Source organism: Phyllobacterium ifriqiyense, assembly GCF_030817885.1.
Lineage (GTDB): Bacteria > Pseudomonadota > Alphaproteobacteria > Rhizobiales > Rhizobiaceae > Phyllobacterium > Phyllobacterium ifriqiyense.
This window is the reverse complement of sequence record NZ_JAUSZT010000001.1, coordinates 288,357-346,027: the sequence shown is the minus strand read 5'-3', so window position 1 is coordinate 346,027 and position 57,671 is coordinate 288,357. Positions and strand designations below refer to the sequence as shown.

Genomic DNA, 57,671 nt, shown 5'->3' with positions numbered 1-57,671 from the left:
AGTGAAGCCTATGGATGGAACCCCACGGAGGGTTCGCGGCGCCCCCTTCCCCCAAGGCAGTATATTCCGTCCAAGCATCTCTAAGGCTTTGGCGAAGGGCTTTAGCAATCTCGGGACTATCCGGCGCTTTTTCCAGCCACGAAGCAATGCTTGGTGCATCAAATGGCATTAACAACGGAATAATTTCCGGTGCGGCCCCTTCCAGTCGAGCGACAAGAGGACCGAGATGCTTGCTGAACCATATCTCAAAAATTGCTGCGGGCGCGGAATGTGCAGCCAGATCGCCATCCCAGTTCTGCAGAAGCCGCCACGCCTGTTCATTATTGTCATTGCCAAATACTCGTTTGACTCGCTTCAACACGCGGACGGCAATCGGTGACCGCGTTGAACTCTGAAGCGCTACGCAATCTTCGAGGGAAATCGGCTCGCTGCGGGAAAGCTCATTGTGGAGCGTGTCGTGCCTGCTGCTGTCGAGCCACTCATAGCCGATAGCTGGATTGGATGCGGTCCAAGCGACCGGTACATTCATAGCGTTGGCGGTCGCTATAAAACCGCGTGAAGGGTTAATCTCCAAGGGCCCCGATTGCGGTGACAGATAGCCATTCCATTCAAATCGCCCATCGCCAGGAACCGGAAGCAAGCCATCCCAATTGTTGCGAACTGGCGTGGCACCAGACGGCTTCCATGCAATTGTGTTGGCCGTATCAGCATAAATATGATTGACGGAAGGGCAGCCCCAGCCTTCCAGCGCGCTGGAATATTCCGTGTAGTTCGTCGCTTTCATCACGGAGAGGCTAGCCATATAGGGCGCCATGCCCGCGTCCATCCAAACAGTTCGCAAGCCGAAAGCGCGATGGTTTTTTTCATCCTGGTAGATGATCGGACCATGGCGGGTGAACTTTAATTCGACTTTTTGATCGGGGTATCCTTTGACGGGAATTGTCTCGGTGATGGTTTCGACCTGTTCCCAATCGTCTGCGTAGGCATATTGATCAGGATCATCTTTCTTCGTCTGATAGACATAGACATCCTCTTGGTCTGCACCGAAAATGGTAAGACCGAAGGCGATCTTGCCATTATGCCCCATCGATATTCCGGGAACCATTGGCTCGCCTGCACCGATCACGTCTAGACCCGGCATGGTCAGGTGAACGACATATCGTATGGATGGCAAACTATGTGTGCGATGCGGATCGAGAGCGAGTATAGGGCGACCGGTTGTGGTTTTCTCCGCCGATATGGCCCAGTTGTTGGAGCCCTCTTCAAAAGAAGCGCGAACAATATCGCCAGTCGGAGCCACTGTCGTCCAAAGGGCTGCCTCATCCAATGTGGCAGCCAGCCGCTCTTTTGAAAATGTCGCGGGGCTGATGGCAAGGTTGAAATCACGTAGCACCCTGTCCGTCATAATTGCCGGGTCAAAGCCTTCGACCGGCTTGGGCACAATGCCGTGGGACAAATCCTTGCGAAGCATGTCGAGCTTTGCGCCAAGCTCAATGCCCGCAGCAGCCATGACTTTGGAGCGTAAAAGTTCGGAGGATGCATTGCGCGTCAGCGAATGGGTGCGCACCCGCACAACATCTTCCGCCTTCCAGTGTTCTGGCCGATGACCAAGCAATAGGAACTCTGGCGGAAGTGCTATCGAGCCCGCATTGCAGGCATCGACATAAGCATTGATACCGCTCGCAAATGCAGTGCAGATTTCTTCAGAATCCTGCCCGTAAGCTCGCCATTCGGCCGCCATGTCGCCGCGGTAAAGTAACAACCGGGCTGCCCTGTCCTGCTCCAGATAGCCTGGGCCAAAATCACGCGCCAGCAGACCCAGCCCGCGTTTGCGGGCTGTGTCGATCTGCCAGAGACGATCTCGCGCAGCATTCCAGCCTTGCGCAACAAAGAGATCGTGAAGGTTGCTGGCTCTGATATGAGCCACCCCCCACTGATCCACATTAATCGTAGCGTCATCCTTCAGGCCCGGAATCTGGGCTTTGGTCAGTCGGCTTGCATCAGACATGGTAGGACCCGTTGCGCCTTATTCCAGCCGCAGGAACAAGCCTGCGTGAAGACGCGCGCGCTCGATCAGACTGTTTTCGAAGATATGCTCGCCCAAGGTGTGCAGACCATCACCACGCACGCCGATGGAATCAAGTGTCGGCACACCGAGCGCGCCGGTAAAGTTTCCATCGGAACCGCCACCCGAGCTTTGGGCCGTCATGGTAAATCCGACCTCTTTCGCAATATCATTAGCGAAGTTGAAAAGCTGCATATCTTGCGGCTGCCCGGGCTCCCAAACTGGCCGCGTCACCCCGCGCGTGACGATCAGTTCCACATCATCTTTCGCGCCCGCAAGAGCCATGATACGTGAAACACCCTCTTCGAGATCCTTTTGGGTTTTCGCCATGCTGAGCGCCTCGGCTTTGCAGCTTGATGAAACGCAATTGACCCATTGCCCGGCCTGAATAACACCGACAGAGAATGTACAATCTTCCGTCGTGAGTGCTTCGATCTCGATGATCTTTTCGGCCATGCGGCGGATGGCTGAGCGTCCTTCCTTGAGCAGCCAGCCAGCATGACTTGGCCTGCCAATAGTTTCGAGATTGTAGCGCGCAATGGCATAGCGCCCCACGACGGCGCCACCATCACGCCGTGCGGGTTCCGGTACCAGAACATATTTGTTCTTGAGCGCTTCCTGCTCAATCAGATCACGCGTGGAAGGCGTTCCCACCTCTTCGTCGGGCGTCAACAGAAAGGTGACAGGAAGCTTGGTTGCGAGCCCGTTTTTTGCAATCTGACGCATGGCCTCAAGCGCAACGAAATTGCCACCCTTCATATCCTGGATGCCAGGGCCGTAAATCTTGCCATCATCCCGGCGAAACGGATTTACATCAATGACGCCAAGCGGATGGACGGTATCGAGATGCCCTGACACCAGAATGCCGGGCTTGCCATGATGTTCGTGCGGAAACCTTGCGCGCAAAGACCCGCCAAATCCCATTCGCCCCGGAATGAATTCAACGCTGGCACCTGCAGCGGCAAAGTCATAGGCGGCAATATCCACCATTCGATTGACCGCCGCTGCATCGAAAGTCGGGCTTTCGGTTTCGATCCAGGGGCGCAGACGCGCAATCATGTCATCAAGGTCAAATGGAAGTTCAAACGCGCTCATGCAGCCAATTCCTTGTTAACAGACAAGCGGGTTTCCGCGATCCGAGCATAGATAGACGCGCCAATCGGAAGCACTTCCGGTTCGAGTGTAAATGCCGGATTGTGCAAGGCGGCCTTGCCGGCGTGCTGCACGTTAATGTAAGCACCTGGCACCCGGGCGAGCATATCGGCGAAGTCCTCGCTGCCCATAAAGGCTGGGCAGTCATCGCTGACATTTTCCTCGCCGAGCACATCGCGTGCAGCGGCGATATAGGCGTCGGAAAGCTCGTTATCATTACGCAAAACATCGAAGACGTTGCGAATATCGACATCAACGGTCACGCCGTAACCAGCTGCCACGCCTGCGCAAATTTCTCTCAGGCGGCTTTCCGCCACATCGTAGACGTGACGCTCGAAATAGCGGATCGTACCGGTGATCGTGGCGACTTCCGGCACGATATTATAGGCGCTGCCTGTGTGAAATTGGGTGCACGAAACAACGCAGGCTTCAGTCGCGGGGATATTGCGGGAAACGATGGTCTGAATCTGACCAACAAGATCGGCGCCGATTACCAGCACGTCACGTGAATTATGCGGCTGGGCCGCATGACTGCCTTTTCCCGTTAGTTTGATGTCGAAAAAGCTGGCCCCGGCCATGGCGGGACCCTTGCGTATCTGCGCTTTGCCGAGCGTACCTAATGGCTGATTGTGCATTCCGTAGATTTCGTCGCAGGGAAAGCGCTCGAACAGACCTTCGGCGATCATGGTACGCGCACCACCAAGACCTTCCTCAGCGGGTTGAAATACAAAAACCGCCGTGCCTTCGAAATTGCGCGTAGCAGCCAGATATTGGGCTGCGCTCAGCAACATCGTCGTGTGACCATCATGGCCGCAGGCATGCATACGGCCTGGGTTTTGCGATGTATAGGCAACGCCCGAAATCTCGTCGATCGGCAGTGCATCCATATCCGCTCGAAGGCCGATCCGGCGATTGCCAGGATTATGACCTTTCAGAATGCCGACGACGCCAGTCTTGGCAATATCGGTGTGAACTTCATCGAAACCCCACTTCTTTAGAAGATCAGCGACAACGCTGGAGGCGTGGTTCTCCTCAAAGCCAATTTCGGGATGACGATGAAGGTCTTCGAAAACCGCGCGCATCTCGCCGGCCTTCTCCTCAATAAACGGTATGATGGGCATAATTTCGTTCCTGTTTGAAGCATTGAAGATAATCGGGGCCGCAAGCAACGGCCCTTCGATCAGGCGGTGGGACGTCCAGCCGCGAAATCCCAGAAGCGGCCGGGAGCCGCCTCAATCAATGAGCGCGTATATTCATGCGACGGATTGCCAAGCACGTCGGCAGCATTGCCATGTTCGACAACCTCTCCGCGTTTCATCACCAGCACGTCATCACATATCTGTGCTGCGACGCGCAGATCGTGAGTTATGAAAATAATGGCGATGCCGGTATCCTTCTGAAGCTGTGCGAGAAGATCAAGAACCTGTGCCTGTATCGAAACATCCAGCGCGGAGACCGCCTCGTCCGCCACGAGAATGTCGGGCCTGAGGGCAACAGCCCTGGCAATGGCAATACGCTGGCGCTGCCCGCCCGAAAATTGATGCGGATATCGCTTTAAAGCATCCAGTGGCAGCGAGACAATCTTCAATAGACGTTTCGCCTCGGCCACGGCTTCTTCGTAAGGCACATCGTAGTTGAGCGGCCCTTCCGTCAGACTTTGCTCAATAGTCCAGCGCGGATTGAGCGACCGGAACGGATCCTGAAATACAACCTGCAGTTTTTTGCGAAACGGCTTCATTTCGCGTTTGCCAAGATGTGCAATGTCGCGTCCACCGACAAATATCTCGCCTTCTGTCGGCTCAATCAACCGCATGATCGAACGAGCGACAGTGGTTTTGCCGGAGCCGGACTCGCCGACAATCCCGAGCGTGCGTCCGCGTGGAAGCTCGAAAGTTACGTTGCGTGACGCTTGAACACCCGGCTTGGTGATGAAAATACCGCGGCTTCGATAAGTCATGCCGAGATCGCGTACCCGGATCACAGCTTCGCCGCCTTGCGATGCGCGCGCCAGTCGGGGAATGAGACTTGGCACCGAACCAAGCAGATCTTTTGTATATTGCTTTTGCGGTGAAGCCAGAACTTGCCGAATCGCGCCGTGTTCTACGATTTCGCCATTGTGCATAACGCAGACACGGTCGGCAATTTCGGCAACCACTCCCATGTCATGCGTGATGAACAGAACTGCCGTGCCATGTTTTGCCTGCATTTCGGCAATCAATGACAGAATTTGCTTTTGCGTTGTCACGTCGAGCGCGGTGGTCGGCTCATCTGCGATCAAAACCACGGGCTCAAGTATGAGCGCCATCGCAATCATGATGCGCTGACGCTGACCACCCGAGAGTTGGTGCGGAAAGCTTTGATAGATGCGCTCAACGTCAGGCAGGTGCACCTGCTCCATAATATTGATGACTTTGATGCGTTTCGCGTCGGCCGACAAATTGGTGTGAATATCCAGAACTTCCATGATCTGCTCACCAACCCGCATAACCGGATTGAGCGCCGTCATTGGCTCTTGAAAAATCATCGAAATGCGTGTGGCGCGCATCTTCTTCATATCGGCGGGAGACAATTTCAGCAGGTCAATGCCGTCAAGTCGAATTGCTCCCGTTTTTACCAACAAAGCATTCTTGGGAAGAAGGCCCATGGCTGTCAGTGAGGTCACCGATTTGCCTGAGCCCGATTCGCCAACGAGACAAACTGTTTCGCCTTTACGGATATCAAGGCTGACGCTGCGAAGAACCTGTGTGCCGCTGGGTAGCGCCACGACGAGATTCTCAATTTCGAGCACGACCGGTTCTGTCGTGAAATCACGATTGCGCAATTCCATTTCAGCCCTCCCGCTTTTTCAGGCGCGGATCAAGCGTATCGCGCGCCGCATCGCCCAGAAGATTGATTGAAAGGACGCAGAGGGTCAGCAGAAGCCCTGGCCAGAGCACAATAGACGGTTTGATGCGGAAAAACTGGCGGCCTTCGGCCATGATGTTCCCCCATGTCGGGATCTCGGTGCTGATGCCTGCCCCGAGAAACGATAGGATTGCTTCGGTCAGAATTGCCGATGCGACGATGTAGGTGCCCTGCACGATAAGCGGAGCCATTGTATTGGGCAGAAGATGCTGGAAAAGAATTTTTGGCGTGCTCGAACCAAGGGCCAGGGCGGCTTCGACGTAGGACTCTTCGCGAGCACTCAGGATTACCGACCGCACCAGACGCACGACGCGAGGAATTTCCGGAATGGTAATTGCTACGATCACCGAGCCAATGGATGGCCCGTTCAGTGCGACCAATGCGATGGCGATCAAAATGGAAGGCATTGCCATCAGCGCATCCATCATGCGCATGATGATCGCATCGGCAGTGCGGAAAAAACCAGCGACCAAGCCGATGAGAATGCCCACGCCAATTGAAGCTCCGGCAGCGAGAAGGCCTATCAACAGGGAAATACGCCCACCGAGAATCATGCGTGAGAAGAGATCACGACCGTAATTATCAGTGCCAAGCAAATAGTCATCCGAAGGCGGCTTGAGCCGCATCAACGGGTTCATGGCCAGCGGATCATGCGGAGCGATCCACGGTGAGGCAAGGGTGAGAATGAGAATTGCGGCAAGGAGAACGCCCGCAATCATCGGTCCGATACCAACGCGGGTAACGCGCGGCAGCGAGAACAGGCGCAGCAACCAATGCATGCCAGTCGATGTCGGTTCAGAGGCCATCAATAGCGTATCCTTGGATCAAACAATGTGTAGGAAAGATCGATCAACAGATTGACGAAGACGTAGAGCGCGCTCGTCAAAAGGATCATGGCCTGAATGACCGGATAGTCGCGCGCCAGAACCGCATCAACCGTCAGACGTCCGATACCGGGTATATTGAAAATGCTTTCCGTGACCACGACGCCCGAAATGAGTAGCGCGAACCCGGTGCCAATAATGGTGACGACCGGCACAGCTGCATTCTTCAAAGCATGTACGAACAGGAGACGACGATCACTAACGCCTTTTGCCCGTGCGGTGCGAATGTAATCCTCGCCCAAAACATCCAACATAGCTGCGCGGGTCATGCGGGCGATGAGCGCGATATAGATCGAAGCCAGTGTCAGTGCGGGCAATATGGCTCGCTCCATGAAACTGCCAAAGCCCGACGAAATTGGTTTGAAACCCTGAACCGGAAGCCAACCCAGATTGACCGAAAAAATGAGCAGCAACACATAACCAACCAGAAAAACTGGAACGGAAAAGCCCAGAACAGAAAAACTCATGACGAGATAATCAATCCACGAACGATGCCGCCAGGCTGCGATCACACCCATCGGAATTGCCGCGAGAACAGCAATAATAATGGTGAGAACCGCTATGGAAATCGTCGGGCCGATACGTTGCGAAACCAGATCGAGCACCGGAACGCCTGATATCAGCGAAACGCCAAGATCTCCCTGCATTATATTGCCCATCCAGACGAAATATTGCGTCAAGATGGGTTTGTTGAGCCCCATGGCCTCCCGAATGCGTTCGAGTTGTTCGCTTGTGGCGGCATCGCCTGCCAGAATTGCCGCCGGATCACCCGGCGTAAGTCGCAGGAGGAGGAAGACAAAAATCGATACCAGCAGCAACACCGGTACAAGAGCAAAAATACGTTTTAAAAGGTAGATAGCCATATGCGCGTCCCGCGAGAGACGGAACCGATACCGAACCGGTTCCGTATTGAATTGGGAGCCATCACGTCAAACGCGATAGCGGCGGGCAGATTATTCTTCTGTCTTTTTTACGTTCCAGAACACCGGGACGGGAGAGCCGAGCATATCGACGACATTGGAACGGCGGCCCTGTGGCGGATTATATTCGCCAAGCGGAATATAGAGGACGTTCTCAAGCGTATGGGCCTGGATTTTCTCAATAACGGCTTTCTGCTCTTCCGGCGTTTTCCCGGCAATATATTCCTTCTTAAGCGCTTCGATCTTGTCGTCCTTCGGCCAACCGAACCAGCCCTGATCGCCGCGACCATTGAGCATGACGGAGTTTAGCGGTGTGGCAATTTCCGGAATCTGCCAGTTTGTGAAGAAGATGTTCCAGCCACCCTTTGAGGGCTCATCCTTTGAGGCCCGACGACCGACAAGCGTCTGCCAGTCCATTGGCTGCATGTCCACAGTAAATCCAGCTGCACGCAACTGCTGTGCTGCCACAACCGGTTGAGGAGAGAGACTGGAAACGTCTGTTGGCTGCATCAGTACGACCGGCTTTCCATCATAACCGGCTTTTTTGAGCAGTGCTTTTGCTTCTTCAATATTGCCTTTCCCGACAATGCTGTCAGCGCCGACATTCGTGGCATTAGGCGTGCCGCAGCCGAAAATAGCACCGCAAACCCTGTAATATTTGGGATCGGCCATAAGCGCGGCAAGCACTGGTTCCTGCGACATGGCAAGAAAAGCTGCACGGCGAATGTCCGGATTGTCAAAAGGTGGATGCTTGAAGTTGAGGCGCCCCGACGGGCACCTGCTCCATGTAGTCTACTTCACCGCTTGCAAGAGCGTTAACCGCCGTCTGCGCATCGGTCATCGTGACCCAGCGAACCTTGTCTACATTTACGACTTTACCGCCTGCCATCCAATTGGCTGGTTCCTTGCGCGGTATATACTCTTCATTTTTAACATAGCTTACGCCAACGCCGGGCTGGAACTCTGCCGGCACAAACTTGAATGGGCCGGAACCAATATGCTCTGTAATGGCGGTATCGGCTGGCGTTGCGGCGATGCGCGCGGGCATGATGAATGGAGGCAGGGCGGCCTGCTTGGAAAGCGTGTCAAGGAAGGGGGCAAATGGCTCCTTGAGTGTCCAGACCAGCGTTTTATCATCGGTCGCCTTCAGGGATTCCGTAATATCCATGATAAGCTGACCGCCAGCATCGCGCTTGGCCCAACGCTCGAGCGAGGCCACTGCGTCAGCGGCTGTTACCGGCGCACCATCGTGGAATTTAAGACCATCGCGCAGTGTGAATGTATAGATCTTACGATCGTCCGAAACGGTCCATTCTGCCATCTGAGGCTGTGGCTTGAAGTTTTCATCGACCGCGATCAGCACGTCGTAAATCATGTAAGCATGATCGCGGGTGATATGTGCTGTGGTGATGATCGGATCAAGGATGCGCAGGTCTGAATGCATGACTGCGGTAAGCGTTGTTTCCGCCCATGCAGCGCTTGTACCAAGCGCGATCAGTGAGGCTGCAATTCCATATTTTAGTTTACGAAGGGTCGGGCTAGGTTGGTGAAAACTGATAAACTTCATCTACTTAGTTCCTCTGGAGGTTGTTCTTATTGTTCTAGTTGAATTCCTGTCCGAGCGGCTCAAGCCTTATGCCCGCCCGCAAGCGCTTCCACGGCAATTGCGCCGGGCTGAGCGGCATCGCACCGGGGGCAATGCAGACAAGAAGCTTTTCCGCGATTGGTGCGAAGTCGGCTCGAAAATGGACGGAGCTTTTATTAACGAGGATGGCTTCCTGTTCTGGTTGAATCCCAACCATGCGATAAAGTTCACGATCTGCCATTTGGGCAAGATTGGTCGTAACAACGATACGCGTCCCGCCAAGTCGAAGGCAGGCAGATGGACCCATATCCAACCATGTGCCACCATAATAGGGACCTGTTGCATGGACCTTGCCGTCAGAGAGTTTCTCGACGGTGAACCGGGCTTTGAACGGCTCGTCGTTCTCGATCCCTGATTTGCCGCCAAGCGAAATCTCGATCTCAGCCTCCTCGCCTGCTTGATGCGCAAGCCTTGCGGCTTCCGGATCGTGGATACATCCAATGGCTGCACGTTCGGCGCCACTGGCAACAAGTGCGCGAAGCATCCCCGTCGTATCCGAACTGCCACCCGCTCCGGGATTGTCTTGAGTATCCGCAATGACGACCGGGCGAACGGCGCTCCGAGCCAGCTCAATCGCCTTTTCAATCCCCTCCTTTGGCTGATAGGCTGTGCCGACAAAAGAGGATTCAGCCGCCGAAAGAGCCGTCATGATATTATCGGCGCACGCATCTACCGCCTGCTTGTCCCAACCATAGGCGAAGACCGAAGGCCCGCATTCGGCAAAGTCAGCAGCGGGGAAGCCCATGAAGAGCGAGGCCGTCAGCACATTCTCTGGCAGATCGACCGTCATGCCATATAGGCCTTTTGCGGGTTCTTCCTGCGTGCACTGCCATGCAATCGGGATCAGATAATCGCCCTGTCGCATCGCCTTCTGCCAGCCATCAGGCCTGTCCATCAATGCCTGCAAAGCCTGTGCCGACCGATAACCGGTTTCGGCCATATCGACGTGCGGGTAAGTACGAAAACCGACCATGACATCCGAAAGGTCGAACATACGCCGCGTAATATTTCCATGCAGGTCTAATGCGACGGCAATCGGTTCCGATGGGCGGATGGAACGAACCCGTTCAAGAAGCTCGCCTTCGCCGTCATCCACGTGCTCAGCAACCATTGCGCCATGCAGATCGATAAAAATGCCATCCAGAGGCCCGCAATTGCGCAGCCCTTCGACAATCTCGGAAACGATTGTTTCATAGGCGTCTTTGGTCACCGGCGCGGAGGGGATTGCCCCTGCCCACAGGATGGGCACGATTTCCCAGCCGGCCTGTTGCGCAAAGTTCAATGCCCCGACAATACCGAGGTTAACATTCTGCGCATTCTCGAAAATCGCGTTTCCACGGGAGATGGGGATGTATCCGCCACCCTGAACAAATGCTGCCATGGTTGCCGGCGCCGCAGCAAACGTATTTGTTTCATGCAAAAAGCCAGCGACAGCCACGCGTTTTGACACGAGCATACTCCCATTTTTGATTTGCCCCCTCGGGCTGATGTGTGTATCTCTCAGCGATACATCTATATTGTTTTTTATGATAGGAACCAATTTTGATGCTTGTCAATCCTCCAATGTCGATTAGAGATTTTTCATGACCACATTTCGAGATCTTCGCGGCATATCCAGTTTCGACCCTGATGAAGGAGAAGCTTACAAGGACGATCCGTTGTTTATGCGTTCGGTCGCAAGAACGGTCGCTGTCATGTCAGCATTTCAGAGCGCGCGTCATCCGTTATCGCTCAGTCAGGTTGCGACAGCTGCTGGTGTGGATCGCAGCGCTGCGCAACGGATCGTTCACTCACTCTTGAAGCTGGGTATGCTCACCCGCGACCCTGAGGATCGCGGCTACCTGCCCGGTCTGCGTGTGCTCGACATGACGCACGATTTGTTGCGACTTAACCCAATGCTCCAGCGCGCAAATCCCGTCATGTTGGAGCTACGCCGCCGTGTCCGTGAGCGTGTCGATCTTTCGCTCTTTGACGATGTGCGCGTCGTCTATGCTTTGCGCATGCCCTCAAAGCATGAAATCTTCAGCGCGACCATTGTTGGACATGCGGTTCCGACTTACTGCACGGCGGGCGGCATTGCCATCCTATCGCTCCTCCCTGACGAGAAGGTCGCCGACATTGTGAAACGCTCGGATTTGACACCTTTTACCCGTCACACCATCCGCACTCTTGATGAAGTTATGGTGCATGTCCACGCCACGCGTGAGCGGGGGCATTCCGTATTATGCAGGCAGTTGTTAAATCATGAAGTGGCAATCGGCGCTCCGATACGAGATTCGAGCGGTGCTCCTATTGGCGCAATCCACGTCGCGGGAAGTCTGCAAGAGTGGACGGCCGAAAGCTTCAGTGACAGCTTCGGTCCGCTGGTGCAAAACGCGGCGCAAACAGTTTCGGAAAAAGCTCCCATCGGGATCCGAAAAGGGATTCAAGAATAGGTCAATGCCCAATAGTCGGCGGCTCTGCTGCCTCTGCTGGCTAAAGCAACCACTTCCAAAACCGTCCATCAAACAGGATCATCATGAGGAAAACAGCCGGCTTGGTACTTTTCAACGGGTTCCTCAGCAAACGCAATAGTCGGGGCCTGACCACGTTTGCCCGGAGCGATGAGCGAAGGGCATAAGTTCTAAACGGAGTGGCCGCAGGCATATCTTTTACGGATTTGCCGAAATGAGTTCTTTCATGACTTCGCCGAACTTATGTTCGATCTGATCGCGAAGCCGGTGGCGGCCGTGATCAACCTGCTTGATGCCCGTTACCCAAGTCGAATCTACTTTGGCACCATTGGCAAAAATCCATGAATCCAACGCAACGTCACCGGAAAACAGATCCGGCGTCTGGAGCTGGATGCTGATGAAATCCGCGGGTTTGCCAACGGCAAGGCCTGTCTCGACCCCGAGGGCAGTGCCACCGCCGCTGACAGCGTGGTCGAACAGCGCCCTGCCTGTCGATCCGCCCGCTGGTGCGAGCACGTTGCGCGAGCGATGCGCCAGACGCTGCGAATACTCTAGCTGACGCAGCTCGTCGCCAATTCCTATCAGAACATTTGAGTCCGAACCGATGCCGAAGCCACCGCCCGCTTGCGTGAATAATTGTGCTGAAAATGTTCCGTCACCCAGATTGGCTTCCGTGATCGGGCAGAGACCGGCAATCGCGCCGCTGCGAGCCATGGACTGCGTCTCGTCATCTGTCATATGTGTCGCGTGTATAAGACACCAGCTTTTGTCCAGATCAGCATTTTGGAGCAGCCATTCGACGGGACGCGCACCCGACCAGGCGATGCAATCGTCAACTTCCTTTATTTGCTCGGCGACATGGATATGTTTCGGATTTTTTCCGGCGATGGCCGTCACGGCTTCCAGTTCATCCGGCGTCACTGCTCGCAGACTATGGGGCGCTACGCCGACTTTCGCATCGGGCAAGTCCTTGACTGCCTGCTGGCATCCGGCATGAAGCTTTTCATAAGCGTCCAGCGTGTTGATGAACCGGCGCTGTCCCTCTGAGGGGGCAGCGCCGCCGAACGTGGAATGCGCGTAGAAAACAGGCAGTAGGGTAAGTCCTATCCCCGTCACGTTTGCAGCGGCTGCAATCCGCTCACCCATCTCGGCAATATTTGCATATTGCCGCCCGTCAATATCGTGGTGGAGGTAATGGAACTCGCCGACACGTGTAAAACCCGCCTCCAGCATTTCCATATATAGCTGCGCTGCGACTGCTTCCATCTGCTCGGGCGTCATTGTCAGAGCAAAGCGATACATGACATTGCGCCAGCTCCAAAAACTATCGGCACCAGGACCGCGGCTTTCTGCAAGTCCTGCCATGCCGCGCTGAAATGCGTGGCTGTGAAGATTTGGCATGCCGGGGAGAATGATCGAATGGCGCTCATCGTCGGGAAGCGGAGCGCTGTCCGGCTGCATAGCGGTAATGCCAGTGCTGTCAAAACTTATGCGGACGTTCTGTTGCCAGCCGGAAGTCGTCAATGCTGCCTGTGCAAATATATGCGTCAATGGTGAAGCCTCCCGAAGCGACAGAAAAACCGTTTGCGTTGATCTCAATTATGTCTATACATATTAGCAGGAGATGAAAAGGCGTAAAGCTCATGGGCGGAAATATAATTTCAGACGAAAGTGAAGCTCGGCATGCAGATGTGGAAGTGTGGCGCAATATGCGCCTGCTTACCTGCCAGCGCGATGCAACCGCTATCATTGATCAAGCGGCGATCCTCGTAAAGAATGGGCGTGTTGTTTTTGCGGGCGCGGAAAAAGACCTTCCGGTGGAAGCGCAAGCGGCCACATCCCATGACCTTGAAGGCAGATTGGTGACGCCATCTCTGATCGATTGTCACACGCATCTTGTCTATGGCGGCAACCGCGCGCGGGAATTCGAAATGCGGCTCGAAGGGGCAAGCTACGAAGACGTTGCCCGCGCTGGCGGTGGAATTGTTTCATCCGTCAAGGCAACCAATGCGTTGAGCGAAGATGAACTGATCGCGCAAAGCCTGCCGCGCCTGGATACGCTGCTGGCAGAGGGCATTTCAACCATCGAAATCAAATCGGGCTATGGGCTGAATATTGAAGCCGAGCTGAAAATGCTGCGCGTTGCGCGGCGATTGGCGACCATGCGGCCGGTGCGGATTTATACCAGTTATCTTGCTGCCCATGCGGTGCCGTTTGAATATCGTGGCCGCGCCGATGATTATATTTCTGAGGTCGTGCTACCCGGGTTGGAAGCTGCTCATGCGGAAAAGCTGGTCGATGCGGTCGACGGATTTTGCGAGGGCATTGCTTTTTCTCCAGCGCAGATCGCCCGTGTGTTTGACAAGGCAAAATCTCTCGGCCTTCCCGTCAAGCTTCATGCAGAACAACTTTCCAATCTCGGCGGTGCCAAGCTTGCGGCATCTTACGGCGCGCTTTCCGCCGACCATCTCGAATATCTTGATGAAGAGGGTGCGAAAGCCATGGCAGCGGCTGGAACAGTTGCTGTTTTGCTGCCGGGCGCTTTTTATACTCTACGCGAAGAACAGGCTCCGCCCGTCCAGTTGCTCCGAGAGGCAGGCGTTCACATTGCCGTGGCAACCGATTGCAATCCGGGTACCTCACCGCTCACTTCGCTGCTTTTGACGATGAACATGGCTTGCACGCTTTTCCGCCTGACAGTTGACGAGGCGCTTTCGGGTGCAACGCGCGAGGCGGCGCGTGCGCTTGGCATATTGAATGACACGGGCACGATCGAAGCGGGTAAATCAGCCGACTTCGCGGTCTGGAATGCGACGAGCCCGGCTGAGCTTGTCTACCGTATAGGGTTCAACCCTCTCCACATGCGCATTTTCCGCGGACAAAGGATTACTCGATGACCATTATACTTCATCCGGGCAGTGTTTCGCTCAGCACGCTTGAGACGATTTACTGGCAAGGAGCGCCCGTCAGGCTGGACCCGTCATACCATGCGGGGATTGAAGCCGCCGCACGGCGTATTGCCGAAATTGCCGCTGGCAATGCTCCTGTTTATGGGATCAATACCGGCTTCGGAAAGCTGGCTTCGATCAAGATCGATGCTGCCGATGTTGGAACGCTGCAACGCAATCTCATTCTTTCGCATTGCTGCGGTGTCGGCAATGCCTTGCCGGAAAATATCGTCCGCCTGATCATGGCTCTGAAGCTGATATCGTTGGGCCGTGGCGCTTCCGGGGTGCGTTTCGAGCTGATCACGCTCATTGAGGCAATGCTGGAAAAGGGCGTTATTCCGGTCATTCCGGAAAAGGGTTCAGTTGGCGCTTCCGGTGACCTTGCTCCTTTGGCACATATGGCTGCGGCGATGATCGGCGAAGGCGATGTCGTTTTCGATGGCGCGCAAATGCCTGCCGGAGATGGTCTTGCCAAGGCGGGTCTGAGGCCCGTCGTGCTTGCGGCCAAGGAAGGGCTTGCGCTTATCAACGGCACACAAGTTTCCACTGCACTGGCATTGGCTGGGCTGTTTCGCGCCCATCGCGCTGGCCAGTCGGCATTGGTTACAGGTGCATTGTCGACAGATGCGGCGATGGGCTCATCGGCTCCTTTCCATGCGGACATACATTCGCTTCGGGGCCATCGCGGCCAGATCGATACAGGTGCTGCATTGCGGCGCCTGCTTGAAAACTCTCCTATTCGCGAGAGCCACATTGAGGGCGATGAGCGGGTACAGGATCCTTATTGCATCCGCTGTCAACCACAGGTTGACGGGGCATGTCTTGATCTGCTCCGAATGGCGGCGCGCACCCTGGAAATCGAAGCCAATGCGGTGACAGACAATCCGCTGGTCTTGAGCGATGGCTCGGTGGTTTCGGGCGGTAATTTTCATGCCGAACCCGTGGCTTTTGCCGCCGATCAGATTGCGCTCGCCATCTGCGAAATTGGATCGATAGCCCAGCGCCGCATTGCCTTGCTGGTCGATCCGACCTTGAGCTATGGCTTGCCGGCATTCCTGGCTCGCAAGCCGGGACTAAATTCAGGACTGATGATTGCTGAAGTAACGTCAGCCGCCTTGATGTCTGAGAACAAGCAGATGTCGCATCCGGCCTCTGTCGACTCGACACCCACATCGGCCAATCAGGAAGACCATGTTTCGATGGCCTGTCATGGTGCGCGCCGTCTCTTGCAGATGACAGATAATCTTTTCTCGATCATTGGTATTGAAGCTTTGACTGCGGCACAAGGAATTGACCTGCGTGCACCGCTGCAGACCAGCCCGGAACTCACGCGCGCTCATGGCGTTATTCGAGCAGCGGTGCCTACATTGGAGGAGGATCGCTATATGGCTCCTGATCTGAAGGCTGTTTCAGAGGTGGTTGCTTCCGGCAAGCTGAACGCTGCCATCTCACCCGACATCCTGCCGCTGCTCGATACAAGCTTGTGAGGATCGGTCAATGAGCGCTGTTGAAGTAAAACAAGGTACATCTCCAATTATTCTCGGTTTTCCGCATACGGGTACGCAAGTTCCGGCCGATATCCATGCGCGTCTCAACGAGAATGGCCAGATGCTGGCGGATACGGATTGGCACATTGATCAACTCTATGATGGCCTGCTGCCAAACGTAACTACGGTGCGTGCAACATTCCATCGATATGTCATCGATGCCAATCGCGACCCCGATGGAAACAGTCTTTATCCCGGCCAGAATACAACGACACTGGTTCCGGAAACAGACTTTGACGGCAAGCCGATCTGGCGCGACAAACAGCAACCCACGCCCGCCGATATCAAGCTGAGGCTGGAGGCTTTTCATCGTCCCTATCACGATGCTTTGTCAGCGGAAATCAAACGGGTTCATGACATGCATGGACTGTGTATCCTCTACGATTGCCATTCCATACGCTCGCACATCCCCTTTCTGTTTCAGGGCAAATTGCCGGATTTCAACATTGGTACAAATGAGGGCAAAAGCTGTTCACCGGAAATTGCTTCGGCAGTGGGGCGTATTGCCTTTGCCGCTTCCGGATATGACGCGGTCATCAATGGACGTTTCAAGGGCGGCTGGACAACCCGGCACTATGGTCAGCCGGAGAAAAACATCCACGCCATACAGATGGAGCTGACGCAATCTTCCCATCTAACGACCGAGGCCCCTCCTTTCGACTATGATGAGGCCAAGGCGGAAAAGCTACGCAAGCATCTCAAAGACATTCTCGAAATTCTTGAACAGACTGCAATCAAACTGGGAAGCAGATATGAACAATCCAAGGCATAATATCCGCGAAATCCGCAGCCCTCGCGGCAATGAACTCAATGCAAAATCGTGGATGACCGAAGCGCCCTTGCGCATGTTGATGAACAATCTCGATCCCGATGTTGCAGAGAACCCGAATGAGCTGGTTGTCTATGGCGGCATAGGCCGCGCCGCCCGCACATGGGATGATTTTGACAAGATTGTCGCCACGCTGAAAACGCTGAACGAAGATGAGACATTGCTGGTGCAATCCGGCAAGCCTGTCGGCGTGTTCAAGACCCATTCAAATGCACCACGCGTTCTGATTGCAAACTCCAATCTCGTGCCGCATTGGGCGACCTGGGATCATTTCAACGAACTGGATAAGAAGGGTTTGGCCATGTATGGCCAGATGACTGCCGGTTCATGGATTTATATCGGTACACAAGGTATCGTTCAGGGCACCTATGAAACCTTCGTCGAAGCCGGTCGTCAGCATTATGGCGGTAGCCTCAAGGGCAAATGGATATTGACCGGCGGTCTGGGCGGCATGGGTGGCGCACAGCCGCTTGCTGCTGTCATGGCAGGCGCCTGCTGTCTCGCTGTCGAGTGCAATCCGGACTCAATCGATTTCCGTCTACGCACCCGCTATGTCGATGCGAAAGCTGAAACGCTGGATGAAGCGCTCGAAATGATTGACCGCTGGACCAAGGCGGGTGAAGCAAAATCGGTTGGCCTTCTTGGCAATGCCGCGGAAATATTGCCGGAGCTGGTTCGTCGTGGCGTCCGCCCGGACATTGTGACCGACCAGACCTCGGCGCATGATCCGATCAATGGCTATCTTCCCAAGGGCTGGACCATGGCCGAATGGCGGGCCAAGCGCGAGAGCGACCCGAAAGCTGTCGAGAAAGCCGCACGCGCCTCAATGCGTGAGCATGTCGAAGCGATGATTGCTTTCTGGGAACAGGGCATTCCAACGCTCGACTATGGCAATAATATTCGTCAGGTGGCCAAGGATGAAGGTTTGGAAAATGCTTTCGCATTCCCTGGCTTTGTGCCTGCCTATATTCGCCCCTTGTTCTGCCGTGGTGTCGGCCCGTTCCGTTGGGCTGCGCTTTCCGGTGATCCGGAAGATATTTACAAGACCGATGCCAAGGTCAAGGAACTGACGCCCGGCAATACGCATCTGCACAATTGGCTCGACATGGCGCGTGACCGCATTGCTTTCCAAGGTCTGCCAGCACGCATCTGCTGGGTGGGTTTGGGCGATCGCGACCGACTGGGTCTCGCGTTCAACGAAATGGTTCGCACCGGTGAATTGAAAGCGCCAATTGTTATCGGTCGTGATCATCTTGATTCCGGTTCCGTTGCTTCTCCCAATCGGGAAACGGAAGCGATGAAAGATGGCTCGGATGCCGTATCGGACTGGCCTCTGTTGAACGCGCTTCTGAACACTGCATCGGGTGCAACATGGGTGTCGCTGCATCATGGCGGCGGTGTGGGCATGGGCTTCTCGCAACATTCCGGCATGGTGATCTGCTGTGATGGTACGGACGACGCTGCGGAGCGCATCAAGCGGGTTCTGTGGAATGATCCGGCGACCGGTGTTATGCGTCACGCGGATGCGGGCTATGAGATAGCGCTGGATTGCGCCAAAGAAAAAGGTCTCAACCTGCCGGGCATATTGGGCTGATGCATATATTGCGCGCCAGTGATCACAAACAGATGCCCTGGAAAAACGGCGGCGGTGTCACGACGGAGATTGCCGTAGCCCCCGCCGGGGCAGGTGTTGGCGAGTTTCATTGGCGCGTCAGCATGGCGACAGTTGCCTCCGATGGACCATTCTCCTCCTTCGAGAATATTGATCGCATCCTTACGGTTTTGGACGGAGAAGGTATGAATCTCGATGTGGCGGGAATGGAGCCCATTCGCCTGACAACTGCCTCCGAGCCCTTTGCCTTTCCCGGCGATGCCGAAACATCTGCAACACTGGTCTCCGGCACCATCACTGATCTCAATGTCATGACCCGCCGAGGTCAATGGCATGCGACGGTGGAGCGATTGACAGTCAAAGAACCCTGCATTGTAAGAACTGGTTCCGGCAGCAGCATCATTTTTTGCGTCGAGGGAACGCTCGAACTGGCGGATCGATCGGTCCTCACGAAACATGATGCGTTGTTTGTCGGCGAAGCAGATGGTATGGCCACGATTGCTGTTGGGGGCTCTGCGGTTATCTTGATTATTCGCCTTGCGCCCAGTTCGTTGACGAGGCCAATTTGAACAAAGCCACCCTCCCCTCACCTGTTGACCCTGACCAATCCAAAGGCCAGCTGTCTGCACGTATCCGCAGCGATATTGAGCGGCGCATACTTTCAGGGGAATGGGCGCCGGGATATCGCATTCCGATAGAGCGTGAACTGATGGATACTTACGGTTGCGCACGCATGACTGTAAACAAGGCGCTTGTGGCGCTTGCCGCTTCAGGACTGATCGAGCGTCGTCGTCGTGCGGGCAGTTTTGTTTCACAGCCACTTGTCCAATCTGCCGTCATCGAGATTTCAGATGTGAAGGCTGAGGTTGAGGCTATCGGTCAAGTCTATCGGCTGGAGGTTGTCTCGCGTCGTCAAAGGACCAGCACGGCAGCGGATATGAAGCGTCTTGATGTGCAGACCCCTCGCCCCGTTCTGGCAGTGCTGTGCCGGCATTTGGCCGGCCGCCGCGTGCATGCCTTTGAAGATCGTCTTATTGATCTGGTAAGCGTACCCAATGCCAGCGACATTGCTTTTGAAAATGTCCCGCCCGGCACCTGGCTGCGCGAGCATGTGCCGTGGTCTGAAGCGGAGAACCGCATAAACGCATTGAATGCCGATGCGGTCTTGTCCGCCCATTTGGGAATCAAGGAAGGCGCTGCCTGCTTGCAGGTCGAACGTTCGACCTGGCGCGGGACGCAGCCGATCACTGCCGTGCGCATGTATTATCCCGGCGACAGCTATCGCCTCGTCGCGCATTTCAGCCCGAAGGGTAATTAATCGGTCTTAAGCGTGCCGGTTCTCGCACCTTTTTAGCGGGACAAAAAATTTCGCTTGTCATCCCGCTGTTATAAACAGACAGTACAAAGAAAAAATTGCGCAGCTGTGCAATAGGGGATGAAAATGAACGGGCAGGCTTTCCTTAAAGTGGCTGGAATGAGTGTTGGCTATGGGCCGACGACTGTTCTGGACAATCTTGATCTGGACATTGCCAAGGGGGAGTTTGTTGCTCTCCTTGGCTCTTCAGGCTGTGGCAAAACAACTTTGCTGCGCACGATTGCCGGTTTCGCAAAGCCGTTTTCCGGGCGGATCGAAGTTGCCGGTCGGAATGTAACGGAACTGCCGCCCGACAAGCGCGGCATGGCACTCGTGTTCCAGTCCTATGCGCTGTGGCCTCACATGACTGTTGCGCAGAATATTGGCTACGGCCTGAAGCTCCAAAAGCACTCGCGCGAAACCATCAATAGCCGCGTTGCCGAGATGCAGGAACTGCTCGGGCTCTCTGGCCTCGGTAACCGCAAGCCCGGCCAGCTTTCGGGTGGACAGCGTCAGCGCGTCGCCCTTGGCAGAGCTTTGGCAATTGACCCGGAAATTCTCCTGCTTGACGAGCCTCTCTCCAATCTCGATGCGCGCATTCGCCTGACTGTTCGCCATGAAATTCGCGTCTTGCAAAAGCGCCTTGGCATCACGGCTGTTCATGTCACCCATGACCGGGAAGAAGCGATGGTCATGGCCGACCGCATCGTCATTATGAATGCGGGGCGGATCGAACAACAGGGACCACCAGAGGAAGTTTATAACAAACCGGCCTCGCCTTTCGTTGCCGCCTTCATGGGTGCCGAGAATCTTCTGCCGATGCAGGTGCGCGTGCAAGGCGATCTGATTGAGCTAGCTGAAGGCGAGTATAACCAGACCTCGATTACATCACGCTCCGGCCGCCCATTGTCCACCGGTCCTGTGGAATTGCGTTTTCGCGCGGAAGCTGCGCGACTTGCGCGTGTTCAAGACGTTGCGATGCAGGGCACCGGTCATCTCGAATTGCGGGGGCAGATCGCAAGTGTAAGTTATCCCGGTGGCCATTGGCGTCATGCTGTGCGCCTTGGAGACCGCGAAATACTCGTCGATGCCGACGCGCCGTACAATCAGGGTGAAACGGTGAAAGTGCAAATACCGGCGGACTCGCTCTTTATCTTCAATACCTCAACAAATACGGCGAAAATAACATAGAAGCGAAGCGAAACTACGCTTAGCTTCTGCTGCGCCTTATACCACTAAAATTAACAATCTTGCTCAGGGAGTTACATATGAAAACGCTTCTACAGGCTTCTCTCATTCTGGGACTTGTCACAGGCCCAGCTGCCGCTGCTGATCTGACTGTTTTGACCGCAGGCGATCAGAACATGGTCGACTATATAAATGACTATCTTGGCCCCCTCTTTGAAAAGGAAAACCCTGGAACGACAGTCAGGGTCGTGGGCACGGGTCCGGGCGATGCCGGGTCGCAGAAAATCGTGGAACGTTTCGACGCGCAATCCAAAGCCAACGTCGAAAAGTGGGACGCAGATGTTGCAGTTGTCCACGAAAAATTCGCTGGTCCAATGGTAAAGAACGGCTATCTGGAATCCTATCGCTCGAAGATCGCATCGGGCGAGATGGTGACAAGTGAAAAAGCCAAGATGGCGCTTGGCTCGAATGTCGATGGCTATGTCATGCCCATGTTCTCCAGCCAGACGGCAATCGCCTATAATCCTGCGCTCATACCGACACCGCCAAAGAGCTATGAAGAGCTGGTGAGCTGGGCAAAGGAAAATCCCAAACAGTTCGGCTATAATGGAATCAAGGGTGGCGCTTCCGGCGTCAGCTTCGTCATGGGCTGGATCTATGCGTTTGGCGATGGCGATGCGGCCAAATTGATGAATGGTCCGTTCGATGAAGCCGAAACCAAGAAATGGGACAAGGCATTTGCCGGCCTGAAGGATTTCACGACGAACGCGACCCTTACGCCGGGCAATGCCGGCACTTTGGACATGCTGAGCCGGGGTGAAATAGCCATGGGCCCGGTATGGGTGGATATGTTCTATTCCTGGCAGGCTGATGGCAAACTGCCGCCGGAAATGAAGCTCTTCCTGCCTGCACCCGGCATGCCGGGCCAGCCAATGCATTATGTCATTCCGGCAAAAAGCCCGAACACTGAACTGGCCGAAAAGTTCGTTGCGCTGGCAACCAGCCCGAAAGTTCAGGCTGAAGGCATTGTCAAGCGCTTCAACTGGTATCCGGGCATTGATGCCAAGTTTGTACAGCCGGAGCTGGACAAGGCCAGCTGGGACAAGCTCTTTGTCGATATCTCACCGGAGGATCTTGCAACCAAAGCCAAGCCTTTCCCGATCGCTCCCTATAATTCGGCGATTTTGGAAGCCTATGAGAAGAACGTAGCAAACTAATTTTTGAAGCAGGGGCTTTCGCTTGCGAAGGCCCCTCCCCTTTCCTGTGCAGGTAATATCCATGCGGAAAAACCTCCTCGCCATACTTCTCGTCCTGCCAGCGCTGGTGATGATAGTGCTGTTCTTCATCGTGCCGCTGATTGCATCCATTCTCGGTGCATTCGAAGTGGGCGATGCCTGGGGACTGGGTAATTTCCGCAAATCTTTCGAGCTTTACTCCAGCGATATGATTTTCACGGTGGTCATCGTCACCGTTTCAACGGCTTTAATCGGCCTGTTTTCAATAGCAATCGGCGGATATCTGACGCTTGGGGAAAACCCGCGCGCTGTCGCGATTTTGCGCTGGCTTTATCGCTGGCCCATGTTCATTCCATTCATTGTAGTTGGGCAAATATTGCGGACCTTTCTCGCCAAGAACGGCCTGATGAACAATATCCTAGTCAGCCTCGGCATCCTGACCCCGTTACAAACGATTGGTTTCCTCGATTGGCGCGGGATTGTCATTGCCTTTGTTTGGAAACAGACACCTTTCGTTACGTTACTTGTGGCTGGCGCCATGGCTTCATTGGATCGAAGCACCATCGAGGCAGCGCGCAATCTTGGTGCGTCGCGCCTTCGCATATTGATTGAAATCGTTCTTCCCCAGATTGCCGGAACGCTTCTGGTGGGTCTGATCCTTTCCTTCGTCACCATGATGTCGGTCCTATCGGTGCCCTTGATGATCAATGCGCAATCACCAACCATGCTAACCGCCGATATTGCTTTCCGGATCAATGCCCATGGTGACTATGGCGTGGCTAACGCGCTGGGCATGATATCGCTGATCCTGACTACAGGCGTCGCTCTGATATATCTGAGGCAGACGATGAAGGAGCGTTCATGATGATGCGCTTTGATTTCTGGTGGCTGCCGCGTGCTGTTATTTTGGGCCTTCTGGCTTTCATCATTTTTGGCCCTCTGACCAATCTACTGCTTTGGACCGTTGCCGAGAAATGGTACTTCCCTCACATGCTGCCGCTGGAGTACGGTTTCAGCTTTTGGGAGCGCGTATTCTCGCCGCGCGGCAATGCTATGGGTTCTCTGGCGACAAGCATAGTCGTGGCTTCCCTCACAGTTGTCGCGTCGCTGGCCTTGGCCATTCCGGCTGGCTATGCCCTGTCGCGCCTGAAACTGCCCTTCCGCGGTCTTATCCTGCTTGCTTTCCTTATTCCTCAGGCATTCCCCAACCTTCCGGTCTATGTAAATATTGCGCGGTTTTTCTATCAGATCGGGCTGAACGGCACTATTGCCGGTGTGGTGATGGTCCATGTCACACATGGGCTCGTCTACGCGGTCTGGATTGCGACGGCTGCATTCTCAGCGGTTCAGATTGACCTTGAAGAAGCGGCACGATCCATCGGCGCTGGACCATTCCGGGCCTTTCGCGACATCACCCTCCCCCTCGCCGCGCCGGGGCTTTTAGCAAGCGCAATCTTTGTATTTCTTGAATCCCTGGATGAGTTTACCGGCAGCTATTTTGTTGGCGCGCCTGATGTTAATACCCTCCCGCTTTTGCTTTATACTGCGAGCTCGGGTGGAAATTATCAGATTGCATCCATAACAGCCTTGCTGTTGCTCATACCATCGATAGGTTTCATGCTGGTGGTAGAGCGATTCTTGCGCGCCGACGTGCTTTCGAAAGTTGGACATTGAAAATGACATCCAAGAAGAAAACCTTCGACAAGGAAAGCAACCAATATGTCAGTGCCCTGCAAGTGGCCAAACGCGCTGGTGTTTCACGTTCTGCCGTATCGCGCGCGTTCACACCGGGAGCCAGTGTTTCCGCCAAGAAGCGCGAAAAGATTCTGGAAGCTGCGGAGGCTCTTGGCTATCAGGTCAATGATTTGGCGCGCGGCCTTTTGGCCCGTAAAAGCCGTCTTGTGGGCCTTGTCGTAACCAATCCTGAATTGGGTTACCGTTCCCATCTCGTTGCTGCACTGACCAAAGCCTTGATCCATCGCGGCAGCGTTCCTATCGTCATCAATACCGGCCGCACGGAGGAAGAACTGACGGCGGCGCAAAAGACCCTGTTCGGGTATCGCGCCGAGGCGACCATCATACTATCAGGATCCCCGCCCTCTTCTTTCGTTGAACTGGCCAGCCGCAATGGCCAGCCGCTTATCGTACTCGGGCGATCGGAAACGGGTGCCGACGATGTTAATATCGATAATGAAGGTGCCGGACGCGCAGCGGCTCGTTTCTTTCTGGATAACGGCCTTAAGAACTTGGCTTTCGCGGCCACGGTGGTGCGTACGCCCACGACAATCGAAAGAGAGTTCGGGTTTCGGGACGAGGCGGAAAAAAACGGCGCTACTGTTTTGTCCGGAGAAGGCACCAATTCAGACTATCAAGGCGGGCAGGCCGCAGCACGAAAGCTTTTTGGTGGAAGTACGCGGCCTGACGCCGTGTTCTGCGTGAATGACCTCGTGGCATTCGGATTGATTGATTACATCCGCCACAACACGACGCTTTCCATTCCGGAAGACGTCTCGGTTATCGGCTTTGACGACATTCCTGAAGCCTCCTGGGATGCATATAACCTTACGACATTCCGGCAGGATGCCGCCATCATGGCGCAGCATGCTGTTTCACTGCTGGAGAAACGTGAAGCAGACCCTGCTCGCCCGCCTGCGCATGAGCGGCTGGCCACAAGTCTTATCCTGCGGGGCAGCACGCGCCTGCCCGCCAACCGCTCGTAAAACCCGGGACAGCAACAGCGATGAAGATCATTCAAGTGACCGACCTGCACCTCGTCCAGCCGGGTAAACTCCTTTGCGGGTTGGACCCGCTTGATCGGCTTCAAAGATGTATTGAAAATATCAACGAACATCACGCCGATGCAGATATGGTAATTTTCACCGGAGACCTAAGCGATACGGGCGATGAAGAAACCTATCAGCTGCTTGCAACAGAGCTGAACAAACTCGTCATTCCTTATCACCTGATGTTGGGCAATCACGATAATCGCGACGTATTCTTGAGAGTTTTCCCGTCTATCGTCCCGGAAGATGGCTTTGTTCATAGGGTGGTCGATACTGATGAGGGCCGGTTTATTCTGCTTGATACTCTGGAGATGGGAAGGGTGGAAGGCCGGCTGGATGGCACACGCCTCGCTTGGCTGAAACAACAGTTGCAGGATGCGAGCGGCAGGTCGGTCTATGTGTTCACCCATCATCCGCCGTTCCCCATTCATATGCCTCATCTGGACCCGATAGGCCTTATTGAAGCTGGCGAACTTTTTGAGCTTTTGAAAGAGCACGGGAATGTTCGGCATGTTTTCGCCGGACACGCGCATCGACCTGTTGCCGGAAGTTGGCGCGGCATACCAGTGAGTGTATTGCGTGGCACCAACCATCAATCGGCGCTTGGCTTCGCGCCTGACAAGCTTGCCGTGACGCATGAGCCACCGGTGTATGGCGTGATCTTTATTGATCGCGAGACAGTTATTGTCCACTCACACGATTTTCTCGATACGTCAGCGGCCTATTATTGATTTGTTTCCGCAGGGCCGTTCGGCTGTGCTTTACCTTGCCGTATCTCGTGCGAAGGCGTTTGAGCATGAAACCTGCTGTACAATTTCGAAAAGCGCGTGGGGTTGGAAAACTGCAGCTGTGCCGCAACCTGTCTAACGGACAGAGCTTCACCATTCAGGATCATTTCGCGGGCGAGGGCGATGCGCTTTTGTAATAAGACCTGCGTTGGGGTCGCGGCATAGGTTTTGCGAAAAAGCCGCTGCAATGCCCTCACATTAATACCGGCTGCTTCTGCTATGTTTGATGCTGCGACTGGGTTGGAAATATTTGCCTGCATGAAGGATTCAGCGAGGGTGAGGGGATCTGCGAGAGCCACTTGCTGGTCGGGGGCGTCAGTGTCGAAGCTTTCGGCGTGTGAGGATTCTTTTAAAGCCATGAATGAAACTCGTATAATACTGATAAAAACAATTATGGGTTGTGGTGCAAAAAAATTGAAATCGAGAATAGCATTACGTAATTATCGCAACTGCCGTAGGATTGAAATTAAACCTTTGGCTAAGGGAAACCTTGCGCGTGTTGACAGCTGACAACGAGGTTAAACTGCAAACAGAGTTGACAGCTGTCAACCGATAGCACCTGTCATCCATTCACTTTTTATAAACCACATTTCCTTACTATTTAAGAAATTGCACTTTTTGTAAGCGAGTACGGTAGTGTCCCAGCGTCCCAAGGCAGTTTCTTCCCACTTGTCTATTCCAGCCATTTCACGGCGGCACCTGCTGCTTGGAGTTGGTTCAATGGCGGCGCTCAGTGCTTCGGGTTGCACCCAAACATCGTTTGGTCTCCCGGAGCTGGATGTCGACCCTATCTCCACCAGTGGAGTGCGCCCGCAGATCAGCATCGACAAATCGGTTACCGTTCCCGATGTCATGTATGCCGCGGTGCAGGAGGGGCCTTATCACCTTCCTGCTGTGCCCTATCAAAAAGTGCCGGCGCAATTTCGCAGGCAAGTTGTTCTCGACCCTACCGGCGAGCAACCGGGTACTATTGTCGTGCATCTGCAGCAGCGTTTTCTCTATCTCGTCCAGCCCGGCGGTGATGCAATCCGTTATGGCGTGGGTATTGGCAAGGCCGGTTTCCTTTGGAATGGCCGCGCCAATATCCAGTATAAGAAAGAATGGCCGCGCTGGACGCCGCCTCGCGAGATGATCCAGCGCAAGCCGGAGCTGGTGAAATACCAGAACGGACAAGAGCCGGGACCAGACAATCCTCTGGGAGCACGCGCTCTATATATTTTCAAAGATGGAGTGGATACTGGCTACCGTATTCACGGCTCACCGGAATGGTGGTCGATTGGGCAATCCATGTCGTCGGGTTGCGTCCGCCTTATCAATCAGGATATAATAGATCTGTATAACCGCGTACCTGGCAAGGCGACCGTCGTCGTCGTTTAAAGCATTAAAGGGCTCGGAGCGAAGAGAAGTTAAAACCCTACTATCTTCTGTTTGTCCAATCATTTACCATAAATACAATGGTTTATGATTCTGCCGACTTATCCATCAATGACCTGTTTCGCCCGGTTGTCGCCGCCGAGGATGCTCTGGCTCGTCTTGACGAGCGGATTGCGCGCAAGAGCGACCTGAATGAGTCTTCTCGTCGTTACGGAGATGGATTGACGCGCGAGAACGAAGGCTGGATCGCGCGCTCGCATTTCATGGAAGCCTGCAATGCATTGTGGCTCGCTGGTGAACTTGTGCATGTGGAGGATCTCGTTCTCCATGATGCCCGAATGGATATAATGGGCGCCGACTCACGAACTGACGCGGGCACATAACATCTTGCGCGTGCGGCGGCAGATTGCTTCAAACCCACCGGCATGGGCTTTGAGCGCCAAGGGTCTTGCAAGCCTGAGAGGACGTTGGTTCACCGATCCCGTAACGCCGGAGGTAATTGCTGAGCCGGTCAGCAATCCGGAATTCCTGAACGAAAGCAAGACAGATGCCGAGAGCGCATTTGAGGACGAACTTGCACGTTTCGATGCGTTGCTGGACCGGACGAGCCATAGATTGCTGACGCCAGCCAATGCCCCCGCGTCTGTGAGAGGTGAGGGGAGGCTGGAGAGGAAATCTGTTTCGTCAGAGGTAAGTTCGGATGGTGATCCTTTGGTCTACGATCCCGATTGGGACGAAGATGAACGTATTGGTCGATGGTTGGTTGTGCACGACATGACCCGCGATTTGCCGCCGCTTTTGGCAGCGGCGCTGTTATGGGATGCATGGGAAGATATTGAGCCACTTCAGCATCAGCACTGGCTTGGGCCTATGCTGGTTTCTGCGATGTTGCGGGAACGGGGGAAAACACGATCGCATTTGGCCGCGTTTAATTCAGGTCTCCGCAACGTGCCGCGGGACCGCCGCCGGGCACGAGACCGGGCAACCCGCCTTGCAGCATTTCTCGGAGCGGTTGAGGCGGCCAGCATCGCAAACCTCAAGGAAATAGAGCGATTGGGGCTCGCCAGAATACAGATGGAACGCAAACTAAAGGACCGGCGGTCAACATCCAGCCTGCCCGGAATGATCGATCTCGCGCTATCCCGCCCCATGATTTCCGCAGGTCTGGTGGCCAAGGAATTGAAGGTTTCGCAGCGCGGCGCCCTCAATCTAATCGGGGAACTCGGCCTGCGGGAAATGACGGGCCGGGGGCGCTACCGGGCTTGGGGTATTATCTGATTACTACTCAGCACAACCAAATTACACGCTGAGTTTGCAAATTTTCAGCAAAATTTGATGATTCTTCGGCAATTTCTCCCGAATTTTCCCATATCTGTGCAGGCTTGGCTGTTTTTTCAAATGAGAAGGCAATCCTTTGTCGAGAGGATTGATTTTCGCCAAATAATACTTGATTATTAAAGTCATAAATATTAAGCCGCCATGCGACTGCCCTCTGCGCATGAGATACGTCCGGCAATCCGGACGAGCCGCAGGACAAAATAAGGATACCGATAAGATGCGAGCAATGGCCACGATGCCTCTATCATCAGGTTCAATATTGTATGGTCTGAGAACAAGTGCTCTCGGTCTGGCAATCGTCTTCGGTGGTCTCGTTCCGTCCATTTCGACAGCGCAGGAAAATCCGGCACCGGCAGTGCAGACTGCACAGCAGGTGCAACCTGTTGCACCTCAGCCCTCCACGCCAGCTGCCGAGCCAGCGCCATCAATGCAGGTAACTCCACCGGCTAGCACTGCCGCACCAGCCGTAGAGCCAACCGCTCCGGCAGCCGATGCCAAGGCAACTTTGCCGCATAATCTTTCGCCATGGGGCATGTTCATGGCTGCTGACTGGGTGGTCAAGGGCGTCATGATCGGTCTGGCTTTCGCCTCGCTGGTGACATGGACAGTGTGGCTGGCCAAAACGCTTGAACTGGCCGGTGCCAGAATGCGTGCCTATCGCGCCCTCAATGCCATTGGCAGTGCGCGCACACTTCAAGATGCCGAGCGGGCGCTTGAGGGGAGGGGAGGGCCGGGCGCTCTGCTGGTCAATGCCGCACGCGAGGAAGTGCGTCTTTCTCAAGAAGCGCAGGCGCACACAAGTGCGGATGGTTTGAAGGAACGCGTTGCATCGCGTCTTTCGCGCATCGAAGCCCAGGCCGGCCGCCGCATGAGCCGCGGCACTGGCGTGCTCGCGACCATCGGTTCCACCGCACCCTTTGTCGGCCTGTTCGGTACGGTCTGGGGTATCATGAATTCCTTCATCGGCATTTCGCAATCCCAGACGACCAACCTTGCCATTGTTGCACCGGGCATCGCCGAGGCGCTGCTGGCAACGGCCATTGGGCTGGTTGCGGCTATTCCCGCCGTTGTCATCTATAATGTCTTCGCCCGCTCAATCACCGGCTACCGCCAGCTCCTTGCGGATGCTTCGGCAGGGGTCGAGCGTCTGGTCAGCCGCGACGTTGACTATGCCTGCGTGCCTTCCGCTGCCACAGCGGCAAGGCAGCTGCGTCACGCAGCTGCCGAGTAGGAGCACAAAAATGGCTGGCGGTATCAGGCACAATGTTTCCGACGACGAATTGCAGGAAAACCACGAAATCAACGTGACACCCTTTATCGATGTCATGCTGGTCCTGCTCATCATCTTCATGGTTGCCGCACCACTGGCAACGGTCGATATCAATGTCGATCTTCCCGCCTCGACGGCAACACCCGTACCGCGGCCGGATCAGCCGCTTTATCTTACGCTCAAAGAAGACAAGACAATCTCAGTCGGCAATAATTCGGTGACAGCTGACACGCTTGGTAGCTTCGTTGATCAACAAACCGAGGGCGACAAGGAAACCCGCGTTTTTCTGCAAGCAGACAAGTCGGTTGACTATGGTTCGCTCATGGACCTGATGAACAATCTGCGTTCCAACGGCTACCTCAAGATCGCGCTGGTCGGTCTCGAAAGCGCACCGCTCGCTGCACCAGGCGGAAACGCGCAGTAATGACAAACAGGCCGAGCACCCTCATGGGCGGATTGTTGCACCCCAACTGGTCTGAAGTCGGACGCTGGACGATAGCCGGTATTGTTGTGGTTGCCGTCCATGCTGGTGCCGCCTTGGCGATTCACACCTATCAGCCGGAAGATGAAGGCGGTGATATCGCCGCGCCAATCATGATCGACATGGAGCCGATGCCGGCACCGGTTGTTGCTCAGCCGGTAAAGGAAGAGCCCGCAATCGAACCGGAACCGGTAGAGCCGGAGGTCGCCGAACAGGAAGCGGCAACGCCGGAAGTTGAGCCGGAACCGCAGGTAGAACCTGTCGAAGAAGTGGCTGAGGCGGAGCCGGTACCTGAAGAGGTCGAGCCACTCGAAGAGCAGACCGAAGAACTGGTTGAACTGCCAGAGGTTGAAGTGCCGCTGCCGGTCGTACGTCCCGCGCAGGAAAAGCCAAAAAAGCCTGTTGAAAAGAAGATTGTCCGCAAGGTTGAAAAGCCTGTCACTGCCAAGGTGATAAATGATAAGCCGGTTGAAGAAAAACGCCAGGTAGCGTCGTCAAGTGCGTCGTCGGCTCGCCAGGCGCAGAAGTGGAGCACACGGGTTCAATCTTATCTCGTGCGCCGTACAAAACGCGCAAAAGCAGATGGAACAGGGGTTGTCACTGTCAGGTTCGTTGTTTCGCGTTCCGGCGATATTGTTGCATCAAGCGTTGTTGGCAGTTCCGGATCTGGTCAATTGGACCAGAGCGTGCTCAATGCTGTTCGCAACGCGTCGCCGGTTCCTTCCGCTCCTGAAGAAGTAACGGTTTCGCAGCAGAGTTTTACAGTGCCTTTCCGTATCCAGTAACGCTGCCGAACAATAGCTTTAAGGAAGTGGTCAATGACCGAAATCGCCGGACAGAACCAGATGCACTCAGCCTCGCAGGCCGTGGATGAGGCTTTGCTGGAACTTGGCGATGTGAGCTTTGCCATCGAATCGCGAACATTGCTGCAGCCGCTTTCGCTGAAATTGCAGTCGCGCCGCGTGACCGGTCTTATCGGTCATAATGGATCTGGAAAATCCACACTGGTAAAGATCCTCGCCCGGCAGCAGTCGCCAAGCTCGGGCACCGTATTGTTTGAAGGCAAGGCTATTGAAGAATGGGGCGCTCGTCCCTTTGCCCGCAAGGTCGCCTATCTTCCGCAATATACGCCGCAAGCCGATGGCATGCTGGTTAAGGAACTGGTGGCGCTGGGTCGATATCCCTGGCATGGCGCACTTGGCCGCTTTAGCAAGCAGGATCGTGAAAAGGTCGAAGAAGCGATTGAACTGACCGATATTGGCGGCTTTGCTGATCGTCTGGTCGATACGCTTTCGGGCGGCGAACGCCAGCGCGTCTGGTTGGCTATGCTGGTGGCACAGGATGCAGAATGGCTGCTGCTCGACGAGCCGATCTCCGCATTGGACGTGGCACATCAGGTTGAAATCCTGTCGCTGGTGCATCGTCTGTCGCGCCAGAAAGGGCTTGGCGTCGTGGTCGTCCTGCATGATGTGAACATGGCCGCCCGCTATTGCGATGAAATCATTGCGCTGCACTCCGGCAAGCTGATCGCTCGCGGTACGCCTGATGAAATCATGACATCGGAAAGCCTTGGTGCAATTTATGGCATTGAGATGGATGTCATCCGCCATCCATCGTCAGGTCTGCCAATCAGCTTTGTAAGATAAAGGGCCGTCAAGACGGCCCTTTCGTTCTGCAAATGAAATTGCAATGATACTGATTGCGATGCCAATCAGATCTTGCGATTGAAGGCCTCGACAATCAGCTTGATGCCCAGGAAGCCCATGACCGTGCCCGCGGAGTAATCCAGCCATTTTTTCAGGCGGCTGTAGAGGGCGCGCATGCGGAAACCGGAAAATGCCAGGGCGACGATTGTATACCACCCCGCTTCCACCAGAAACAACGAAACCGGGATTGCAAAAAGCAGCCATTTGGCAGGATCAGCGGGCAGTACGGCAGCAAAGATACTGGCGTAGAAGATCGATGTTTTCGGATTGCTGAGCTGGGTAATCAAGCCGGTGAAAAATGCCCGATACACGGTCATTTCCTTGGAACCACGCACCGATTTACCCGTATCAAGCGGCGCTGAGGCGCCCCGGCAAATACGGTAGGCCATATAAATCAGATAGCCGCCGCCGATTATCTTGAAGGCAAGGTAGAGCCATTCGAACTGCATCAGCAGCGCTGTCAGTCCCAATACGGCCAAGGAAGCGAAAATAAATCCGCCAACACCCATGCCCAGCGCCGAAGCCAGACCATGGGCGCGAGAGCTGGAAAGGGCAATGCGCGACACGAGCACAAAGCTCGGACCGGGGCTCATGGCACCGATCGCCATTGCCGCGATGATACTGACGAGAATTGCAAGTGCGTCCATAATTTCCTCCAAGCTTGTTGGCGCAAACCATCATAGCGTTGTGAAGCGGTGGCTTGTCAATTCAGAATTGCAAGCAAGTTAGGAGCAGGGCTCGGGCGGTATGGCGGCTGGAGATGGAGCGGGAGCAGCGTTCTTCTGTTCCGGCATCTGTTCTGCGGGCGGTGTTATTGCCGGTTCGGATTTTCGAAGGTCGTTCCGGTTGAACGGTTCCTCCTGCGCAATTGCGCGGAACAGCCTCTTTGCCGGACCCTCCAGCAATTCGACGCGGCCGGGATAATTGGCGGAATCATGCCATGGTGCCGTTAGAAACCGGATATTATCAGACGATATCACGCGCACGGCGAGGGCAAGTTTTATCATCAGGCCGGGCGTAAACTCCGGATCGGTCGTGACGGATCCACTGGCCACGCCCACGAAATGGAGCAGCTTGACAGGATTGAGCAACATGCCGCCACCCATGATCTTTTGCCCTAAGGCAGACAGGAAGCGTTGCTGCCGCTGGATGCGCCCAATATCGGTTCCATTGCTCAGGCCATGGCGCACCCGGACATAGCCGAGAGCCTGTTCCCCGCGCAGAAGTTGCAAACCGGATGGCAGGTCGAGGGGAACATAGGTATCGTGGATCGGTTCGGGCAGACAGACCTCGACGCCGCCGGCCGCATCCACCAGCGTTTTGAACCCCGTGAAATCGACAATGACGAAATGATCAATATGGATGCCGGTGAGCGTTTCAATGGTCTTCCAGATGCACCCGATGCCCCCGGTACTGAATGATGAATTGATAATGCCGCGCTGCGCCCTTTGTCCCGGCAGGCCATTGCGCGCGACGCATCCGGGCAGCCGAACCCGCAAATCCCGCGGAAAGCTGATGATGGTCAGTTCACTGCGGTCGGCAGGCAGGTGCACCAGCATGATTGTATCCGTGCGCTCGCCAAAACGAGCCGCATCATTTCCTTCCCGGCGATCCGACCCTACCAGAAGGATATTTATCGCCGATGGTGACGCTTTGGCAGGACGGTTTTCGCCCAGTTCATCGGACGTGACCTTGATGTGCCTGACATTGGAGATCATCGTGAGATAGGTGATGCCAATGCCAAGAACCAACAATATTATAAAGGCAGCAGCAGTCAGGATCGACCAAAAGATCCAACGGGGCATCCGCTTGGACGGATTCTTTTCAGAAAGTGATTCATCGGTCAAATTTATTGCCCATATTAGATGGTGTTAAGATACATCGGGGCGTTGCAGTTGCAATCCCCATCCGGCCCTCGCCACCGTGATAAATTGAGCTAATTCGGAACCTTGGACTGTATGGACGGTTTCCTTTCGGACAACCACCAAAAGGTTCTGAAATCATGACGCTTAAAGCACTTGCCATTAATTGCACGCTGAAGGTCGATGGACAGTCGTCAACACAAAGGATGATTGATCTGATTGCCGAATCTCTTGAGCCCTTTGACGTTGAAACCTCATCGCTTCGTCTTGCCGAATTCAACGTCAAACCCGGCGTGAAATCCGATGAGGGTGAGGGGGACGACTGGCCCTCCATAAGAAAGAGACTGCTTGAATCCGACATACTCATTCTTGGCACGCCGATCTGGATGGGCCAGCCTTCAAGTGTTTGCAAGCGCGCGCTCGAACGCATGGATGCCTTTCTGGAAGAAACGGATGATCAAGGCCGCATGCTCACCTATGGCAAGGTTGCAGCCGTGGCTGTTGTTGGCAATGAAGACGGGGCGCATCATGTCTCTGCCGAACTTTATCAGGCCTTGAACGATGTGGGTTTTTCGCTTGCACCAAATGCCGTGAGTTACTGGGTAGGGGAGGCCATGGGCAGCGTCAATTTTGTGGATTTGACAAAGGTACCTGATGTCGTCACCAATACATTGGCGATGCTGGCACGAAACACCGCACATCTTGCCAAAGTTCTCAAAACCAATGCATATCCAGGTGAAAAAACCGAGGCATAACCGGCTTGTTGCTTTTCGCATCGGCAGATGGGGTTTCGTGTGGCTTACCAGAAACCTTGTCTTGCTAATGCGAAGCCAGTTGATACTGTACCGAAGCTGACCATTGCATGTTCTGGCTGATCTTGTGGAGAATGGATAAGTGAATGCGGACGAAGAACACCATCTGGTAGCCGCCAGATTAGCTGCCATCGTTGATAGTTCATTTGATGCAATCATCAGCAAGGATCTAAACAGTATCATTACGAGCTGGAACCCGGCGGCCGAGCACTTTTTCGGCTACAAGGCGGAAGAGGTCATCGGCAAGAGCATTCGCATTCTCATCCCCGAGAGTCATCAGAGCGAAGAAGACGAGATAATCTCCCGTGTCCGGGCTGGTGAGGTGGTTGAAAGCTTCGAAACTCTTCGTGTCAGAAAAGACGGCTCGTTCATTCCCGTCTCGCTCACTGTTTCACCCATCAAGGACGAGAATGGCAGGATTGTCGGCGCTTCAAAAATCGCGCGTGACATCACTGTTTCGCGTGACAATGAGCGGCGCATTCGGCTTTTGCTTCGCGAAGTCAATCATCGCGTGAAGAACCAGTATGCGGTCATGATGTCCATCATTCGTGAAACCGCAAAGCGAACGCAGAGCGTTGAGGAGTTTCAACGCCAGATAAATGAACGCATAGCATCGCTCGCCAGCTCGCATGACGTTCTGGTTTCAACAGATTGGAAAGGCGGCGATCTGAGAACGCTGATCAATGATCAGCTGAAACCGTTTAAACATGATGGGCTCATAACCGTTGACGGGCCTCAATTGATCCTCGCAGCGCCCGCAGTCTTGCATATAGGAATGGCCATGCACGAGCTGGCGACGAACTCAGCAAAATACGGCGTCCTCGCATCCTCGCAGGGCATGATCACTATTTCCTGGGCGATTGAGGGCAGCGTCGACGAAGAGCTTTTAAAACTCCGTTGGGACGAAACCAACAATGCGCCCACTGTTAAAGTCGAACAGAAATCCGGCTTTGGATATGTTGTATTGCAGCGTGCCACGCCGCTGGCGCTGCGTGGCACTGCTCAAATTACGGTGAATGACGAACGCCGCATGTGGGAGCTGGTCGCCCCGCTGAAGGAATGCGTTTCGGATATGGTAGACAACGAACTTTAGACCCTACGGGGCGGCGATCAACCCCACTCGGCTCCCCACTCCTGAACCATATGGTCAGGCCCCACTTGCTTGAATTGGCGGATCGGAACCTGATAATCGACAGCGCGGATTGGGCTCTTCAATTCATCATTGACCAACCGCTTTTTGCCGGCGCGCCGGCTTGGATCAGCCATGGGCACTGCAGAGAGCAACCTGCGTGTATAGGGATGCTGCGGATTGCCGAACACGCTTGCACGCGTTCCGATCTCGACAATTTCACCAAGATACATCACTGCCACGCGGTGACTTATGCGTTCAACCACGGCCATATCATGTGAAATGAACAGGAAGGCGAGTTTCAACCTTTCCTGCAGGTCCAGCATCAGATTGATCACCTGTGCCTTGATGGAAACATCGAGCGCGGAAACCGCCTCATCGGCAATGATGAGCTGCGGTCCCAAAGACAGGGCGCGGGCGATGCATATGCGCTGGCGCTGGCCGCCGGAGAACTCATGCGGGTAGCGGTCATAGACATCGCCGCTCATGCCGACGCTCTTCAAAAGCTCGCTCACGCGTTCGCGCGCACGTTTGGGCGTTTCGGTGCCATGGGCAATCATTGGTTCGGCTATGCTCTCGCCGATGCGCATACGCGGATTAAGGCTGGCATAGGGGTCCTGAAAGATCATCTGCATGCGCTTGCGCATGTCGCGGAACGAGGATTTTTCGATATTCAGAATGTCATCCCCGGCAAGCCGGATCGAGCCGCTTGTCGGCGCGGTCAGCCGTACAATCGAGCGGCCCGTTGTTGACTTGCCGCAGCCGGACTCGCCAACCAGAGCAAGGGTTTCGCCGGGATATATATTGAACGAGACATTCTCGACCGCATGCACGCGGCCAGCCAGCCCACGCAACACGCCTTTGCGGATGTCAAAATATTTGGTCAGGTTTTTTACTTCTAGAATTGGCTTTGTAGCCTCAACCGTATCAATGCCCTCTGGCGGCTCAGCTGCAATACCTGTCTGCTGATCGACCAGGGGAAAGCGAAGCGGCCGTGTCTTGCCGATCATGGAGCCAAGCTTCGGCACGGCAGACAAAAGCGAGCGCGTATAGGCATGCTGGGGATTGGCAAAAATATCGGCGGTATCGCCGCTTTCGACAACATCGCCGCGTAACATCACGATAGTGCGGTCGGCAATTTCGGCAACCACACCCATATCATGCGTTATGAAGAGGACGGCCATTCCATCCTCATCCTGCAAGTCCCGGATGAGTTCGAGAATTTGAGCCTGAATGGTCACATCCAGCGCGGTGGTAGGCTCATCCGCAATCAGGAGCTTCGGTTTGCAGGCAAGAGCCATGGCGATCATGACCCGCTGACGCATCCCGCCGGACAGCCGGTGCGGATAGTCGTTGGCGCGCGATTTTGCAGAAGGGATGCGCACGCGGTCCAAAAGCCGGATGACTTCAGCCTCGGCTTGGGTCAGGCTCATATTGCGGTGGCGCATCAAGGCTTCGGCGATCTGAAATCCAATGGTCAGGCTTGGATTGAGGCTGGTCATCGGCTCCTGAAAGATCATGGCAATTTCGTTGCCGCGCACATTGCGCATCTCCCGCTCCGGCAGATCCAGAAGCGATCGCCCTGCCAGTGTAATATTGCCCTCGACCTTGCTGTTGCCACCCGGCAGCAGCCGCATGATCGACAGTGCGGTCATGCTTTTGCCCGAACCGGATTCGCCGACGATAGCCACCGTCGTCTTCGGCGCGATGTCAAATGAGATGTCGCGAATGACCGGCGTCCACGCCCCATCATTGTAAAAGGAGGTACGCAGCTTGGTGACGGAAAGAATGGGAGGGGTCATTTTGTATCTCTCGTCTGAAGCTTAGAAAAGAACACTGGCAAGGAAGCGAAGGCAGATCAGCAGAAGGAAAATGCCAAAGGCCATTTCCAGCTTTGACTTGGACCAGGAATGCGCAAGCCTCACTCCGATCGGGGCAGTCAGAACCGTGGTCGGGATGAAAAGGGCAAGCCCCAGCAGCGAAACATAGCCGATGGCAATGGGGAATTGCAGGGCAACGACATCGGGAAACTCCGACGCGCGCGGCCAGCCTGCATACATATAGCCAAGCGTTCCGGGAATTGAGATCAATATGCCGAGGCCTGATGATGTCGCCACCGCCTGATGGATAGGGCGGCCATAGAACGTCATGAACAAATTTGACAATTGTCCGCCGCCAATACCCATGAGTGATGAGAGAACGCCAATCAAAAGCCCGTAAAAGCGCATGAGCCAGCCAGCCGGAAGGTCATCGGCAAGACGCCATTTATCATTGCCGAACAGAAGGCGGATCGCCGAAGCGCCTGCAACCACCACAAAAACGATCTTGAAAAGATCGGCGGGAGCATAGCGTGCGATAAAACTGCCAAGAACCACGCCGAGCACGACAGGTACAGCCCATTTGCCAAGGATTGTCATATCCACGGCGCCCTTGGCCTTATGGGCATAAAAGGAGCGCAGCGAGGTCGGGATGATGATGGCCAGAGACGTGCCGATGCATAGCGGCATGCGGACTTCTTCCGGTACTTCCATGAAACGGAACAATTCATAGAGAACCGGAACGGCAACCGCCCCGCCACCGACACCGAACAGACCGGCAAGCAGGCCGGTCACTGCGCCGGCAACCAGCAGTCCGACCACCAGCAAAGACAACTCAAAAACAGGAATACCGAACATATTGTTTCCTTAACTGGAGACCGCCAAGTTTCGACGCCGGAACGCCGATGTTTCAGCGCCCGATTGCGTAGGCCTGCATGAGGCGCGGCGTTGCAGCTGCCCGCAAAATGCCATCCGGGTCCCGCTCGGCGGCGGTCAACCGCCCGACCGACCATTGGGGAACAATCTCGACATCGTGGCCACGTGCTTTGAGCGCATCGATTGTTTCCCGGCCAAAGCTCTCCTCAACAACAAGGCGGCCCGGGATTGCCTCGCGCGGATAGAAGGAGGAGGGGAAATGCATGGTATGGAACAAGGGCAGGTCAATACTTTCCTGCAAATTGAGGCCGTGATGGACCCGGCGCAGGAACATTGCCAATTGCCACTGGTCCTGCTGATCGCCGCCCGGCGTTCCGAAAACCAGACGCGGCTTTCCTTCATAAAGCGCCAGCGATGGCGTCAATGTGGTGCGGGGACGTTTAAGCGGGGCCATGCTGGCTGGCAAGCCGGGTTCCAGCCAAAACATTTGCGCCCGCGTGTTGAGCGCAAAGCCAAGCTCGGGAATAACTGGTGATGATTGCAGCCAACCACCCGACGGCGTGGCGGAAACCATATTGCCCCATTTATCGATGACATCGATATGAACAGTGTCGCCGCGCTTTTCAGTGCGCAAATGCGCCATTGTCGGCTCGCCCGCGCCCGGTGCAATATCACCGCTGGCACCGGCATAGCGAACTTGTGACATTGCCGTCTTGAGCTGAGCCTCAAAACCCGGAATCGTGCCTGGCCGCAATTCCATCGATGCTTCATTGGTGATGAGCGCACGCCGCTGATCGCTATATGCATCAGACAGAAGCGCTTCCATTGGAACATCCACGAAATCCGGATCGCCGTAATAAACCTCCCGGTCAGCGAAAGCGAGTTTCATGGCCTCGGTTACGGTATGTATGAATTCGGGGCTGTCCGGCTTCATGGCGGCAATATCAAGCTTTTTGAGCAGCGCCAATGTTTGGAGGAATACCGGGCCTTGTCCCCAAGGGCCTGTCTTGGCAACAGTCCAGCCATGATAATCATAGGTCAGCGGGACTTCATATGTGGCGCTCCAACCGGCCATGTCATCGCCGGTCAAAAGCCCTTTATGGCGACGCCCGCTGGTGTCCATGGCCTCGGTCTGGCGGCAAAAACGATCGATCGCCTCTGCCACAAAACCGCGATAAAACGCATCGCGCGCTTTCTCTATCGTGGCTTCACGATTTCCGCCTGCTGCTTCAGCCTCGTCGACAATGCGCTGATAGCTATCGGCAAGGACAGGATTGCAAAACAGTTTCTTGGCTTCAGGAGCTATGCCGCCGGGCAGCCAGGTTGCCGCTGAAGTCGGCCATTCCTTGGCGAAGAAATCGGCATTGTCCTTGATGGTGTTGGCAACGCGCGGAAGCAGCGGATGCCCGTGCCGGGCATAATGGATCGCAGGTTCCATCACATCCCGCAGCTTCATGGAGCCGTGATCACGCAGAAGAACCATCCATGCGTCAAACGCGCCGGGCACAACGGCGGCCAGAAGTCCGGAACCAGGGACGAGATCAAGATCCAGCGCCTTGTAAGCTTCGATGGTTGCCGCTTGCGGCGTCACGCCTTGCCCGCAAAGGACTTCCGTCTTTTGTGTCTGCGCAGAGTAAAGAATGATAGGCACTTCACCGGAAGGCCCGACAAGATGGGGCTCCACAATCTGCAACACAAAGCCAGCGGCTACCGCAGCATCGAAGGCATTGCCGCCACGTTCCAGCATTGCCATGCCAGCTGCCGAGGCGAGCCAATGCGTCGAGGTCACAACACCAAAGGTGCCCAAAATTTCCGGTCTCGTCGTAAACATTTATTGTTCCTCCTTTGTATGAATTCTTAGTATTCGCGCGGGTCGATTGCGTCGCGCAGGCCATCACCAAGAAGGTTGAAGCCCAAAACGGCGAGGAAGATTGCAGCCCCCGGCCATAGCGACATCCAGGGTGCCTGCGAGATGAAGTTCTTGGCGGTATTCAGCATTGAACCCCAGGAAGGATTGGGTGGCTGCTGGCCAAGGCCGAGAAAAGACAGGCTGGCTTCTGCGATAATAGCCGCCGCGATCGTCAGCGTAGCCTGTACAATGACGGGAGGAATTGAGTTCGGCAGGATATAGCGCAGGATGATGCGCGGATGCCGCAGGCCGATGACCTGCGCTGCCTCCACATATTCCTCCGCCTTGACCGATAGAACCTGTCCTCTTGTGAGGCGGGCAAAGATCGGCGCGGCTGACAGGCCAATGGCGATCATGGCGTTGGTCAGGCTGGCACCCAGAAATGCGGCCAGTGAAATCGCAAAAATGAGGAAGGGGATGGCCAGCATTGCATCGACCAGACGCGAAATAACGCCATCGATCCAGCCGCCGAAATATCCGGCAAGCAAGCCAAAGGGCACGCCGACAATGACCGCAATCACGACCGATACACCGCCCGCCATCAAGGATGCGCGTGCGCCATAGACCATGCGCGAGAAAATATCGCGTCCAAGCTCATCCGTCCCAAGCCAGAATTGCGCGGAAGGCGGCTTGCGTATCGTGGTGAAGCTCGTCTGAAAAGGATCATAGGGAGCAATCAGCGGCGCAAAGATCGCCAGCACCACGAAGATGCCGACAATAATGGCCCCGGCAACGGCTGCCTTGTTGCGCGTGAATTTGGACAATTGGCGGCTGAAAGAGCTGCTGCGATGGGAAGTGATGGCACTCATGATGCATCTCTCAGGCGTGGATTGACAACGATATAGAGAATATCCGCGAGAAGGTTCATCAGGATGAAGCCGACGGCCGTGCAAAGCACCACGCCTTGCACTACGGCATAATCACGGGTGAAAACGGCATCGACGATCAATTTTCCAAAGCCGGGAATGGTGAATATCTGTTCGGTCAAAACAGCGCCCGCGAGCAATTCACCAAACAGCAGCGTCGATAGGGTGATGATCGGAACCAGCGCGTTTTTCAGCGCATGGCGCAGGATCACTGTCTTTTCATTGAGCCCCTTGGCTCGCGCCGTCCGCACATAGTCGGAGCGCAATACACCGAGCATGGCGGATCTGGTGTGGCGCATGAGAACACCGGCAAGTCCGGTTCCCAGAACAAAGGCCGGCATTATCATCGTGCGCAGGTTCTGGCCGAGATCTTCCAGCGGCGAGGTGTAGCCGGAAGCCGGAAGCAATTGCCATTGCACCGATACCAGCAAAATGAGCATGAGGCCAAGCCAGAAATTGGGAATTGAAAGGCCGGACAATGCCACGACATTGATTGCATAATCCGTGGCCGTGCCCTTGCGTATCGCAGAAATAATGCCTGCGGGCACGCCGATTATAAAGGCTATGACCATGGCAAATGCGGCCAGCTGGATAGTGACAGGAAGTTTCTGCGCAATCAGACTAAGGACGGGCTGCTCGGTGCGCAAAGAAATTCCAAGATCGCCCCGCAAGATCTGTCCGAGCCAGGCGACATATTGGACGGGGATCGGATCATTGAGACGATATTTCTCCTGCAGATAGGCAATCGTTTGCGGATCCCGGTCCTCGCCTGCCATAGTGAGGATTGGATCGCCGGGAAGAAGCTTCTGCATACCGAATACTATAATGGACACGAGAAGCAGCGTGGGCAGGACGACGATGCATCGTCTGAAAACAATCTCGATCATGGGGCAACACTTTAAAACTGGAAACGGGAAGGCAAGGGAGCGGCCGCGGATGGGCCGCCCCAGCCCATGAAGATCAACCTTCGGTTGAAACGCCCTTCAGGCGGATCATGCCATCAGGATAGGCCGTGAAACCCTTTACATTGGCACGTGCCGCAAATGGCCATGGCTGGTAATAAAGGTAGACGATGGGCAGTTCGTCCTGGGTAATCTCCTGGACCTGATCATAAAGCGCCTTGCGCTTGACCGGGTCGGTCAGGCTGCGGGCCTCTTCAAGCAGCGCATCCACTTTCTCACTGCAAAAATGAGCGTCATTGAGATTGCCCTTGCAGCTTACAAATGCGTGGATATTACCATCCGGATCGGCGCGACCTGACCAGCCGCTCTGACCGGCTTCAAAGGAGCCGTCCTTCAGCGCCGATTGCAGCGCGGCAAATTCTGTCGGACGCAGCGAGATATCAAAACCGACCTCGGCCGACATTGCCTGAATCAGCTCATAGATTTGCTGCGAGGCGGTGTTATTGCCGAAAGCAATTTCCAGCTTGACGCGCTCATGACCAGCTTCGGCCAGCAATGCCTTGGCCTTGGCCACATCGCGCTGGCGGCTTTCGAACTTCTTGTCATAGGCAAAGCTGGTTGGTGGAAATGGCTGATAGGCAGGCTGGAAGATGCCCTGGCCGACGACCTCGTTGATGACGTTGCGATCGATAGACAGTTCAAAAGCCTGACGAATGCGTTTGTCATGACCGATCGGAAACGTATCCTTGTCACCCTTCTTCATGTTGAAGGTCAAAGCCTGATAGCCGGTTCCGGTGACTGGATAAAATGCCAGATTGGAATCGCCCTTTACGGCTTCGATATCAGAAGGGGCAATACGCTCGATAAGATCAAGATCGCCCGAGCGCAGATTTGCCAGGCGCACTGTCGAGTCCGAGATCGGAATGAAGGTCAGCTTGTCATATTTGTAATTTGCCGCGTCCCAATAATCCGGGAATTTCTGAAGAACGATGCGGTCATTCTGAATGCGCTCGACGAACTTGTAAGGACCCGAGCAAACAGGGTTTTCGCCAAAATCGCCACCCTCGAAAGCTTTGGGTGACAGGATCATGCCCGCACGATCCGAGAGCTGCGACAGCAGCGATGCGTCCGGCTTGACCAGGTGGATCACGAGCGTTGTCGCATCGACTGCATCAACCGAAGCGATGGAGGCGACTTCACTCTTGCGCAGTGATTCCGGCAGCGTCTTCGCCCGTTCGAGATTGGCTTTTACAGCGGCGGCGTCAATTGTCGTGCCATCATGAAATTTGCCATTGTCGCGCAGCTTGACGGTAAGCGCCTTGCCGTCTTCCGACCAGGACCATTCCTTGGCGAGTTGAGGCTGGATCTCCAGCTTTTCGTTAATGTCGAAAAGCTTGTCGCACATCGAGGTGAAGACGATGCGCCCGACGAAAGTGCGGGCGCGGTGCGGATCCAGAATATCCGCATCATCCTGCAGACCTATGCGCAGGTCGGCAGCAAAGGCTGCGGAGGCCGAACCAACAATGGCGGCGGTTAAAAGGAGTTTCTTGATGCAGTTCATTGGATTCCCTCTGTAGTTGAACTTTTTTTACTGCTGATTTTATCATTGGGCGCTACGTCCCAAACTGGCGCCACGCTGTCTGTAAGCTGCATGGCTTCAATGACTGCGCTGCGAATGGAGAGCAGGTGCTTGCGCATGGCAGCCTCTGCCTCGGCAGGGTCGAACCGGCGGATAGCCTCGATCACCGCGTCGTGCTGCTCTACTGAAAGGGTTGTGCGACCCGAGGACCGGGTCCGTTCACGAAAGTGACGCCAGGCATCGTTCTGGCGAATCTGGTCGATCATTCCCATGAAGAGAATGAAAAGTTGATTGCCCGCAGATTCCGCGATCTTGCGATGGAACGCGCCGTCCCAAAGCTCCCAGGAATCAATGTCGGTGGCATCTTTTGCCTTGGATGCGAGCCTTTCCAGCTGCTGTATAAGAACGGGTGTGGCTTTCGTGGCAGCGATGCGTGCGAGAACCGGCTCGATTTCAATGCGCACCTCCATCACCTCAAGCGGATTGGTAAATTCTGCCAGATTGCTGACCCGCAGCGTGCTTGAGACCTGTTGGGAACCGGCAAAAGTTCCTTTGCCCTGCTGACGCCAGATAAGGCCTTCATCTTCCAGAACCTCAAGCGCTCGGCGAAGAGCGCGCCGTCCCACACCGATTTCTTCGGCCAATTCACGCTCCGGTGGAAGGCGCAATTCGCCGCCCAGCGGAACAGAACTCAGCAATATGCGCAGACGCTCAAGGGCGTGCCCGGAATTTGCAGCAGGTTTGGCACGAACGGGCATGGGAAACCTTCAAAAGCGGATCAATATGAAGAATGGTTCACAAATGTGAGACGCATGCCTTGGTGTATAAATGAGAATATAAAGCGCGTCTCCAAGGCTTGTCGCACTTTCCACTAAAATTTAGCCTATTTAACAATAAACAACGACGCAACCAATTTCTTTTATGGTTCACTTTATTTGCGGCAATAGGGTTAAGGTAGGTCAAACCAAGATTTGTTCGCCGCGAAAGAACTGCCGGAATGGTATAGATTCGAGCAGCGGCTTTGCTCCCAACCAAGACGCGCCCGCTCAACGCGATGCTCTGGCTTGTCAATCATATTGGTGCCAATCCCTCGTAAAATTGTCGACAATATCGTTGACAAAGCGAAATCCTTATGGCCCTATGCTTTCAATAAATCGCGGTCAAGCTTGCAAAAGGCACTCGCGGAAGAGGGAAACATTGATGATGCGAATGCGAAAATCCATTCTGATGGCGGTGACATCAATCCTGTTATTGGGAACAGCCGCAGAGGCGGCGACGCTAAAATGGGCAGGGCAGAGGGACATATTCTCCCTTGACCCATATTCCTATGGCTCGACCTCAAATCTCGCCTTTCTGAACCATATTTACGAAGGTCTGGTGCGTTACACGCCGGAATTTGAAGTCGTTCCGGCATTGGCCACGGAGTGGCAGCTGATCGACAATAAATATTGGCGCTTCAAGCTGCGCCAAGGCGTAAAGTTTCATGATGGTTCGGATTTTGACGCCGATGACGTCATTGCTTCGCTCAAGCGGGTCAGCGCGCCATCATCGCCTTTGAGAGGAAATATTCCGCTCTATGCCGGCTCGAAGAAGGTCGACCAGTACACGGTCGATATCGAGGTTTCAGCGCCATCGCAGTTGTTTCTCAATGATATGACAAACATCTTCATGTTCGACGCGAAGTGGCTTGCGGATAATAAGAGCGAGCAGCCCACCGATGTCGGCGCTAAGGTTGAAGGTTATACAACCTACCACGCCAATGGCACCGGGCCTTTCAAGCTGGAAAGCCGCGTGCCGGACAGCAAGACGACGCTCGTCGTGAATGAAGGCTGGTGGGACGAGAAGAAGCACAATCTCGATCGCATTGAATTCACCCCGATCACTTCGGCGGCAACGCGGGTTGCAGCGCTTTTGTCCGGCGAGGTCGATCTGGTGGATGCGGCTCCCATTCAGGATATCAGCCGCCTTGAAGCAACGCAGGGCATAAAGGTCGACAAGCGCTCCGATTTGCGCACGATTTCGATTGCCTTTAACCGCCGCGAAAAATTGACCGATGGCCGCGACAATCCATTCAATGATTTGCGGGTCCGGCAGGCATTTGATCACGCCATTGACCGGAACCTGATCAACAAGAAGGTCATGCGCGGACTGGCGCATCCGGCAGGCGTTTTGGTTGCACCCGAGATCCCCGGTTATGATGCCACGCTTGACGTGCCTGCAACCTATGATCCGGAATTGTCCCGCAAGCTCCTTGCCGAAGCCGGGCAGACTGATCTGGCCTTTACCTATCTTTGCATGAATGACGAAAGCGTGAACGAGGAGGACGTTTGCTCAGGTGTCGTCAACATGTTGAGCCGGGCGGGATTCAAGCCAACGCTCGATATAGGACCGCGTGCTGTGCAGACGCCCAAGCGTTCGAGCGGCAAGTCCGATGTCTATATGGTCGGCTGGGCAAATGAGCCTACGCTTGATGCCTATTCAATATTGGTTCAGGTGCTTTCCACCCGCAACGGCGCCGATGGCGTGGCGAATTACGGTGGCTGGTCTTATCCCGAACTCGACAAAATGGTGAAAGACGCCGCCTTGGAGCAGGACCGGGAAAAGCGGCTGGCAATTGAAACTGCGGCACTGAAATTCGCCAAGGATCAGGCAATCATGATCCCGCTGCATCAGCAGCCAATGGCATGGGCCACAAGCAGCAAGATTGAGAGTGTCGTAATCCGGGCTGATAACAAGCCACGGCACTGGCTGACGCGCATGAGCGAGTGATTGGTAGCGCTTCGGCGCTATCCGATAAGCAAGGGAAGACCTCCGTTCAAGGGGGCGACCAACATCCAGAAGCGGAGCACAACCAGAATGTTTAAGCAACTAGGCCTAGCGGCCACGGTGGCATTGACCCTCATTTTACCCAGTCATGCCGAAACTTTGAAATGGGGCGCGCCCCGTGACATCTACTCGCTCGATCCCTATTCCTACGGGGATAGCTATACGATCGCCTTCCTGAACCATGTTTATGAGGGCCTCGTCAGATATGACGCGAAATTGCAGATTGAGCCTGCTCTTGCAACCTCATGGGAAGTTGTCTCGGATAATGTCTGGCGCTTTCACCTGCGTCAGGGTGTCAAATTCCACAATGGCGCAACGTTTACATCTGCGGATGTGCTGGCCTCTCTGACACGCGTGAGCGACAAGACATCGCCGCTTCGCGGTAATCTGCCGGCCTATAAATCAGCCAAGGTGGTTGATGATTATACGATCGATATTGAATTGACGGGGCCTTACCCGCTGCTCCTTAACGATCATTACCAATATTCATATTTTCGATGAGACTTGGCTGACAGACAACAATTCGCTGAAGCCAACCGATGTGGGTGCAAAGCTGGAAGGCTATGCGACCTATCATGCCAATGGCACTGGCCCTTTCATCGTTGAAAGCCGGGTGCCCGACAGCAAGACCATTCTGGTGAAGAATACGCAGTGGTGGGACAAGTCCGACGCCAATGTCGATCGCATCGAGTTTACGCCTATTGTTTCGGCAGCAACCCGCGTTGCGGCACTTCTATCGGAGGAGGTCAATTTCACCGATAGCGCCCCATCGCAGGATATTCCGCGCCTTGCGGCCCAGCCAAACCTTAAAGTCATGGAGCGTACCGATCTTCGGACCGTGATGATCGGTTTCAACCGCAAGGCCAAGCTCGACAATGGCACGGAGAACAAGTTCAACGATCTGCGCGTGCGTCAGGCATTTGCCCATGCGCTCGATCCGCAACTGATCCAGAAGCGCATCATGCGCGGCAAGTCCAGAACTGCCGGAGCAATCATTGCACCGGAAATTCCAGGCTATACGGAAGCGCTCGACAAGCCGGTGGCATTTGATCCGGAACTGTCCAAAAAGCTTCTGGCAGAGGCCGGAGCCACAGACTTGCCATTCACACTCGTCTGCACCACTGATGCTTATGTCAATGAGGAAGAACTGTGCCAGGGCATGATCAATATGCTCAGTCGCGGTGGTTTCAAGCCTCAGCTCGATATTGCGCCAGCAGCCGCACAAACGCCAAAACGCGCCAATGGCAAGGCGGACGTCTATCTGATCGGCTGGGCCAATGAGCCAATGCTCGACAGCTATTCCATCCTGCTTCAGATGATCCAGACAAAGACGGACAATGCCGGTGTCTTCAACTGGGGCGGATGGTCTTATCCTGAGGTCGACAAGCTGATTGTTGAAGCATCGACGCAGATGGACAGAACCAAGCGGCTCGAACTGCAAACAAAGGCACTGCAAGTGGTCAAGGATGAGATCATAATGCTTCCTCTCCATCAGCAGCCCATGGCCTGGGTAATGACGGGCAAGGTCGATAGCATCGTTCAGCTGGCGGACAACAAACCTCGCCATTGGCTGACACATATTGCCAAATAAGTCTGGCGGTCGGCTTCGTTAGTTGCGAGGCGGACGGATAGGGAGCGCACTATATGCTGGTTTTTATTGTGAGGCGTTTAGGAAACGCAATTCTGGTTATGCTCGCAGTAGCCATGCTCGCCTTCCTGATTTTCCGGCTCGCAGGTGATCCGGTTGAGTTGATGGCGAACGAACAGATGACGCAGGCAGACAGGAACGAGCTGCGCGAGCGGCTTGGTCTTAATGATGGTTTGCCAACGCAATATGTTCGCTTCGTCGTCAATGCAGCGCAGGGCAATTTCGGAATTTCCTACCGCAACGGACAGGATGTTCTGACGCTGATTGCCGACCGTTTTCCAGCAACGCTTGAGCTTGTGCTGGTGGCAACATTGATATCTCTTGTCCTTGGAATACCACTTGGCGTGCTGACAGCTATCAAGCGCGGCAAGTGGTACACTGAGGGATTGCAGTTCATTTCCATTGTAGGCGTGTCGTTACCGAGCTTTGTTGTCGGTATCCTGCTTATTCTGGTCTTCTCGGTCAGTCTGGGCTGGCTGCCTGCTTTCGGGCGCGGTGACGTGGTAAAACTTGGCTGGTGGTCGACGGGGCTTCTTACGCCATCGGGGCGTCTGGCACTTATCCTGCCTTCAATCGCGCTGTCGCTTTACCAGATTACACTCATCATGCGGCTGGTGCGCGCCGAAATGCTGGAAGTGTTGCGCTCCGACTTTGTAAAGTTTGCGCGGGCGAGGGGTATCCCCCGTTGGCGGATATATTTCCGGCACGCCTTGAGAAACTGCCTGATGCCCGTCGTCACCATGACCGCCATGAATATTGGTTCGTTGATTGCTTTTGCCCTGATCACCGAGACCGTGTTCCAGTGGCCGGGCATGGGTATGCTGTTTATTCAGGCGGTGACATTCATCGATATACCGGTCATGGCCGCATATCTGTGCATCATTTCTTTCATTTTCGTTGTTCTGAACATGCTGGTGGATATTGCTTATGCAGTGATCGATCCCCGCTTGCGCAGCACACGCTAGAGCAGAGACCGGATCAATGACCATTGATGCAACCAAGCCACCCAAATTGCCAAGACCGGCGCGACCGCCTTTGCACAAGCGCATTCGCAACAGTGACCTGTGGTGGTCGTTCAAGCATAGCAAGGTTGCAATTGCGGGCGCGGTCATATTGGCGGTGCTCATTCTGACGGCGGTTTTCGCGCCGCTGATCGCCATGCAAAATCCCTATGATGGTGCGCAGCTCGACATGTGGAAAGCAGAGCTTCCGCCCTATTGGCAGGAAGGTGGCGAGTGGCCCTATCTGCTCGGAACCGATACGCAGGGCCGCGACATGCTTTCGGCAATTTTGTACGGGACGCGGATTTCCATTTTCATCGGCATAGCATCCGTGGCGCTCTCCTTGCTGATCGGCATGAGCGCGGGTCTGGTAGCCGGTTATTTCGAGGGTTTCATAGACAATCTTCTGATGCGCATAGGCGACATAACGCTGTCCATTCCTACTATTCTAGTTGCCATACTGGTTTCGACAGTGGTGAGGCAGATGTTGCCAGCAGACCTTCGCGAGATGGGCGCCTCAGCCGTGCTGGTATTTGCGATAGCTCTGTCGGCTTGGGTGCAATATGCGCGAACCGTACGCGCCCAGACGATTGTGGAATGCGGCAAGGATTATGTGCATGCGGCACGGCTGATCAAGGTTCCTGCGCGCAGGATCATGGGCAAACATATTCTCCCAAATACGCTCACGCCCGTGCTCGTCGCCGCCACCTTGAATTTCGGCATGGCCATTTTGACGGAAGCCACACTCTCCTTTCTCGGTATCGGCATGCCGCCAAGCCAGCCTTCACTCGGAACTTTGATCCGTATCGGCAATCAGTTCCTGTTTTCCGGTTCCTGGTGGATCGTGCTCTTCCCGGTGCTTCAGCTGTGCCTGCTCGTCGTTGCAGTTAATCTGATCGGCGATTGGCTGCGTGACGCCCTGAATCCAAAATTGAGGTAGATGATTTATGACCGATTTGCTGCTGCGCAATGTGCGACCCATGGCTGGCGAGACCTGCGACATCCTTATCGAGAACGGTGAAATTTCCGGTTTCGGTCGTTTCGAGCCCAAGCCTGGCATGGCGGTGGAAGATGGGGGCAACTCTATCGTTATCCCCGGACTTATCGATGCGCACACCCATCTCGACAAGACCACTTGGGGCATGCCCTGGCATGTGAACAATCGCGCGGCGATTCTGCGCGAGCGTATCGACTTTGAGCGGGAAAACCGCAGCGAGATCGGGATTGATCCGCATCGCCAATCCATGCGTCATGCGATCGGCCTGGCAGCGCACGGCGCAACCCATATACGCAGCCATGTCGATATTGATCCCACCCATGGGCTTTCCATTGTCGAGGGCGTTTGGGAAACGCGCGAAAAACTGCGCGATATTATCGACATCGAGATTGTTGCATTTCCGCAATCCGGCCTCATGGTCATGCCGGGCACCAAGGAACTGCTTGATGAGGCGCTTGCGCAGGGCTGTGAAGTTCTGGGCGGCATCGACCCATGCGGCATTGACCGCGATCCCAAGGGGCAGCTGGACACAATATTTGCTCTGGCCGTCAAGCATCAGCGGCCAATCGATATCCACCTCCATGAGACAGGCGATCTTGGCGCCTTCACGATGGAGCTGATTTTCGAGCGTATCCGTGCCAATGGCATGCAGGGAAAAGTGGCCATAAGTCATGCTTTCGCGCTCGGCATGAATGATTATCTGCGCGTCGGCAAACTGATTGATGAGCTAGCCGCGCTGGATGTGGCAATCCTTACAACCGGCGCGCCATCAGCGACAGTGCCATCCGTCATGAGGCTCAAGGAAGCAGGCGTTCGGGTTGGCGGCGGATGCGATGGCATTCGCGACACATGGGGGCCTTGGGGCCAGCCCGATATGCTCGACCGTGCCAAGATCATCGGCATGAAAAACGGAATGCGGAAAGATCACGAGTTGGAGCATGTCTTGCACATTGTCTCGCAGGGTGGTGCTGATGTCATGCGGATCGAAGGATATGGCCTGAACATTGGATGCAATGCGGACATGACATTGCTTACGGGCGAGACGCTTGCCCATGCTGTTGTTGACGTGGCGCCGCGTCCATTGGTTATCAAGCGCGGGCGCGTGACAGCCCGCGCCGGTCAAGCCATTGTGGATATGCCATGACAGGAAATCTGGATAGTTTGCAACTCGGCGTCAGGTTGGCAGGCAGGACATTGCTGACCGCCGATTGGGTGCTTGGTCATAGCGATGGCACTCATCGCCTGTTCCGCAAGGGAGAGGTTGTGTTCGAAGATGGCAAGGTGCTTTTCGTCGGCCATAATTTTGCGGGCGAGGTGGCACGCCGCGTCGATTTTGGAAAGGCTTTGATCAGCCCGGGACTGATCGATCTGGACGCCTTGTCCGATTTGGATACGACTATTCTGGGTATCGACAACCATCCCGGTTGGGCGAAGGGCCGTGTCTGGCCGCGATCCTATGTTGAAGCCGGCCCCTATGAAATGTACACGCCGGAGGAAATGGCTTTTCAAAAGCGGTTTGCCTTTGGACAATTGCTTTTGAACGGCATAACGACGGCGGCTCCCATCGCTTCGCTTTTCTATCGCGAATGGAGCGAGACAGTCGCCGAATTCGAAGCTGCGGCAGATGCGGCGGAGGAAATGGGTCTGCGGGTCTATCTCAGCCCTGCCTATCGTGCTGGCGGCATGGTGCTGGAAAGTCCGGGCCAGATCATTCCCGTCTTTGATGAAGAACGCGGGCTACGCGGTTTGGACGATGCAGTGCGATTTATCGCAGAGCATTCGGGGCGGGGCGCCGATCTTGTGCGCGGCATGCTTGCGCCGGATCGGGTGGAAACCTGTACAATAGAATTGCTCAAGCGCACGGACGCTGCTGCGAAGGAACTTGGCTGCAAGATACGCCTGCATATGGCGCAGGGCATAATGGAAGTTGAAACAGTGCGGGCGCTGCATGGCACGACGGCACCCATTTGGCTTGCCAAGCATGGATTGCTGAGTGAGCGGCTGATTGCGCCGCATGCGACCAACGCAACTGAAGAAGACTTGCGTCTCTATGCGGAAAACAATGTTTCCATCGTTCATTGCCCGCTGGTTTCAGCTCGTGGCGGAAACACGCTCAATTCCTTCTCGGCCTGTCGCAGCCGGGGCATCAATATCGCAATGGGTACCGATACGGCGCCTGCCGATATGTTGATGAACCTGCTGGTCGGTTTGATAACCTCCCGCATCAATGATGGCGTGCCGGACCGTGTGCGTTCTGCTGATCTTTTTGATGCGGCAACCCTTGGCGGGGCAAAGGCATTGGGCAGAACGGATATTGGCCAGCTATCACCGGGGTCGCGGGCGGATATTGCGGTGTTTGGCCTTGATGATGTGATCATGACACCGGCAATTGACCCGATCACAACTATTGTCACAGGCGGATCAGGCAAGATAACGCGCGCGACCTTTGTCGACGGACGACTTTCAATGCTTGGCGGCAAGGTTGCCGGTATCGACATGGAATCCGCGCAGATACAGGCGCAGGAACAGTTTGACCGCCTTGTCGCAAAATATCCGGAACGAAGCTGGGCGCATCCGCCGCTATCCGAGATATTTCCTTCCAGCTATCCAGTGGAGAGCAACGCAAATGGGTGAAGCAGCCGGTCAACTCATTCTTGACGTTCGTAACCTCAGGGTGGAATTTCCCGGCCGCCATGGCACGGTCACCGCGCTTTCGGATGTCAGCCTCGACATAAGGGCTGGCGAAATCCTTGGTGTGGTAGGCGAGTCCGGCGCAGGGAAGTCGATGGCCGGTCTGTCCATACTGGGACTGCTGGAACGGCCCGGCCATATTAGCGGTGGCGAAATCTGGCTCGAACAACGGCGGATCGACACGCTCGACGATTATGAGATGGAGAAGATTCGGGGGCGCAAGATTGGCGCGATCTTTCAGGACCCGCTGACCTCACTCAATCCTCTGTTCACGGTCGGCGCGCAGTTGACCGAAACAATCCGTCAACATCTGGATATGAACAAGGCACAGGCGAAAGCACGGGCGATTGAACTGCTGGGCGAGGTGGGCATTCCTTCACCTTCCGAGCGTGTTGATCATTATCCGCATCAGTTTTCCGGCGGCATGCGGCAAAGAGTGGTTATTGCCTTGGCAATCGCCGCGTCGCCCCGGCTGATCATTGCCGATGAGCCGACAACGGCGCTTGATGTTTCCATTCAGGCGCAGATCATTTCCCTGTTGCGCCGACTGTGCAAGGAAAAGCAAACCGCGATCATGCTTGTCACCCACGATATGGGCGTCATTGCTGAAGCCGCGGACCGGGTAGCGGTCATGTATGCGGGGCGGCTGATCGAGGTCGGTCCGGTGGAACAGGTGCTGCACGCATCAAAACATCCCTATACGCGCGGCCTTATGGCTTCCATTCCGGCGCTTGCTGCCCGGGTCGAACGGCTCAACCAGATCGATGGCTCCATGCCACGGCTTGATGCCATTCCTGATGGCTGCGCCTTTAACACACGCTGCAAATCGGCTGGTCCGCGCTGTACCCGCGAGCAGCCGGTTCTGATCCCGGCCGGTGCTGGTGCGAGCGCCTGTTGGCTGAATGCGGGAGGAGTTGCATAATGGATATTCAACAAAAAATGCCGGCCTTTACCGCAGAGCGCCTTGTCAAGACATTTGATGTTTCCGCGCCATGGCTCAGCCGCGTGCTGGAGAGGAAACCGCGTCAATATCTCCATGCCGTCAATGATATCAGCTTTACCGTGCCTGCCGGCGGATGCCTGAGCATTGTCGGCGAAAGCGGTTGCGGCAAATCCACCGTTGCGCGCCTTGTGACGGGATTGCACCGGCCAACCAGCGGTGCGCTTCGCTTTGCACCCGGCGCGCAGGGCGCGCCTCTTTCCGTGCAGATGATTTTCCAAGACCCGTTTGCATCGCTCAATCCGCGTTGGCGCGTCAAGAACATTGTCGCCGAGCCCCTGCGTGAATTGAAGTTGCTGAAGACACGAGCAGAGATTGCGGATCGCGTTGAGGAATTGCTTCAGATTGTCGGCCTGTCGATCTCCGATGGCGAAAAGTTTCCACATGAGTTTTCGGGCGGACAGCGACAGCGCATATCGATTGCGCGCGCGCTCGCCAGCGAACCGGAATTTCTCGTATGCGATGAACCGACTTCTGCACTCGATGTGTCTGTTCAGGCCCAAGTTCTCAACCTCATGCGCAAATTGCAGGACGAACTTGGCCTGACTTATCTTTTCATCAGCCACGATATGAGCGTCGTCCGGCACATGTCGGATCGCATTGCCGTTATGTATCTCGGCCGGATCGTGGAAGAGGGCGATACGGAAAAGCTTTTCGCCGACCCCCGCCATCCCTATACGCAGCTTCTGCTGCAAACGATCCCGAATGTGCAGAACCCGAACAGAAATCGCGCACCCGCCAGCGGTGAAGTGCCAAGCCCGCTCAAGCCGCCTTCAGGCTGCACATTTCATCCGCGCTGTCCGATTGCAACAAAGCGATGCTCAGTGGAAATTCCCGAAGTGCGCATGTTGAGCAATGGCACCCGCATTGCTTGTCATCTGGTCGATGAACGTGAAGCCGCCGTGGCGCTATGAGACAGGGTATTTATGCCAGGGCGGACTTCAGATCATGAGGCTGGTCGCGGATTTCGCTCAGGTCAAGCTCGGTTTCAACATGTTCCAGATGATGCTCCATAAGCTTTGTCGCAGTCTCTGGATCGCCACGGGCAATCGCTTCAACAATATCCGCGTGCTCGTCCGGGCCGCAATTGAAGCGATTGGTATTGCGGTAGACTGCCGTAATCAGCGAGCTTCTGGAAATCAGATCGCGCATCGTAGCAAAGAGGAAGTCGGAACTGGCAACTTCGGCAAGCAGCAAGTGAAAGCCGCCGGACAATTTGATAATATCGGTCGTGATGTTCTGGGCGTTGGCGGTTCTTTCCTTGGCAACGTGGGTTCGCAGTCTTGTGACATTGGCCTTGGAGATGGATTTGCAAAGCCGGTCTACGATGCACCTTTCGACCGCTCTTCGTACGAAGAATACGTCGCGTGCTTCCTCGACGGATGGCTGGCAAACGAAGGCACCGCGATTGGGGATGATTGTCACAAGGCCATCACGCTCCAGCGCGGCAAGAGCCTGGCGGACGCGTGCGCGGCTGACATCAAAAATCGCTGCGAGCTGGCCTTCTTTAAGCTGGACGCCTGGACGAAGCCGCCGCTCGGCGATGGAAAGCCAGACACGTTCAACAATATCCTGTGCAGAAACCCCTGTTTGTTCAGTCATTTGCGCGCCTCCTCTTGAACACAGACATTCGCGATCATAACGAAAAATGTCAACTTATTTTGTCTGCATAATTGTAGACAATTACTACTAGAAATTGTACACGATAATTATAGAGAGGGGAGGTTGCAATGCAGTTTGACTTTACAACATTGGAACCGGACAGCCGGTATCGTCTGTTGACCAACTTTATCGGTCCACGGCCAATTGCATTGGTCACCACCCGCTCGCAAGCTGGACACAGCAATGCGGCGCCCATGAGCTTCTTCAATGTTTTCTCCCATGATCCAGCTATCGTGGTTCTTGGTGTGCAACCGCGCCAATCTGGTGAAGAAAAAGACACCATGATCAATATTCGCCGCACCGGCGAGTTCGTCGTCAATATGGTTGATATGACCATTGCCCAGCAAATGCTTGTTTGCGGCTTGGGCTTTGACAGCGAGATCGATGAATTGGAAATGGCGGGCCTTCAGGCAGAAAAATGCGCCAAGCTCGATGCTAATTATGTGGCCACCGCCCCATGCTCACTAGAATGCCGTGTGGAACGCCTGATCGAATATCCGCGCCGCGTGCTCATTCTCGGTGAGGTCGTGCACATGCATGTCCGCCGCGATTGTCTCGATGCCGAAGGGCGTTATGTCAATCCTGAAGTCTATCAGCCCATCGCCCGCCTTCACGCTGATAATTACATCACATCTGACCGACAGTTCGTTCTCGAACCCCCGTCAATCTCTGATTTCATTAAATCCCGGCGCGACTGACGCGGTGAAGGAACTGAACCATGCATATTCATCTGATTAATCCAAATTCAACGGCCTCCATGACTGCCCAGGTGCTTGAGAGCGCAATGCGGGTTGCCAACCCGACAACACGCGTGACTGCCGTCAATCCGCTGGATACACCCGTCAGCATCGAGGGCGGCACAGACGAGGCAATGGCGGTTCCGAGCATGTTGTCGGAAATTGTCAAAGGCGAAGCGCAGGGTGTCGACGCCTATGTCATCGCCTGCTTTGATGATCCGGGACTGCATGCGGCACGGGAAATTGCGCGTGGTCCTGTTGTGGGCATTTGTCAGGCTGCGGTGCAGGTGGCAATGACGATCAGCCGCCGATTTACAGTCATTACCACCTTGCCCCGCTCCATCCCTATCATTGAAGATCTGGTTTCAGCCTATGGCGCTGATCGCCATTGCCGCAATGTTCGTGCAATCGACCTACCGGTGCTTGGGGTGGACAGTGATCCTGCCGAGGCAGAGCGGCTTTTGACCATTCAGATTCATAAGGCGAAGCTGGAAGATCGCGCCGAAGCGATTGTGCTTGGCTGCGCCGGAATGTCAGCCTTGTGCGAGCGGCTAAGCATTGCGACCGGTCTTACCGTCATTGATGGCGTTACCGCCGCAGTCAAACTCGCCGAGGCGCTGGTGGGGGCGGGATATGCGACCTCGAAAGTAAACGCCTATGACTTTCCCCGGATCAAAACACCATCTCCAGCCAAGATTGTCGAGCAAGCCTTGATCAGGTAACAGGCATGCTGCCCATTATTATTGACAATATATCGATAAAATGATGATATAAAGTCATTAAAAGGGGGCAGATATGATGGCCGGGCCGCAGGATAATGATGACGCAGAGAAAGAGCAATTTGCGACAGCACTGCCAAAGCATCTCAAGCCTGTAACGTC

At 55.0% G+C, this 57,671-nt stretch carries 51 protein-coding genes and 2 pseudogenes (2 of these 53 cut by a window edge); 33 read left to right on the top strand and 20 right to left on the bottom strand.

Translation table 11 applies throughout. The annotated features are described in order from the left end of the window. The 8 genes and pseudogenes from QFZ34_RS01530 to QFZ34_RS01495 form a co-directional block, all read right to left on the bottom strand. Window positions 1–2,008 carry the 5' portion of a penicillin acylase family protein gene (locus QFZ34_RS01530; protein ID WP_307275907.1) on the bottom strand. Its footprint begins 326 nt before the window's first position, so the window shows 2,008 of its 2,334 coding nt (coding positions 1–2,008); its start codon is at window positions 2,006–2,008; its stop codon lies off the left edge, out of view. Window positions 2,009–2,026: 18 nt separating this feature from the next. Then, entirely contained in the window at window positions 2,027–3,160 is a 1,134-nt protein-coding gene (locus QFZ34_RS01525; protein ID WP_307275904.1) for a M20/M25/M40 family metallo-hydrolase, read from the bottom strand. Then, window positions 3,157–4,338 (bottom strand): M20 aminoacylase family protein, encoded by a 1,182-nt coding sequence (locus tag QFZ34_RS01520; protein WP_307275901.1) that lies wholly within the window; start codon window positions 4,336–4,338, stop codon window positions 3,157–3,159. Before QFZ34_RS01520 ends, QFZ34_RS01525 begins: the two co-directional genes overlap by 4 nt. A 59-nt stretch (window positions 4,339–4,397) precedes the next feature. Continuing rightward, a complete protein-coding gene (locus QFZ34_RS01515; protein WP_307275898.1) occupies window positions 4,398–6,044 on the bottom strand; it encodes an ABC transporter ATP-binding protein in 1,647 nt (548 codons plus the stop codon). Between the two features lies 1 nt (window position 6,045). Further along, window positions 6,046–6,840 (bottom strand): ABC transporter permease, encoded by a 795-nt coding sequence (locus QFZ34_RS01510; RefSeq protein ID WP_370878668.1) that lies wholly within the window; start codon window positions 6,838–6,840, stop codon window positions 6,046–6,048. A gap of 86 nt (window positions 6,841–6,926) precedes the next feature. After that, window positions 6,927–7,868 (bottom strand): ABC transporter permease, encoded by a 942-nt coding sequence (locus QFZ34_RS01505; protein WP_115053728.1) that lies wholly within the window; start codon window positions 7,866–7,868, stop codon window positions 6,927–6,929. 90 nt (window positions 7,869–7,958) lie between these two features. Next, window positions 7,959–9,492, bottom strand: a pseudogene (locus QFZ34_RS01500) (ABC transporter substrate-binding protein). Between the two features lie 34 nt (window positions 9,493–9,526). Then, window positions 9,527–11,026 (bottom strand): M81 family metallopeptidase, encoded by a 1,500-nt coding sequence (locus QFZ34_RS01495; protein ID WP_307275892.1) that lies wholly within the window; start codon window positions 11,024–11,026, stop codon window positions 9,527–9,529. A gap of 127 nt (window positions 11,027–11,153) precedes the next feature. Between QFZ34_RS01495 and QFZ34_RS01490 the strand changes: the two genes are divergently transcribed. Next, window positions 11,154–12,005, top strand: coding sequence for an IclR family transcriptional regulator (locus QFZ34_RS01490; RefSeq protein ID WP_307275889.1), 852 nt, complete (start codon window positions 11,154–11,156; stop codon window positions 12,003–12,005). Between the two features lie 216 nt (window positions 12,006–12,221). Here the strand turns inward: QFZ34_RS01490 and QFZ34_RS01485 are convergent, their stop codons facing one another. Next, a complete protein-coding gene (locus QFZ34_RS01485; protein WP_307275886.1) occupies window positions 12,222–13,574 on the bottom strand; it encodes a formimidoylglutamate deiminase in 1,353 nt (450 codons plus the stop codon). A gap of 92 nt (window positions 13,575–13,666) precedes the next feature. Here QFZ34_RS01485 and hutI point away from each other — a divergent pair, with 92 nt between their 5' ends. The 12 genes from hutI to QFZ34_RS01425 all read left to right on the top strand — a co-directional run bounded on the left by hutI (window position 13,667) and on the right by QFZ34_RS01425 (window position 26,250). Then, window positions 13,667–14,920 (top strand): imidazolonepropionase, encoded by a 1,254-nt coding sequence (gene hutI, locus QFZ34_RS01480; protein ID WP_307275884.1) that lies wholly within the window; start codon window positions 13,667–13,669, stop codon window positions 14,918–14,920. Further along, on the top strand, window positions 14,917–16,458 hold the full coding sequence (gene hutH / locus QFZ34_RS01475) for a histidine ammonia-lyase (protein WP_115053734.1): 1,542 nt from the start codon (window positions 14,917–14,919) through the stop codon (window positions 16,456–16,458). The genes hutI and hutH overlap by 4 nt, the downstream gene beginning before the upstream one ends. Before the next feature lie 10 nt (window positions 16,459–16,468). After that, window positions 16,469–17,290: an N-formylglutamate deformylase gene (gene hutG / locus QFZ34_RS01470; RefSeq protein ID WP_115053735.1), complete on the top strand. Its 822-nt coding sequence runs from the start codon at window positions 16,469–16,471 to the stop codon at window positions 17,288–17,290. Then, on the top strand, window positions 17,271–18,941 hold the full coding sequence (gene hutU, locus QFZ34_RS01465; RefSeq protein WP_115053736.1) for a urocanate hydratase: 1,671 nt from the start codon (window positions 17,271–17,273) through the stop codon (window positions 18,939–18,941). The genes hutG and hutU overlap by 20 nt, the downstream gene beginning before the upstream one ends. Beyond that, a complete protein-coding gene (locus QFZ34_RS01460) occupies window positions 18,941–19,528 on the top strand; it encodes a HutD/Ves family protein (RefSeq protein ID WP_307275876.1) in 588 nt (195 codons plus the stop codon). The genes hutU and QFZ34_RS01460 overlap by 1 nt, the downstream gene beginning before the upstream one ends. Further along, a complete protein-coding gene (hutC, locus tag QFZ34_RS01455) occupies window positions 19,525–20,277 on the top strand; it encodes a histidine utilization transcriptional repressor HutC (protein ID WP_115053738.1) in 753 nt (250 codons plus the stop codon). Before QFZ34_RS01460 ends, hutC begins: the two co-directional genes overlap by 4 nt. Window positions 20,278–20,400: 123 nt before the next feature. Beyond that, entirely contained in the window at window positions 20,401–21,504 is a 1,104-nt protein-coding gene (locus tag QFZ34_RS01450; RefSeq protein WP_307275873.1) for an ABC transporter ATP-binding protein, read from the top strand. A 77-nt stretch (window positions 21,505–21,581) separates the two neighbouring features. Continuing rightward, entirely contained in the window at window positions 21,582–22,718 is a 1,137-nt protein-coding gene (locus QFZ34_RS01445; protein WP_115053739.1) for an ABC transporter substrate-binding protein, read from the top strand. Window positions 22,719–22,779: 61 nt separating this feature from the next. Continuing rightward, entirely contained in the window at window positions 22,780–23,601 is an 822-nt protein-coding gene (locus QFZ34_RS01440) for an ABC transporter permease (protein WP_307275869.1), read from the top strand. Next, window positions 23,598–24,410, top strand: a complete 813-nt coding sequence (locus QFZ34_RS01435) for an ABC transporter permease (protein ID WP_307275866.1) — start codon at window positions 23,598–23,600, stop codon at window positions 24,408–24,410. Before QFZ34_RS01440 ends, QFZ34_RS01435 begins: the two co-directional genes overlap by 4 nt. 2 nt (window positions 24,411–24,412) lie before the next feature. Then, entirely contained in the window at window positions 24,413–25,456 is a 1,044-nt protein-coding gene (locus tag QFZ34_RS01430; RefSeq protein ID WP_307275864.1) for a LacI family DNA-binding transcriptional regulator, read from the top strand. 20 nt (window positions 25,457–25,476) lie between these two features. After that, a complete protein-coding gene (locus QFZ34_RS01425; RefSeq protein WP_307275861.1) occupies window positions 25,477–26,250 on the top strand; it encodes a phosphodiesterase in 774 nt (257 codons plus the stop codon). Here QFZ34_RS01425 and QFZ34_RS01420 read toward each other — a convergent pair. Then, window positions 26,244–26,666 (bottom strand): helix-turn-helix domain-containing protein, encoded by a 423-nt coding sequence (locus QFZ34_RS01420; protein WP_307275858.1) that lies wholly within the window; start codon window positions 26,664–26,666, stop codon window positions 26,244–26,246. The two genes, QFZ34_RS01425 and QFZ34_RS01420, sit on opposite strands and share 7 nt — an antisense overlap. Before the next feature lie 361 nt (window positions 26,667–27,027). Between QFZ34_RS01420 and QFZ34_RS01415 the strand changes: the two genes are divergently transcribed. The 7 genes from QFZ34_RS01415 to QFZ34_RS01385 all read left to right on the top strand — a co-directional run bounded on the left by QFZ34_RS01415 (window position 27,028) and on the right by QFZ34_RS01385 (window position 32,416). Then, window positions 27,028–27,684, top strand: coding sequence for a L,D-transpeptidase (locus QFZ34_RS01415; protein WP_162802544.1), 657 nt, complete (start codon window positions 27,028–27,030; stop codon window positions 27,682–27,684). Window positions 27,685–27,761: 77 nt separating this feature from the next. After that, window positions 27,762–28,064, top strand: a complete 303-nt coding sequence (locus tag QFZ34_RS01410; RefSeq protein WP_307275854.1) for a hypothetical protein — start codon at window positions 27,762–27,764, stop codon at window positions 28,062–28,064. 10 nt (window positions 28,065–28,074) lie between these two features. After that, window positions 28,075–28,959, top strand: coding sequence for an RHE_PE00001 family protein (locus QFZ34_RS01405; RefSeq protein WP_307275994.1), 885 nt, complete (start codon window positions 28,075–28,077; stop codon window positions 28,957–28,959). A gap of 277 nt (window positions 28,960–29,236) precedes the next feature. Continuing rightward, window positions 29,237–30,250 carry a tonB-system energizer ExbB gene (gene exbB, locus QFZ34_RS01400; RefSeq protein WP_307275852.1) on the top strand — a complete coding sequence of 338 codons (1,014 nt, stop codon included), beginning with the start codon at window positions 29,237–29,239 and terminating at the stop codon, window positions 30,248–30,250. 10 nt (window positions 30,251–30,260) lie between these two features. Then, entirely contained in the window at window positions 30,261–30,713 is a 453-nt protein-coding gene (gene exbD, locus QFZ34_RS01395) for a TonB system transport protein ExbD (protein WP_307275850.1), read from the top strand. After that, window positions 30,713–31,555: an energy transducer TonB family protein gene (locus tag QFZ34_RS01390; protein ID WP_115053749.1), complete on the top strand. Its 843-nt coding sequence runs from the start codon at window positions 30,713–30,715 to the stop codon at window positions 31,553–31,555. The genes exbD and QFZ34_RS01390 overlap by 1 nt, the downstream gene beginning before the upstream one ends. Before the next feature lie 60 nt (window positions 31,556–31,615). Further along, window positions 31,616–32,416, top strand: a complete 801-nt coding sequence (locus QFZ34_RS01385) for an ATP-binding cassette domain-containing protein (protein ID WP_370878667.1) — start codon at window positions 31,616–31,618, stop codon at window positions 32,414–32,416. A 65-nt stretch (window positions 32,417–32,481) separates the two neighbouring features. Here the strand turns inward: QFZ34_RS01385 and QFZ34_RS01380 are convergent, their stop codons facing one another. Further along, window positions 32,482–33,123: a LysE family translocator gene (locus tag QFZ34_RS01380; protein ID WP_307275842.1), complete on the bottom strand. Its 642-nt coding sequence runs from the start codon at window positions 33,121–33,123 to the stop codon at window positions 32,482–32,484. A gap of 78 nt (window positions 33,124–33,201) precedes the next feature. Next, window positions 33,202–34,323, bottom strand: a complete 1,122-nt coding sequence (locus QFZ34_RS01375) for an LCP family protein (RefSeq protein ID WP_307275840.1) — start codon at window positions 34,321–34,323, stop codon at window positions 33,202–33,204. A gap of 155 nt (window positions 34,324–34,478) precedes the next feature. Between QFZ34_RS01375 and QFZ34_RS01370 the strand changes: the two genes are divergently transcribed. Both QFZ34_RS01370 and QFZ34_RS01365 read left to right on the top strand, forming a co-directional pair. Then, window positions 34,479–35,093: a flavodoxin family protein gene (locus QFZ34_RS01370; protein WP_307275838.1), complete on the top strand. Its 615-nt coding sequence runs from the start codon at window positions 34,479–34,481 to the stop codon at window positions 35,091–35,093. 139 nt (window positions 35,094–35,232) lie between these two features. Further along, window positions 35,233–36,243: a PAS domain S-box protein gene (locus QFZ34_RS01365; protein ID WP_307275835.1), complete on the top strand. Its 1,011-nt coding sequence runs from the start codon at window positions 35,233–35,235 to the stop codon at window positions 36,241–36,243. 17 nt (window positions 36,244–36,260) lie between these two features. On the opposite strand, the gene QFZ34_RS01360 is transcribed toward QFZ34_RS01365, so the two are convergent. From QFZ34_RS01360 to QFZ34_RS01330, 7 genes are all read right to left on the bottom strand, one after another. Further along, window positions 36,261–38,081, bottom strand: coding sequence for an ABC transporter ATP-binding protein (locus QFZ34_RS01360; protein WP_307275833.1), 1,821 nt, complete (start codon window positions 38,079–38,081; stop codon window positions 36,261–36,263). Between the two features lie 21 nt (window positions 38,082–38,102). Next, window positions 38,103–38,954 (bottom strand): sulfite exporter TauE/SafE family protein, encoded by an 852-nt coding sequence (locus QFZ34_RS01355; protein WP_115053755.1) that lies wholly within the window; start codon window positions 38,952–38,954, stop codon window positions 38,103–38,105. A 52-nt stretch (window positions 38,955–39,006) separates the two neighbouring features. Next, entirely contained in the window at window positions 39,007–40,803 is a 1,797-nt protein-coding gene (locus QFZ34_RS01350) for a gamma-glutamyltransferase family protein (RefSeq protein ID WP_307275828.1), read from the bottom strand. A gap of 26 nt (window positions 40,804–40,829) precedes the next feature. Next, window positions 40,830–41,690, bottom strand: a complete 861-nt coding sequence (locus QFZ34_RS01345) for an ABC transporter permease (RefSeq protein WP_307275825.1) — start codon at window positions 41,688–41,690, stop codon at window positions 40,830–40,832. Further along, window positions 41,687–42,634 carry an ABC transporter permease gene (locus tag QFZ34_RS01340; protein ID WP_307275822.1) on the bottom strand — a complete coding sequence of 316 codons (948 nt, stop codon included), beginning with the start codon at window positions 42,632–42,634 and terminating at the stop codon, window positions 41,687–41,689. Before QFZ34_RS01340 ends, QFZ34_RS01345 begins: the two co-directional genes overlap by 4 nt. A gap of 73 nt (window positions 42,635–42,707) precedes the next feature. Then, on the bottom strand, window positions 42,708–44,210 hold the full coding sequence (locus QFZ34_RS01335; protein WP_307275818.1) for an ABC transporter substrate-binding protein: 1,503 nt from the start codon (window positions 44,208–44,210) through the stop codon (window positions 42,708–42,710). Next, entirely contained in the window at window positions 44,207–44,986 is a 780-nt protein-coding gene (locus QFZ34_RS01330; RefSeq protein WP_115053760.1) for a FadR/GntR family transcriptional regulator, read from the bottom strand. The genes QFZ34_RS01335 and QFZ34_RS01330 overlap by 4 nt, the downstream gene beginning before the upstream one ends. A 445-nt stretch (window positions 44,987–45,431) precedes the next feature. On the opposite strand from QFZ34_RS01330, the gene QFZ34_RS01325 reads away from it, so the two are divergent. From QFZ34_RS01325 to QFZ34_RS01290, 8 genes and pseudogenes are all read left to right on the top strand, one after another. Next, complete coding sequence (locus tag QFZ34_RS01325) at window positions 45,432–46,997, top strand: ABC transporter substrate-binding protein (RefSeq protein WP_370878666.1); 1,566 nt, start codon at window positions 45,432–45,434, stop codon at window positions 46,995–46,997. A gap of 87 nt (window positions 46,998–47,084) precedes the next feature. Then, window positions 47,085–48,645: pseudogene (locus QFZ34_RS01320) on the top strand (ABC transporter substrate-binding protein). 53 nt (window positions 48,646–48,698) lie between these two features. Then, window positions 48,699–49,667 carry an ABC transporter permease gene (locus QFZ34_RS01315; RefSeq protein WP_115053763.1) on the top strand — a complete coding sequence of 323 codons (969 nt, stop codon included), beginning with the start codon at window positions 48,699–48,701 and terminating at the stop codon, window positions 49,665–49,667. Window positions 49,668–49,683: 16 nt separating this feature from the next. Beyond that, window positions 49,684–50,643 (top strand): ABC transporter permease, encoded by a 960-nt coding sequence (locus QFZ34_RS01310; RefSeq protein ID WP_115053764.1) that lies wholly within the window; start codon window positions 49,684–49,686, stop codon window positions 50,641–50,643. Window positions 50,644–50,650: 7 nt separating this feature from the next. After that, window positions 50,651–51,844: an amidohydrolase family protein gene (locus QFZ34_RS01305; protein WP_307275811.1), complete on the top strand. Its 1,194-nt coding sequence runs from the start codon at window positions 50,651–50,653 to the stop codon at window positions 51,842–51,844. Further along, complete coding sequence (locus tag QFZ34_RS01300; RefSeq protein ID WP_307275808.1) at window positions 51,841–53,334, top strand: amidohydrolase family protein; 1,494 nt, start codon at window positions 51,841–51,843, stop codon at window positions 53,332–53,334. The genes QFZ34_RS01305 and QFZ34_RS01300 overlap by 4 nt, the downstream gene beginning before the upstream one ends. Then, on the top strand, window positions 53,327–54,313 hold the full coding sequence (locus tag QFZ34_RS01295) for an ABC transporter ATP-binding protein (protein WP_307275806.1): 987 nt from the start codon (window positions 53,327–53,329) through the stop codon (window positions 54,311–54,313). The genes QFZ34_RS01300 and QFZ34_RS01295 overlap by 8 nt, the downstream gene beginning before the upstream one ends. Continuing rightward, on the top strand, window positions 54,313–55,305 hold the full coding sequence (locus QFZ34_RS01290; protein ID WP_115053768.1) for an ABC transporter ATP-binding protein: 993 nt from the start codon (window positions 54,313–54,315) through the stop codon (window positions 55,303–55,305). The genes QFZ34_RS01295 and QFZ34_RS01290 overlap by 1 nt, the downstream gene beginning before the upstream one ends. Window positions 55,306–55,315: 10 nt before the next feature. Here QFZ34_RS01290 and QFZ34_RS01285 read toward each other — a convergent pair whose 3' ends face one another. Further along, window positions 55,316–55,993 carry a GntR family transcriptional regulator gene (locus QFZ34_RS01285; RefSeq protein ID WP_115053769.1) on the bottom strand — a complete coding sequence of 226 codons (678 nt, stop codon included), beginning with the start codon at window positions 55,991–55,993 and terminating at the stop codon, window positions 55,316–55,318. 128 nt (window positions 55,994–56,121) lie between these two features. Here QFZ34_RS01285 and QFZ34_RS01280 point away from each other — a divergent pair, with 128 nt between their 5' ends. The 3 genes from QFZ34_RS01280 to QFZ34_RS01270 all read left to right on the top strand — a co-directional run. Beyond that, the gene (locus tag QFZ34_RS01280; RefSeq protein WP_115053770.1) at window positions 56,122–56,751 is read left to right on the top strand and encodes a flavin reductase family protein; all 630 of its coding nucleotides are present in this window, start codon (window positions 56,122–56,124) and stop codon (window positions 56,749–56,751) included. Between the two features lie 20 nt (window positions 56,752–56,771). Beyond that, window positions 56,772–57,512 carry an aspartate/glutamate racemase family protein gene (locus QFZ34_RS01275; RefSeq protein WP_307275795.1) on the top strand — a complete coding sequence of 247 codons (741 nt, stop codon included), beginning with the start codon at window positions 56,772–56,774 and terminating at the stop codon, window positions 57,510–57,512. A gap of 73 nt (window positions 57,513–57,585) precedes the next feature. Beyond that, window positions 57,586–57,671, top strand: the beginning of a protein-coding gene (locus QFZ34_RS01270) for a winged helix DNA-binding protein (protein WP_307275792.1). 502 nt of this gene lie beyond the right edge of the window; 86 of the gene's 588 nt are visible here — the first part of the coding sequence; it begins with the start codon at window positions 57,586–57,588; the stop codon falls past the right edge of the window.

What these genes read in the sequence shown, in the direction of transcription:
- QFZ34_RS01525 (WP_307275904.1), bottom strand. Translation starts at nt 3,160, where the DNA reads ATGAGCGCGTTTGAACTTCCATTTGACCTTGATGACATGATTGCGCGT.
- QFZ34_RS01520 (WP_307275901.1), bottom strand. Translation starts at nt 4,338, where the DNA reads ATGCCCATCATACCGTTTATTGAGGAGAAGGCCGGCGAGATGCGCGCG.
- QFZ34_RS01515 (WP_307275898.1), bottom strand. Translation starts at nt 6,044, where the DNA reads ATGGAATTGCGCAATCGTGATTTCACGACAGAACCGGTCGTGCTCGAA.
- QFZ34_RS01510 (WP_370878668.1), bottom strand. Translation starts at nt 6,840, where the DNA reads ATGATTGCGGGCGTTCTCCTTGCCGCAATTCTCATTCTCACCCTTGCC.
- QFZ34_RS01505 (WP_115053728.1), bottom strand. Translation starts at nt 7,868, where the DNA reads ATGGCTATCTACCTTTTAAAACGTATTTTTGCTCTTGTACCGGTGTTG.
- QFZ34_RS01495 (WP_307275892.1), bottom strand. Translation starts at nt 11,026, where the DNA reads ATGCTCGTGTCAAAACGCGTGGCTGTCGCTGGCTTTTTGCATGAAACA.
- QFZ34_RS01490 (WP_307275889.1), top strand. Translation starts at nt 11,154, where the DNA reads ATGACCACATTTCGAGATCTTCGCGGCATATCCAGTTTCGACCCTGAT.
- hutI (WP_307275884.1), top strand. Translation starts at nt 13,667, where the DNA reads ATGGGCGGAAATATAATTTCAGACGAAAGTGAAGCTCGGCATGCAGAT.
- hutH (WP_115053734.1), top strand. Translation starts at nt 14,917, where the DNA reads ATGACCATTATACTTCATCCGGGCAGTGTTTCGCTCAGCACGCTTGAG.
- hutG (WP_115053735.1), top strand. Translation starts at nt 16,469, where the DNA reads ATGAGCGCTGTTGAAGTAAAACAAGGTACATCTCCAATTATTCTCGGT.
- hutU (WP_115053736.1), top strand. Translation starts at nt 17,271, where the DNA reads ATGAACAATCCAAGGCATAATATCCGCGAAATCCGCAGCCCTCGCGGC.
- QFZ34_RS01460 (WP_307275876.1), top strand. Translation starts at nt 18,941, where the DNA reads ATGCATATATTGCGCGCCAGTGATCACAAACAGATGCCCTGGAAAAAC.
- QFZ34_RS01450 (WP_307275873.1), top strand. Translation starts at nt 20,401, where the DNA reads ATGAACGGGCAGGCTTTCCTTAAAGTGGCTGGAATGAGTGTTGGCTAT.
- QFZ34_RS01445 (WP_115053739.1), top strand. Translation starts at nt 21,582, where the DNA reads ATGAAAACGCTTCTACAGGCTTCTCTCATTCTGGGACTTGTCACAGGC.
- QFZ34_RS01440 (WP_307275869.1), top strand. Translation starts at nt 22,780, where the DNA reads ATGCGGAAAAACCTCCTCGCCATACTTCTCGTCCTGCCAGCGCTGGTG.
- QFZ34_RS01435 (WP_307275866.1), top strand. Translation starts at nt 23,598, where the DNA reads ATGATGATGCGCTTTGATTTCTGGTGGCTGCCGCGTGCTGTTATTTTG.
- QFZ34_RS01430 (WP_307275864.1), top strand. Translation starts at nt 24,413, where the DNA reads ATGACATCCAAGAAGAAAACCTTCGACAAGGAAAGCAACCAATATGTC.
- QFZ34_RS01425 (WP_307275861.1), top strand. Translation starts at nt 25,477, where the DNA reads ATGAAGATCATTCAAGTGACCGACCTGCACCTCGTCCAGCCGGGTAAA.
- QFZ34_RS01420 (WP_307275858.1), bottom strand. Translation starts at nt 26,666, where the DNA reads ATGGCTTTAAAAGAATCCTCACACGCCGAAAGCTTCGACACTGACGCC.
- QFZ34_RS01415 (WP_162802544.1), top strand. Translation starts at nt 27,028, where the DNA reads ATGGCGGCGCTCAGTGCTTCGGGTTGCACCCAAACATCGTTTGGTCTC.
- QFZ34_RS01410 (WP_307275854.1), top strand. Translation starts at nt 27,762, where the DNA reads ATGGTTTATGATTCTGCCGACTTATCCATCAATGACCTGTTTCGCCCG.
- exbB (WP_307275852.1), top strand. Translation starts at nt 29,237, where the DNA reads ATGCGAGCAATGGCCACGATGCCTCTATCATCAGGTTCAATATTGTAT.
- exbD (WP_307275850.1), top strand. Translation starts at nt 30,261, where the DNA reads ATGGCTGGCGGTATCAGGCACAATGTTTCCGACGACGAATTGCAGGAA.
- QFZ34_RS01390 (WP_115053749.1), top strand. Translation starts at nt 30,713, where the DNA reads ATGACAAACAGGCCGAGCACCCTCATGGGCGGATTGTTGCACCCCAAC.
- QFZ34_RS01385 (WP_370878667.1), top strand. Translation starts at nt 31,616, where the DNA reads ATGCACTCAGCCTCGCAGGCCGTGGATGAGGCTTTGCTGGAACTTGGC.
- QFZ34_RS01380 (WP_307275842.1), bottom strand. Translation starts at nt 33,123, where the DNA reads ATGGACGCACTTGCAATTCTCGTCAGTATCATCGCGGCAATGGCGATC.
- QFZ34_RS01370 (WP_307275838.1), top strand. Translation starts at nt 34,479, where the DNA reads ATGACGCTTAAAGCACTTGCCATTAATTGCACGCTGAAGGTCGATGGA.
- QFZ34_RS01360 (WP_307275833.1), bottom strand. Translation starts at nt 38,081, where the DNA reads ATGACCCCTCCCATTCTTTCCGTCACCAAGCTGCGTACCTCCTTTTAC.
- QFZ34_RS01355 (WP_115053755.1), bottom strand. Translation starts at nt 38,954, where the DNA reads ATGTTCGGTATTCCTGTTTTTGAGTTGTCTTTGCTGGTGGTCGGACTG.
- QFZ34_RS01350 (WP_307275828.1), bottom strand. Translation starts at nt 40,803, where the DNA reads ATGTTTACGACGAGACCGGAAATTTTGGGCACCTTTGGTGTTGTGACC.
- QFZ34_RS01345 (WP_307275825.1), bottom strand. Translation starts at nt 41,690, where the DNA reads ATGAGTGCCATCACTTCCCATCGCAGCAGCTCTTTCAGCCGCCAATTG.
- QFZ34_RS01340 (WP_307275822.1), bottom strand. Translation starts at nt 42,634, where the DNA reads ATGATCGAGATTGTTTTCAGACGATGCATCGTCGTCCTGCCCACGCTG.
- QFZ34_RS01335 (WP_307275818.1), bottom strand. Translation starts at nt 44,210, where the DNA reads ATGAACTGCATCAAGAAACTCCTTTTAACCGCCGCCATTGTTGGTTCG.
- QFZ34_RS01330 (WP_115053760.1), bottom strand. Translation starts at nt 44,986, where the DNA reads ATGCCCGTTCGTGCCAAACCTGCTGCAAATTCCGGGCACGCCCTTGAG.
- QFZ34_RS01325 (WP_370878666.1), top strand. Translation starts at nt 45,432, where the DNA reads ATGCGAATGCGAAAATCCATTCTGATGGCGGTGACATCAATCCTGTTA.
- QFZ34_RS01315 (WP_115053763.1), top strand. Translation starts at nt 48,699, where the DNA reads ATGCTGGTTTTTATTGTGAGGCGTTTAGGAAACGCAATTCTGGTTATG.
- QFZ34_RS01310 (WP_115053764.1), top strand. Translation starts at nt 49,684, where the DNA reads ATGACCATTGATGCAACCAAGCCACCCAAATTGCCAAGACCGGCGCGA.
- QFZ34_RS01305 (WP_307275811.1), top strand. Translation starts at nt 50,651, where the DNA reads ATGACCGATTTGCTGCTGCGCAATGTGCGACCCATGGCTGGCGAGACC.
- QFZ34_RS01300 (WP_307275808.1), top strand. Translation starts at nt 51,841, where the DNA reads ATGACAGGAAATCTGGATAGTTTGCAACTCGGCGTCAGGTTGGCAGGC.
- QFZ34_RS01295 (WP_307275806.1), top strand. Translation starts at nt 53,327, where the DNA reads ATGGGTGAAGCAGCCGGTCAACTCATTCTTGACGTTCGTAACCTCAGG.
- QFZ34_RS01290 (WP_115053768.1), top strand. Translation starts at nt 54,313, where the DNA reads ATGGATATTCAACAAAAAATGCCGGCCTTTACCGCAGAGCGCCTTGTC.
- QFZ34_RS01285 (WP_115053769.1), bottom strand. Translation starts at nt 55,993, where the DNA reads ATGACTGAACAAACAGGGGTTTCTGCACAGGATATTGTTGAACGTGTC.
- QFZ34_RS01280 (WP_115053770.1), top strand. Translation starts at nt 56,122, where the DNA reads ATGCAGTTTGACTTTACAACATTGGAACCGGACAGCCGGTATCGTCTG.
- QFZ34_RS01275 (WP_307275795.1), top strand. Translation starts at nt 56,772, where the DNA reads ATGCATATTCATCTGATTAATCCAAATTCAACGGCCTCCATGACTGCC.